57 protein-coding genes and 2 pseudogenes (1 of these 59 only partly in view) are annotated in these 54,549 nt (G+C 59.4%); 33 read left to right on the forward strand and 26 right to left on the reverse strand.

Annotation, left to right across the window (positions count from 1 at the left end; genetic code table 11):
• The first annotated feature begins 141 nt into the window (after nucleotides 1-141).
• From HCU66_RS19900 to HCU66_RS19940, 9 genes are all read left to right on the forward strand, one after another.
• A complete protein-coding gene (locus tag HCU66_RS19900; RefSeq protein ID WP_205890115.1) occupies nucleotides 142-873 on the forward strand; it encodes a response regulator in 732 nt (243 codons plus the stop codon).
• Nucleotides 863-2,332 carry an ATP-binding protein gene (locus HCU66_RS19905; RefSeq protein ID WP_205890117.1) on the forward strand — a complete coding sequence of 490 codons (1,470 nt, stop codon included), beginning with the start codon at nucleotides 863-865 and terminating at the stop codon, nucleotides 2,330-2,332. The genes HCU66_RS19900 and HCU66_RS19905 overlap by 11 nt, the downstream gene beginning before the upstream one ends.
• Before the next feature lie 230 nt (nucleotides 2,333-2,562).
• Nucleotides 2,563-3,822 carry a D-mannose isomerase gene (locus tag HCU66_RS19910; protein ID WP_205890119.1) on the forward strand — a complete coding sequence of 420 codons (1,260 nt, stop codon included), beginning with the start codon at nucleotides 2,563-2,565 and terminating at the stop codon, nucleotides 3,820-3,822.
• Nucleotides 3,823-3,951: 129 nt separating this feature from the next.
• A complete protein-coding gene (locus HCU66_RS19915) occupies nucleotides 3,952-5,253 on the forward strand; it encodes an ABC transporter substrate-binding protein (protein WP_205890121.1) in 1,302 nt (433 codons plus the stop codon).
• A 181-nt stretch (nucleotides 5,254-5,434) separates the two neighbouring features.
• A complete protein-coding gene (locus tag HCU66_RS19920; protein WP_018926470.1) occupies nucleotides 5,435-6,343 on the forward strand; it encodes a carbohydrate ABC transporter permease in 909 nt (302 codons plus the stop codon).
• On the forward strand, nucleotides 6,336-7,181 hold the full coding sequence (locus HCU66_RS19925) for a carbohydrate ABC transporter permease (protein ID WP_019581464.1): 846 nt from the start codon (nucleotides 6,336-6,338) through the stop codon (nucleotides 7,179-7,181). The genes HCU66_RS19920 and HCU66_RS19925 overlap by 8 nt, the downstream gene beginning before the upstream one ends.
• Before the next feature lie 2 nt (nucleotides 7,182-7,183).
• A complete protein-coding gene (locus HCU66_RS19930; RefSeq protein WP_205890122.1) occupies nucleotides 7,184-8,344 on the forward strand; it encodes an ABC transporter ATP-binding protein in 1,161 nt (386 codons plus the stop codon).
• Between the two features lie 143 nt (nucleotides 8,345-8,487).
• Nucleotides 8,488-9,834, forward strand: a complete 1,347-nt coding sequence (locus HCU66_RS19935) for a carbohydrate porin (RefSeq protein ID WP_205890124.1) — start codon at nucleotides 8,488-8,490, stop codon at nucleotides 9,832-9,834.
• Nucleotides 9,835-9,950: 116 nt separating this feature from the next.
• The gene (locus tag HCU66_RS19940) at nucleotides 9,951-10,805 is read left to right on the forward strand and encodes a D-hexose-6-phosphate mutarotase (protein ID WP_205890126.1); all 855 of its coding nucleotides are present in this window, start codon (nucleotides 9,951-9,953) and stop codon (nucleotides 10,803-10,805) included.
• Nucleotides 10,806-10,916: 111 nt separating this feature from the next.
• Here the strand turns inward: HCU66_RS19940 and HCU66_RS19945 are convergent, their stop codons facing one another.
• Nucleotides 10,917-11,777, reverse strand: coding sequence for a MurR/RpiR family transcriptional regulator (locus HCU66_RS19945; protein WP_176466927.1), 861 nt, complete (start codon nucleotides 11,775-11,777; stop codon nucleotides 10,917-10,919).
• Nucleotides 11,778-12,004: 227 nt separating this feature from the next.
• Between HCU66_RS19945 and zwf the strand changes: the two genes are divergently transcribed.
• From zwf to HCU66_RS19965, 4 genes are all read left to right on the forward strand, one after another.
• Entirely contained in the window at nucleotides 12,005-13,474 is a 1,470-nt protein-coding gene (gene zwf / locus HCU66_RS19950) for a glucose-6-phosphate dehydrogenase (protein WP_205890128.1), read from the forward strand.
• The gene (pgl, locus tag HCU66_RS19955; RefSeq protein WP_205890130.1) at nucleotides 13,461-14,174 is read left to right on the forward strand and encodes a 6-phosphogluconolactonase; all 714 of its coding nucleotides are present in this window, start codon (nucleotides 13,461-13,463) and stop codon (nucleotides 14,172-14,174) included. Before zwf ends, pgl begins: the two co-directional genes overlap by 14 nt.
• Before the next feature lie 17 nt (nucleotides 14,175-14,191).
• Nucleotides 14,192-14,857 carry a bifunctional 4-hydroxy-2-oxoglutarate aldolase/2-dehydro-3-deoxy-phosphogluconate aldolase gene (locus HCU66_RS19960; RefSeq protein ID WP_205890132.1) on the forward strand — a complete coding sequence of 222 codons (666 nt, stop codon included), beginning with the start codon at nucleotides 14,192-14,194 and terminating at the stop codon, nucleotides 14,855-14,857.
• A 267-nt stretch (nucleotides 14,858-15,124) separates the two neighbouring features.
• Nucleotides 15,125-15,850, forward strand: coding sequence for an intradiol ring-cleavage dioxygenase (locus HCU66_RS19965; protein ID WP_205890134.1), 726 nt, complete (start codon nucleotides 15,125-15,127; stop codon nucleotides 15,848-15,850).
• A 2-nt stretch (nucleotides 15,851-15,852) separates the two neighbouring features.
• Here the strand turns inward: HCU66_RS19965 and HCU66_RS19970 are convergent, their stop codons facing one another.
• The 4 genes from HCU66_RS19970 to HCU66_RS19985 form a co-directional block, all read right to left on the reverse strand.
• Nucleotides 15,853-17,034 (reverse strand): aminotransferase class V-fold PLP-dependent enzyme, encoded by a 1,182-nt coding sequence (locus HCU66_RS19970; RefSeq protein ID WP_205890136.1) that lies wholly within the window; start codon nucleotides 17,032-17,034, stop codon nucleotides 15,853-15,855.
• A gap of 25 nt (nucleotides 17,035-17,059) precedes the next feature.
• On the reverse strand, nucleotides 17,060-17,296 hold the full coding sequence (locus tag HCU66_RS19975; protein ID WP_205890224.1) for a DUF3820 family protein: 237 nt from the start codon (nucleotides 17,294-17,296) through the stop codon (nucleotides 17,060-17,062).
• A gap of 127 nt (nucleotides 17,297-17,423) precedes the next feature.
• A complete protein-coding gene (locus tag HCU66_RS19980) occupies nucleotides 17,424-17,894 on the reverse strand; it encodes a MaoC family dehydratase (RefSeq protein WP_205890138.1) in 471 nt (156 codons plus the stop codon).
• 42 nt (nucleotides 17,895-17,936) lie between these two features.
• Entirely contained in the window at nucleotides 17,937-18,881 is a 945-nt protein-coding gene (locus tag HCU66_RS19985; RefSeq protein WP_205890140.1) for an alpha/beta hydrolase, read from the reverse strand.
• A gap of 232 nt (nucleotides 18,882-19,113) precedes the next feature.
• Here HCU66_RS19985 and fadD2 point away from each other — a divergent pair, with 232 nt between their 5' ends.
• The gene (fadD2, locus tag HCU66_RS19990) at nucleotides 19,114-20,802 is read left to right on the forward strand and encodes a long-chain-fatty-acid--CoA ligase FadD2 (RefSeq protein ID WP_205890142.1); all 1,689 of its coding nucleotides are present in this window, start codon (nucleotides 19,114-19,116) and stop codon (nucleotides 20,800-20,802) included.
• A 142-nt stretch (nucleotides 20,803-20,944) separates the two neighbouring features.
• Here fadD2 and HCU66_RS27570 read toward each other — a convergent pair.
• Nucleotides 20,945-21,019 (reverse strand): annotated as a pseudogene (locus tag HCU66_RS27570) (hypothetical protein); the annotation flags it as partial.
• Between the two features lie 260 nt (nucleotides 21,020-21,279).
• On the opposite strand from HCU66_RS27570, the gene fadD1 reads away from it, so the two are divergent.
• Complete coding sequence (gene fadD1 / locus HCU66_RS19995; protein ID WP_205890144.1) at nucleotides 21,280-22,980, forward strand: long-chain-fatty-acid--CoA ligase FadD1; 1,701 nt, start codon at nucleotides 21,280-21,282, stop codon at nucleotides 22,978-22,980.
• Nucleotides 22,981-23,069: 89 nt separating this feature from the next.
• On the opposite strand, the gene HCU66_RS20000 is transcribed toward fadD1, so the two are convergent.
• Entirely contained in the window at nucleotides 23,070-23,447 is a 378-nt protein-coding gene (locus tag HCU66_RS20000) for a hypothetical protein (RefSeq protein ID WP_205890146.1), read from the reverse strand.
• Nucleotides 23,448-23,670: 223 nt separating this feature from the next.
• Here HCU66_RS20000 and HCU66_RS20005 point away from each other — a divergent pair, with 223 nt between their 5' ends.
• Nucleotides 23,671-24,615, forward strand: coding sequence for a YihY/virulence factor BrkB family protein (locus HCU66_RS20005; protein WP_205890148.1), 945 nt, complete (start codon nucleotides 23,671-23,673; stop codon nucleotides 24,613-24,615).
• Nucleotides 24,612-25,151 (forward strand): peptide deformylase, encoded by a 540-nt coding sequence (gene def / locus HCU66_RS20010; protein WP_205890150.1) that lies wholly within the window; start codon nucleotides 24,612-24,614, stop codon nucleotides 25,149-25,151. The genes HCU66_RS20005 and def overlap by 4 nt, the downstream gene beginning before the upstream one ends.
• Nucleotides 25,152-25,162: 11 nt before the next feature.
• On the opposite strand, the gene HCU66_RS20015 is transcribed toward def, so the two are convergent.
• Both HCU66_RS20015 and gstA read right to left on the reverse strand, forming a co-directional pair.
• Nucleotides 25,163-25,567 carry a GNAT family N-acetyltransferase gene (locus tag HCU66_RS20015; protein ID WP_205890152.1) on the reverse strand — a complete coding sequence of 135 codons (405 nt, stop codon included), beginning with the start codon at nucleotides 25,565-25,567 and terminating at the stop codon, nucleotides 25,163-25,165.
• A 362-nt stretch (nucleotides 25,568-25,929) separates the two neighbouring features.
• Nucleotides 25,930-26,532, reverse strand: a complete 603-nt coding sequence (gene gstA, locus HCU66_RS20020) for a glutathione transferase GstA (protein ID WP_205890153.1) — start codon at nucleotides 26,530-26,532, stop codon at nucleotides 25,930-25,932.
• Between the two features lie 99 nt (nucleotides 26,533-26,631).
• Here gstA and HCU66_RS20025 point away from each other — a divergent pair, with 99 nt between their 5' ends.
• Nucleotides 26,632-27,519, forward strand: coding sequence for a LysR family transcriptional regulator (locus tag HCU66_RS20025; protein ID WP_205890155.1), 888 nt, complete (start codon nucleotides 26,632-26,634; stop codon nucleotides 27,517-27,519).
• A gap of 20 nt (nucleotides 27,520-27,539) precedes the next feature.
• On the opposite strand, the gene HCU66_RS20030 is transcribed toward HCU66_RS20025, so the two are convergent.
• The 3 genes from HCU66_RS20030 to gntR all read right to left on the reverse strand — a co-directional run bounded on the left by HCU66_RS20030 (nucleotide 27,540) and on the right by gntR (nucleotide 29,987).
• Nucleotides 27,540-28,172, reverse strand: a complete 633-nt coding sequence (locus HCU66_RS20030) for a glutathione S-transferase family protein (protein ID WP_205890157.1) — start codon at nucleotides 28,170-28,172, stop codon at nucleotides 27,540-27,542.
• 224 nt (nucleotides 28,173-28,396) lie between these two features.
• Nucleotides 28,397-28,705, reverse strand: a complete 309-nt coding sequence (locus HCU66_RS20035; protein ID WP_205890159.1) for a hypothetical protein — start codon at nucleotides 28,703-28,705, stop codon at nucleotides 28,397-28,399.
• A gap of 250 nt (nucleotides 28,706-28,955) precedes the next feature.
• Entirely contained in the window at nucleotides 28,956-29,987 is a 1,032-nt protein-coding gene (gene gntR / locus HCU66_RS20040) for an HTH-type transcriptional regulator GntR (protein WP_205890160.1), read from the reverse strand.
• A 215-nt stretch (nucleotides 29,988-30,202) separates the two neighbouring features.
• Between gntR and HCU66_RS20045 the strand changes: the two genes are divergently transcribed.
• Nucleotides 30,203-30,736 carry a gluconokinase gene (locus tag HCU66_RS20045; protein WP_205890161.1) on the forward strand — a complete coding sequence of 178 codons (534 nt, stop codon included), beginning with the start codon at nucleotides 30,203-30,205 and terminating at the stop codon, nucleotides 30,734-30,736.
• An 81-nt stretch (nucleotides 30,737-30,817) separates the two neighbouring features.
• Nucleotides 30,818-32,170 (forward strand): GntP family permease, encoded by a 1,353-nt coding sequence (locus tag HCU66_RS20050; protein WP_205890162.1) that lies wholly within the window; start codon nucleotides 30,818-30,820, stop codon nucleotides 32,168-32,170.
• 124 nt (nucleotides 32,171-32,294) lie between these two features.
• Here the strand turns inward: HCU66_RS20050 and alaC are convergent, their stop codons facing one another.
• Complete coding sequence (alaC, locus tag HCU66_RS20055; protein WP_205890163.1) at nucleotides 32,295-33,503, reverse strand: alanine transaminase; 1,209 nt, start codon at nucleotides 33,501-33,503, stop codon at nucleotides 32,295-32,297.
• A gap of 139 nt (nucleotides 33,504-33,642) precedes the next feature.
• Between alaC and HCU66_RS20060 the strand changes: the two genes are divergently transcribed.
• From HCU66_RS20060 to HCU66_RS20070, 3 genes are all read left to right on the forward strand, one after another.
• Entirely contained in the window at nucleotides 33,643-34,305 is a 663-nt protein-coding gene (locus HCU66_RS20060; RefSeq protein ID WP_205890164.1) for a LysE family translocator, read from the forward strand.
• 69 nt (nucleotides 34,306-34,374) lie between these two features.
• On the forward strand, nucleotides 34,375-34,863 hold the full coding sequence (locus tag HCU66_RS20065; RefSeq protein WP_205890165.1) for a GyrI-like domain-containing protein: 489 nt from the start codon (nucleotides 34,375-34,377) through the stop codon (nucleotides 34,861-34,863).
• Between the two features lie 101 nt (nucleotides 34,864-34,964).
• Nucleotides 34,965-35,453, forward strand: a complete 489-nt coding sequence (locus tag HCU66_RS20070) for a GNAT family N-acetyltransferase (protein ID WP_205890167.1) — start codon at nucleotides 34,965-34,967, stop codon at nucleotides 35,451-35,453.
• Between the two features lie 4 nt (nucleotides 35,454-35,457).
• On the opposite strand, the gene HCU66_RS20075 is transcribed toward HCU66_RS20070, so the two are convergent.
• Both HCU66_RS20075 and HCU66_RS20080 read right to left on the reverse strand, forming a co-directional pair.
• Nucleotides 35,458-36,024, reverse strand: a complete 567-nt coding sequence (locus tag HCU66_RS20075; RefSeq protein ID WP_205890168.1) for a nucleotidyltransferase family protein — start codon at nucleotides 36,022-36,024, stop codon at nucleotides 35,458-35,460.
• A gap of 39 nt (nucleotides 36,025-36,063) precedes the next feature.
• Nucleotides 36,064-36,549 carry a GNAT family N-acetyltransferase gene (locus HCU66_RS20080; RefSeq protein WP_205890170.1) on the reverse strand — a complete coding sequence of 162 codons (486 nt, stop codon included), beginning with the start codon at nucleotides 36,547-36,549 and terminating at the stop codon, nucleotides 36,064-36,066.
• A gap of 139 nt (nucleotides 36,550-36,688) precedes the next feature.
• Between HCU66_RS20080 and HCU66_RS20085 the strand changes: the two genes are divergently transcribed.
• The 3 genes from HCU66_RS20085 (at nucleotide 36,689) to HCU66_RS20095 (ending at nucleotide 38,882) form a co-directional block, all read left to right on the forward strand.
• A complete protein-coding gene (locus HCU66_RS20085) occupies nucleotides 36,689-37,114 on the forward strand; it encodes a YybH family protein (protein ID WP_205890172.1) in 426 nt (141 codons plus the stop codon).
• A 111-nt stretch (nucleotides 37,115-37,225) separates the two neighbouring features.
• A complete protein-coding gene (locus HCU66_RS20090; RefSeq protein ID WP_064616415.1) occupies nucleotides 37,226-37,570 on the forward strand; it encodes a YciI family protein in 345 nt (114 codons plus the stop codon).
• A 76-nt stretch (nucleotides 37,571-37,646) separates the two neighbouring features.
• Nucleotides 37,647-38,882 carry an RNA polymerase sigma factor gene (locus HCU66_RS20095; RefSeq protein WP_205890174.1) on the forward strand — a complete coding sequence of 412 codons (1,236 nt, stop codon included), beginning with the start codon at nucleotides 37,647-37,649 and terminating at the stop codon, nucleotides 38,880-38,882.
• Between the two features lie 157 nt (nucleotides 38,883-39,039).
• Here HCU66_RS20095 and HCU66_RS20100 read toward each other — a convergent pair.
• Nucleotides 39,040-39,231 (reverse strand): annotated as a pseudogene (locus HCU66_RS20100) (magnesium transporter CorA); the annotation flags it as partial.
• Nucleotides 39,232-39,507: 276 nt separating this feature from the next.
• Between HCU66_RS20100 and HCU66_RS20105 the strand changes: the two are divergent.
• Nucleotides 39,508-41,133: a methyl-accepting chemotaxis protein gene (locus HCU66_RS20105; RefSeq protein ID WP_205890176.1), complete on the forward strand. Its 1,626-nt coding sequence runs from the start codon at nucleotides 39,508-39,510 to the stop codon at nucleotides 41,131-41,133.
• 288 nt (nucleotides 41,134-41,421) lie between these two features.
• Nucleotides 41,422-41,799 carry a hypothetical protein gene (locus HCU66_RS20110; protein WP_205890178.1) on the forward strand — a complete coding sequence of 126 codons (378 nt, stop codon included), beginning with the start codon at nucleotides 41,422-41,424 and terminating at the stop codon, nucleotides 41,797-41,799.
• A 7-nt stretch (nucleotides 41,800-41,806) separates the two neighbouring features.
• Here HCU66_RS20110 and HCU66_RS20115 read toward each other — a convergent pair whose 3' ends face one another.
• Together HCU66_RS20115 and HCU66_RS20120 are read right to left on the reverse strand one after the other, a co-directional pair.
• Nucleotides 41,807-42,982, reverse strand: coding sequence for a GAF domain-containing sensor histidine kinase (locus HCU66_RS20115; protein ID WP_205890180.1), 1,176 nt, complete (start codon nucleotides 42,980-42,982; stop codon nucleotides 41,807-41,809).
• 148 nt (nucleotides 42,983-43,130) lie between these two features.
• Complete coding sequence (locus HCU66_RS20120) at nucleotides 43,131-43,436, reverse strand: PepSY domain-containing protein (protein ID WP_205890182.1); 306 nt, start codon at nucleotides 43,434-43,436, stop codon at nucleotides 43,131-43,133.
• A gap of 167 nt (nucleotides 43,437-43,603) precedes the next feature.
• Here HCU66_RS20120 and HCU66_RS20125 point away from each other — a divergent pair, with 167 nt between their 5' ends.
• Complete coding sequence (locus tag HCU66_RS20125) at nucleotides 43,604-44,482, forward strand: sterol desaturase family protein (RefSeq protein WP_205890184.1); 879 nt, start codon at nucleotides 43,604-43,606, stop codon at nucleotides 44,480-44,482.
• A 1-nt stretch (nucleotide 44,483) separates the two neighbouring features.
• Here the strand turns inward: HCU66_RS20125 and HCU66_RS20130 are convergent, their stop codons facing one another.
• Entirely contained in the window at nucleotides 44,484-45,167 is a 684-nt protein-coding gene (locus HCU66_RS20130; RefSeq protein ID WP_205890186.1) for a helix-turn-helix domain-containing protein, read from the reverse strand.
• Nucleotides 45,168-46,295, reverse strand: a complete 1,128-nt coding sequence (locus HCU66_RS20135) for a glycerophosphodiester phosphodiesterase (protein ID WP_205890188.1) — start codon at nucleotides 46,293-46,295, stop codon at nucleotides 45,168-45,170.
• Nucleotides 46,296-46,532: 237 nt separating this feature from the next.
• Here HCU66_RS20135 and HCU66_RS20140 point away from each other — a divergent pair, with 237 nt between their 5' ends.
• Nucleotides 46,533-46,865: a DUF2025 family protein gene (locus tag HCU66_RS20140; RefSeq protein WP_205890190.1), complete on the forward strand. Its 333-nt coding sequence runs from the start codon at nucleotides 46,533-46,535 to the stop codon at nucleotides 46,863-46,865.
• On the opposite strand, the gene HCU66_RS20145 is transcribed toward HCU66_RS20140, so the two are convergent.
• Both HCU66_RS20145 and HCU66_RS20150 read right to left on the reverse strand, forming a co-directional pair.
• A complete protein-coding gene (locus HCU66_RS20145; RefSeq protein ID WP_205890192.1) occupies nucleotides 46,859-47,182 on the reverse strand; it encodes an antibiotic biosynthesis monooxygenase family protein in 324 nt (107 codons plus the stop codon). The genes HCU66_RS20140 and HCU66_RS20145 overlap by 7 nt on opposite strands.
• Nucleotides 47,179-47,886 carry a CTP synthase C-terminal region-related (seleno)protein gene (locus HCU66_RS20150; protein WP_205890194.1) on the reverse strand — a complete coding sequence of 236 codons (708 nt, stop codon included), beginning with the start codon at nucleotides 47,884-47,886 and terminating at the stop codon, nucleotides 47,179-47,181. The genes HCU66_RS20145 and HCU66_RS20150 overlap by 4 nt, the downstream gene beginning before the upstream one ends.
• Before the next feature lie 15 nt (nucleotides 47,887-47,901).
• Here HCU66_RS20150 and HCU66_RS20155 point away from each other — a divergent pair, with 15 nt between their 5' ends.
• A complete protein-coding gene (locus tag HCU66_RS20155; RefSeq protein WP_205890196.1) occupies nucleotides 47,902-48,843 on the forward strand; it encodes a LysR family transcriptional regulator in 942 nt (313 codons plus the stop codon).
• Between the two features lie 6 nt (nucleotides 48,844-48,849).
• Here HCU66_RS20155 and HCU66_RS20160 read toward each other — a convergent pair whose 3' ends face one another.
• Together HCU66_RS20160 and HCU66_RS20165 are read right to left on the reverse strand one after the other, a co-directional pair.
• A complete protein-coding gene (locus tag HCU66_RS20160) occupies nucleotides 48,850-49,395 on the reverse strand; it encodes a DUF1003 domain-containing protein (RefSeq protein WP_205890198.1) in 546 nt (181 codons plus the stop codon).
• A 140-nt stretch (nucleotides 49,396-49,535) separates the two neighbouring features.
• Entirely contained in the window at nucleotides 49,536-50,144 is a 609-nt protein-coding gene (locus HCU66_RS20165) for a TetR/AcrR family transcriptional regulator (RefSeq protein WP_205890200.1), read from the reverse strand.
• A 213-nt stretch (nucleotides 50,145-50,357) separates the two neighbouring features.
• Here HCU66_RS20165 and HCU66_RS20170 point away from each other — a divergent pair, with 213 nt between their 5' ends.
• Nucleotides 50,358-51,416, forward strand: a complete 1,059-nt coding sequence (locus HCU66_RS20170) for an MBL fold metallo-hydrolase (protein ID WP_205890202.1) — start codon at nucleotides 50,358-50,360, stop codon at nucleotides 51,414-51,416.
• A gap of 53 nt (nucleotides 51,417-51,469) precedes the next feature.
• Here HCU66_RS20170 and HCU66_RS20175 read toward each other — a convergent pair whose 3' ends face one another.
• Nucleotides 51,470-51,664: an XRE family transcriptional regulator gene (locus HCU66_RS20175; protein ID WP_205890204.1), complete on the reverse strand. Its 195-nt coding sequence runs from the start codon at nucleotides 51,662-51,664 to the stop codon at nucleotides 51,470-51,472.
• Between the two features lie 11 nt (nucleotides 51,665-51,675).
• Nucleotides 51,676-51,993: a helix-turn-helix domain-containing protein gene (locus HCU66_RS20180; RefSeq protein WP_205890206.1), complete on the reverse strand. Its 318-nt coding sequence runs from the start codon at nucleotides 51,991-51,993 to the stop codon at nucleotides 51,676-51,678.
• A 254-nt stretch (nucleotides 51,994-52,247) separates the two neighbouring features.
• Between HCU66_RS20180 and bglX the strand changes: the two genes are divergently transcribed.
• A protein-coding gene (gene bglX / locus HCU66_RS20185) for a beta-glucosidase BglX (protein WP_205890207.1) crosses the window boundary here: on the forward strand, nucleotides 52,248-54,549 show its 5' portion. Its footprint extends 47 nt past the window's final position; the window shows 2,302 of its 2,349 coding nt (coding positions 1-2,302); it begins with the start codon at nucleotides 52,248-52,250; the stop codon falls past the right edge of the window.

The raw sequence follows: 54,549 nt of genomic DNA on the forward strand, positions 1-54,549 counted from the left end.
GCGTGGGAATGCAGCCCGTGACGCTCCGCGTCACTGGACGCGGAGCGTCCCTTGAAGCATTCCCACGCAGAGCGTGGTAACGATCGAATTTACGCACGATCAGGCATAATCCTCCCCAACACAAACAACAAGGACGCCGCCGTGAGCTCAGTCAACAAGTCGATTTTGTTGGTCGATGACGATCAAGAGATACGCGAGTTGCTGGACACCTACCTGACCCGTGCCGGTTTCCAGGTCCGCACCACGCCCGATGGCGCAGGGTTTCGTCAGGCGCTGAACGAGGCGCCGAGCGATCTGGTGATCCTCGACGTGATGCTGCCGGACGAAGACGGTTTCAGCCTCTGCCGCTGGATCCGCCAGCACCCGCGCCAGGCCCATGTGCCGATCATCATGCTCACCGCCAGCTCCGACGAGGCCGACCGCGTCATTGGCCTGGAACTGGGCGCCGACGACTACCTCGGCAAACCCTTCAGCCCCCGTGAATTACAGGCGCGCATCAAAGCCCTGTTGCGCCGCGCGCAGTTCGGTCAGGAGCGTTCCGGCGGCGAAGTGCTGGCCTTCGATGACTGGCGGCTGGACATGGTCAGCCATCGGCTGTTCCACATCGACGGCGAGGAAGTGATTCTCTCTGGTGCCGATTTTGCGCTGCTGAAACTGTTCCTCGATCACCCGCAGGAAATCCTCGACCGCGACACCATCGGCAATGCCACCCGTGGCCGTGACCTGATGCCGCTCGATCGCATTGTCGACATGGCGGTCAGCCGGTTGCGCCAGCGCCTGCGTGACACCGAAAAGCCGCCGCGGCTGATCCGTACCGTGCGTGGCAGTGGCTACCAACTGGCAGCCAACGTGGTTGCCGGCAATGGCCACTGAGTTCCTGCGCAAGCTCGCCGGGCGCGTGCCCGTGCCGCGCTCGCTGCTCGGGCGCATGTTGCTGCTGACCTTGCTGGCGGTGCTGTTTGCCCAGGCGCTGTCGAGCGTGATCTGGGTCTCGCAATTGCGCGCCACCCAGCTCGAAGGCCTGGTTACCAGCGCCCGCAGCCTGGCCCATTCGATGACGGCCAGCGTCAGTTATTTCCGCTCGTTGCCGGTGGCGTTCAGGCCGCTGGTGCTCGACCAGTTGCGCAGCATGGGCGGCACCCGGTTCGTGGTGACCCTCAACGACAAACCCTTGGGCATGGACGTGCTGCCGATCACGCCGCGCAAAGAAGCGGTGCTCAAAGCGGTGGACGAAGTGCTGCGCCAGTCTCTGGGCCAAGACGCCGATATTTCGGTGACGTTCGTCAGCCCCGAGGATCTGCGGATCTTCAACAGCGGGCTGAAACTCGATGAATTGCCACGCTCCTGGGCGCACTACGCGTTGACCCTGGAGCCAGTGAACCCACCGGTGCTGGTCACGCAAATCCAGATGGCGCCGGGGGAATGGTTGTACATCGCGTCTTTGCTGCCCGAGCCCTACACCAGCCTGGAGGAGCAAGGCTTACCGGCGCAGCAAGTCTGGTTCATTGTCCTCACCAGCGGCTTCTTGCTGTTGTTCATCGGCTTGTTGGTGCACTGGCAGAGCCGACCGCTCAAGCGATTGGCGCGGGCGGCGCGGGACATGTCCTTGGGCGCCGATGTCGAACCGGTCGCTCAGGGTGGCGGCAGTGAAGTGGTGGAAGTCGGTCGCGCGTTCAATGCGATGCGTGAACGCATCAGCCGTTACCTGACCGAGCGCAGCCAGTTGTTCAGCGCGATTTCCCATGACTTGCGCACGCCGATCACCCGGTTGCGACTGCGGGTCGAATTGCTCGAAGACGAAAAGCTGCAAGCCAAATTCGGTCGCGATCTGGATGAGCTGGAGTTGCTGGTCAAGGGCGCGTTGCAATGCGTGAAAGACACCGACATCCACGAAAACATCGAGCCGGTGGATCTCAATCATGTGCTCGACTGTCTGGTAGAGCCGTATCTGGCGCCTAACGGTAACGGCCGCGTGACTCAGCAGGGGCGGGCGTTGGCGCCGTATCCCGGCAAGCCGTTGGCGCTCAAGCGCTGCATCGGCAACCTGATCGACAATGCCTTGAAGTACGGGCAGAACGCGCATCTACACATCGATGATGACGAGAGCGCGTTTGTCCTGCATGTCGACGACGAAGGCCCGGGTGTGCCGGAGCAGCGGCTGGAGCAAGTGTTCGAGCCGCATTTCCGCCTGGCCGGGCAGCAGCAGGGTTATGGCCTGGGGCTGGGGATCGCGCGCAACATTGCCCATAGCCATGGCGGTGAAGTCAGCCTGCAAAACCTGCGCGAAGGCGGGTTGCGGGTGACGTTGCAGTTGCCGCGCTCGGTGGATTGAAAGCGACCCTGTGGCGAGGGGGCTTGCCCCCGTTGGGGCGCGGAGCGGCCCTGAAAGAGGGACCGCTGCGCAGTCCAACGGGGGCAAGCCCCCTCGCCACAAATAACCACTCACTTCAAAATTGGGGCGAATGTCACAGGTCGGTGACATAACGCTCCCCCTTCGTTACCTGCCCGCCACCGACCGTTGTTTAGACTGGTCCCAGTCATAACAACAAAAAAAGGTATCGCATGGACACCTTCCAACCCGCCTTCAGCAGTTGGCTGAACGCGCCTGCCCATCAGCAATGGCTGGCCGCCGAAGGCCTGCGCCTGTTGGCGTTTGCCAAGGCTTCAAAGCTTGCCGAAGGTTTCGGCAATCTTGATGAAAAGGGTCGCCTTCCAGTCAACGTGCAAGCCGAGACCATGAACACCGCGCGCATGACCCACAGCTTCGCCATGGCCCATATCCAGGGCTTGCCGGGGTTCGCCGAGTTGGTGGATCACGGCATCAAAGCCCTTAGCGGGCCGCTGCGTGACGCCGAACACGGCGGTTGGTTCGCCACGCCCGAACACCGTGATGGCAATACCGACAAAGCCGCTTACCTGCATGCCTTCGTGGCGCTGGCCGCGAGTTCTGCGGTGGTCGCTCAACGTCCCGGTGCGCAAGCCTTGCTCGACGAGGCGATCCACATCATCGACAGCCATTTCTGGAGCGAGGAGGAGGGCGCCTTGCGCGAATCCTTCAACCGCGACTGGAGCGAAGAGCAAGCCTATCGTGGCGCCAACAGCAACATGCACGGCACCGAAGCCTTCCTCGCCCTGGCCGATGTCACCGAGGACAACCGCTGGCTGATTCGCGCGCAGCGCATCGTTGAGCGTGTCATTCACGATCATGCTGCCGCCAACGATTACCTGGTGATCGAGCATTTCGATCGCGACTGGCAGCCGCTGCGCGACTACAACCACGACAACCCGGCCGATGGTTTTCGCCCTTACGGCACCACGCCGGGCCATGGTTTCGAATGGGCGCGGCTGTTGTTGCACCTAGAAGCTGCGCGGGTACAGGCCGGGATGCTCACGCCGGGCTGGCTCGCCACCGATGCGCAAAAACTCTTCGAGCATAATTGCCGTCACGGTTGGGACGTCGACGGTGCGCCGGGCATTGTCTACACCCTTGACTGGGACAATCGCGCGGTGGTTCGCCATCGTTTGCACTGGACGCATTGCGAAGCCAGCGCCGCCGCCAGTGCGCTGCTCAAACGCACCGGTGACGAGCAATACGAGCGCTGGTACCGACTGTTCTGGGAATTCTGTGACCGTCATTTCATCGACCGCTGTGACGGCAGCTGGCATCACGAACTCGATCCGCTGAACCGTCCGAGCGCCGATATCTGGGCCGGCAAACCCGACCTGTATCACGCCTGGCAAGCCGTATTGATCCCGCGCCTGCCGTTGGCGCCGAGCATGGCCACTGCGCTGGGGCAGTTGTCCCAGAGCGCTGCTGTGTAACCAGCTATGTAACCATATAGTGACATTCGCGCGTCCCTTCGTTACCTGCGAAGGGGCATCCCCTGTTTAGAATCCTATGCAGCGCAAGCACCAGACTTGCATGCATAACAACAAGAAAGGTACTACTAGATGAATGCGATTTCTCGCCTCGCTACTGTCATTTCTCTCGCCTCACTGCTTCCTGTTGCAGCATTCCCCGTCAGTGCCCTTGCCGCCGATTCCAAAGGTTCGGTGGAAGTCGTTCACTGGTGGACGTCTGGTGGTGAAAAAGCCGCGGTCGATGTGCTCAAGGCTCAAGTCGAAAAAGACGGCTTTACCTGGAAAGACGGCGCAGTCGCCGGCGGTGGCGGTGCCACGGCCATGACCGTACTCAAAAGCCGCGCCGTGGCCGGTAACCCGCCGGGCGTAGCGCAGATCAAAGGTCCGGACATTCAGGAATGGGCGTCTACCGGCCTGCTCGATACCGACGTCTTGAAAGACGCTGCCAAAACTGAGAAGTGGGACAGCCTGCTCGACAAGAAAGTCTCCGATACCGTGAAGTACGACGGTAACTATGTGGCCGTGCCGGTGAACATTCACCGCGTCAACTGGTTGTGGATCAACCCGGAAGTCTTCAAGAAAGCCGGCATTGAAAAAGCGCCAACCACCCTTCAGGAATTCTACGCGGCCGGTGACAAGCTCAAGGCTGCGGGCTTCATCGCGCTGGCCCACGGCGGCCAGCCTTGGCAGGACAGCACCGTGTTCGAAGCGGTGGTCCTGTCGGTCATGGGCGTCGATGGCTACAAGAAAGCCCTGGTCGATCTGGACAACGCGGCGCTGACCGGCCCTGACATGGTCAAGGCGCTGACCGAACTGAAGAAAGTCGCGACCTACATGGACGCCGACGGCAAAGGCCAGGACTGGAACCTGGAGGCGGCCAAGGTCATCAACGGCAAGGCCGGCATGCAGATCATGGGTGACTGGGCCAAGAGCGAGTGGACAGCGGCCAAGAAAGTCGCTGGCAAGGATTACGAGTGCGTAGCCTTCCCGGGCACCGATAAGGCCTTCACCTACAACATCGACTCGCTGGCCGTGTTCAAGCAGAAAGACAAGGGCACTGCTGCAGCTCAGCAGGACATTGCCAAGATCGTGCTGGGTGAGAACTTCCAGAAAGTCTTCAGCATCAACAAGGGCTCGATCCCGGTTCGAAACGACATGCTGAGCGACATGGGCAAGTACGGTTTCGACTCCTGCGCCCAGACGGCTGCCAAAGACTTCCTGGCGGACGCCAAGTCCGGTGGCTTGCAGCCGAGCATGGCGCACAACATGGCGACCACGCTGGCGGTACAGGGGGCTTTCTTTGATGTCGTGACCAACTTCATCAACGATCCGAAAGCCGATCCTGCCACTGCCGCCAAGCAACTCGGCACTGCCATTAAAGCGGCCAAGTAACCGTTAGCCGCGCCCCCCCTGTGGGAGGGATTTTGTGGGAGCCGGGCTTGCCCGCGATGCAGACACCTCGGTTTATCAGTTGCACCGAGGTGATGCCATCGCAGGCAAGCCAGCTCCCACAGAAGGCCGCTCCTACAAGGGGAAGCGCTTGTAATCCTTTCTCTTCGTACTGGATCTTCCCATGAGTTCTGTTGCTGTGTTCAGCAAGGCCTCGCCGTTCGATGCACTGCAGCGCTGGCTCCCCAAGCTGGTGCTGGCGCCGAGCATGTTCATTGTTCTGGTGGGGTTCTATGGCTATATCCTGTGGACCTTCGTCCTGTCGTTCACCACTTCGACTTTCCTGCCGACTTACAAATGGGCGGGTCTGGCGCAGTACCAGCGGCTGTTCGACAACGATCGCTGGTGGGTAGCGAGCAAGAACCTGGCGCTTTTCGGCGGCATGTTCATCGGCATCACCCTGGTGATCGGTGTGTTGCTGGCGGTGTTTCTTGATCAGCGCATTCGTCGCGAAGGTTTCATTCGCACCATTTACCTGTACCCGATGGCGCTTTCGATGATCGTCACCGGTACCGCCTGGAAGTGGCTGCTCAACCCGGGCATGGGCCTGGACAAATTGCTGCGTGACTGGGGCTGGGAAGGCTTTCGCCTGGACTGGCTGATCGATCCGGATCGCGTTGTGTACTGCCTGGTGATCGCGGCGGTATGGCAAGCCTCGGGCTTCATCATGGCGATGTTCCTCGCCGGTCTGCGTGGCGTTGATCAATCGATCATCCGTGCTGCCCAGATCGATGGCGCGAGCATGCCGCGCATTTACCTGAAGGTGGTGTTGCCGAGCCTGCGCCCGGTGTTCTTCAGCGCAGTGATGATCCTGGCCCACATCGCTATCAAGAGTTTCGACCTGGTGGCGGCAATGACCGCCGGTGGTCCGGGTTATTCCTCCGATCTGCCTGCGATGTTCATGTATTCCTTCACCTTCAGTCGCGGCCAAATGGGCATGGGCTCGGCCAGTGCGATTCTGATGCTCGGTGCGATTCTCGCGATCATCGTGCCTTACCTGTACTCCGAGCTGAGGGCCAAACGTCATGACTAGTTTCGCTGCCAAACCTGCCATCAGCCTGAGTCGCATCGCGATCTATGGCGTGCTGCTCCTTGCGGTATTGCTGTACCTGATACCGCTGGTGGTCATGCTGTTGACCAGTTTCAAGACGCCGGAAGACATCAACTCCGGCAACCTGCTGAGCTGGCCGACCGTGGTCAGCGGTATTGGCTGGATCAAGGCCTGGGGCACGGTTGACGGGTACTTCTGGAACTCGATCAAGATCACCGTTCCGGCGGTAATGATCTCCACGGCCATCGGTGCGTTGAACGGCTATGTGCTGTCGATGTGGCGCTTTCGCGGGTCGCAGTTGTTCTTCGGCCTGCTGCTGTTCGGTTGCTTCCTGCCATTCCAGACGGTCCTGCTGCCGGCCTCGTTCACCCTCGGCAAGATGGGCCTGGCCAGCACAACGACAGGCCTGGTGTTCGTGCACGTGGTCTACGGCCTGGCGTTCACCACGCTGTTTTTCCGTAACTACTACGTCAGCGTTCCCGATGCACTGGTGAAAGCGGCGCGGCTCGATGGCGCGGGGTTCTTCACCATCTTCCGCTTGATCATCCTGCCGATGTCCACCCCGATCATCATGGTCTGCCTGATCTGGCAGTTCACCCAGATCTGGAACGACTTCCTGTTCGGCGTGGTGTTCTCAAGCGGTGACTCGCAACCCATTACGGTGGCGTTGAACAACTTGGTCAACACCAGTACCGGGGCCAAGGAATACAACGTTGATATGGCGGCGGCGATGATCGCCGGGCTGCCGACCCTGCTGGTCTATGTGGTCGCAGGTAAGTATTTCGTGCGCGGGCTGACGGCCGGCGCAGTCAAGGGGTAATCATGGCTACGCTCGAACTTCGCAATGTAAACAAAACCTATGGCCCCGGCCTGCCGGACACCCTCAAGAACATCGAGCTGTCGATCAAGGACGGTGAATTCCTGATTCTTGTGGGCCCTTCGGGTTGCGGTAAATCGACCCTGATGAATTGCATCGCCGGCCTTGAGACCATCACCGGCGGCGCGATCATGATCGGTGACCAGGACGTCAGCGGCATGAGCCCCAAAGACCGCGACATCGCCATGGTGTTCCAGTCCTACGCGCTCTACCCGACCATGAGCGTGCGCGAAAATATCGCGTTCGGTTTGAAGATCCGCAAGATGCCTGCCGCCGACATCGACGCGGAAGTCGCTCGCGTGGCCAAGCTGTTGCAAATCGAACACCTGCTCAACCGCAAGCCGGGCCAGCTCTCCGGTGGCCAGCAACAGCGCGTGGCCATGGGCCGGGCGTTGGCGCGTCGGCCGAAGATCTACCTGTTCGACGAACCGCTGTCCAACCTCGACGCCAAGCTGCGGGTCGAGATGCGCACCGAAATGAAACTGATGCACCAGCGTCTGAAAACCACCACGGTCTACGTGACCCACGACCAGATCGAAGCGATGACCCTGGGCGACAAAGTGGCGGTGATGAAGGACGGGATCATCCAGCAGTTCGGCACGCCGAAAGACATCTACAACAACCCGGCCAACCTGTTCGTGGCGAGCTTCATCGGTTCGCCGCCGATGAACTTCATCCCCCTGCGTTTGCAGCGCAAGGACGGTCGCCTGTTGGCACTGCTCGACAGCGGTCAGGCGCGCTGCGAATTGCCGCTGGGCATGCAGGACGCCGGGCTCGAAGACCGCGAAGTGATCCTCGGCATGCGCCCGGAGCAAATCGTGCTGGCGAACGGCGAAGCCAACGGCCTGCCGACCATCCGCGCCGAAGTGCAGGTCACCGAACCGACCGGTCCCGACACCCTGGTGTTCGTCAATCTCAACGACACCAAAGTCTGCTGCCGCCTGGCACCGGACGTCGCGCCGGCCGTGGGCGAGACTCTGACGCTGCAATTCGATCCATCGAAAGTGCTGCTGTTCGATGCCAAGACCGGTGAGCGCCTGGGCGTTGCTGGCTTGCCGAAAACCGAAGCTCACAGTGCCAACGTGACCCAGTTCAAAGGCCGCTGAAGATCAGAAAGGTGGGAGCGGCAGTGCGGCGATCCGACTTGCTCCCACAGGGGGGATTCGCGGCGGATGGCTACATCCGCCGCAATCGTTGTAAACCGCGTTAGATAAAAACAGTTAATAACAATAAAGACGAGGATGTAGGGATGAAGAAGAACAACAACGCTCAGCTAATCTGCCAGTTGTCTGCGATTGCGGCGATGTGTCTGGCGAGCAGTGTGCATGCTGCTGAAGCGTTCAGCTCCGAGTCGCCATGGATGACCGGGGATTGGGGTGGCGAGCGGACCAGGCTGATTGAGCAAGGTATCGACATCAAGGCCGACTACGTCGGTGAAGTGGGCGCCAACCTGCATGGTGGCTACAACGACGACAAGACCGCACGTTACGCCGATCAGTTCGGCCTGGGCGTGGCGCTGGACCTGGAAAAGCTGTGGGGCTGGGATAACACCCAGGCCAAGATCCAACTCACCAACCGTAACGGCGAGAACATCTCCAATGACCGTGTCGGCGACCCGCGTGCCGGCACCTTGAGCTCCTCGCAGGAAGTCTACGGCCGTGGCCACATGGTCCGTTTGACCCAGTTGTGGATCAAGCACCAGTTCCTCGACAATAAACTGGACGTCAAAGCCGGTTACTTCGGCGAAGGCGAAGACTTCAACACCTTCCCGTGTGAGTTCCAGAACCTGGCGTTCTGTGGTTCCCAGGCGGGTAACTGGGCGACCGGTATCTGGTACAACTGGCCGGTCATGCAGGCAGCGATTCGCGTGAAGTACAACATCACGCCTGAACTCTATGCGCAGATCGGCGCGTACAACCAGAACCCATCGCAACTTGAGCACGGTAACGGCTTCAAGCTCAGCGGCAGCGGTACCAAGGGCACCGTCTTGCCGGTTGAATTGGTCTGGTCACCGAAGGTCAACAACCTGCCCGGCGAATACCGTGTCGGTTACTACAAGAGTACTGCCGACGCCGATGACGTCCGTGAAGATGCCAACGGCGATGATGCAGCTACCACCGGCAACGCCTATCGCAGCCACGATAGCAAGCACGGCTACTGGTTCGTGGCGCAGCAACAACTCACCACCCACAACGGTGATGCTTCACGCGGTCTGAACATTGCGGCCAACGCCACCTTCCACGACAAGGACACCAACTTCGTCGACAACTACCAGTCGCTGATGTTTGTGTACAAGGGCCCGTTTGATGCGCGTCCAAAAGACGACGTCGGGATCGGTTTCGCCCGTATCCATGTCAACGATGACGTGAAGAAAAACGCCGAATTGGTCAACGCCGCCAATGGTGTCAGTGACTACAACGATCCGCTGTTCTCGCCACTGCGCAGCACTGAGTACAACTACGAGATCAACTACGGTTTCCACGTTACCAACTGGCTGACGGTGCGTCCAAACCTGCAATACATCACTCACCCAGGCGGTGTGGATGAAGTCGACAACGCGCTGGTCGCCGGTCTGAAAATTCAGTCGGTGTTCTAACGCTGTTGCGATAAGCTCCTCTCTATGTGCGCATTTTTGCGGACGGCCATGGCTGTCCGCTTTTTTTTGGGGGTGGCGCACCCTCGGGTGATAGATGATTTTCAGGACCGTGGCACATGCTTGAGCATCCGCTACAACGCTTCTTCAAATCCTTGCGCGAACGTCCGCTGTTTGCGTGGGAGCGCTATCAGATGCGCGACGTGCTGGTGATTGATCATCCGCTGTGTCAGGCGGTGTTCAGTCGTCAGGGCGCGCAGTTGCTGCACTTCCAGCCAAAGGGTCAGAAACCCTGGCTGTGGTGCGCGGCGAAATGGCCTCACGTCGGTGCGATTCGCGGCGGCGTGCCGGTGTGCTGGCCATGGTATGGCCGCCACCCAAGCGAAAACGCCTGGCCGTCCCATGGCTGGGCGCGCCTGCTCGACTGGAAATTGCTCGACAGCAGCAGTGACGACGATGGCGTGCGCCTGCACTGGCAATTACAGCTGTGCGACTGGCAAGTGGACTTGCACGCCCATCTGGGCGAACGCATGGATTTACACCTGAGTACCGAGCATCAGGACGACATGCCGTGCCAGTTGAGCCAGGCGTTGCATGCCTATTGGCGTATTGGCGACGTCGGTGAGGTAGCGCTGTCTGGGCTCGAGGGAGCGCAAGGTTACGACCAGTTGAACCGCCAGGTTTGCCAGCAGGAAGGCGAGTTGCGGGTCGACGGTGGATGTCAGCGCGTGTTCCAGCATGACGGCGAATTGCAGCTCAAGGACCATGCCTGGCAGCGGGAACTGTGCATCGACACCGGTGACCATGCGGACACGGTGGTCTGGCATCCCGGCTCGCGGCCATTGCTGGGGGTGAGCTGGAACGAGATTTCAGAGTTTGTCTGTGTGGAAGCGGCCAGCGGCGGCACCGACAGCCTGTGCCTGGCACCGGGGGAGCGGGCGCATTTGAGTTTGCAGGCGCGGGTTGGGGCGTAATGATCATTCCCACGCTCTGCGTGGGAATGCCTCAAGGGACGCTCCGTGTCCAGTGACGCGGAGCGTCACGGGCTGCGTTCCCACGCAGAGCGTGGGAACGATCGGCGTGGGTTAACTAAACTCATCGCCAATCGGATACCGACTGGCATTCAGGCTTTCCTTGATCTTGCGCAAATGCGGCTGGAAATCCACGCCCCGGCGCAGGGTCATGCCGGTGGCGAGCACATCGAGCACGGTCAGCTGAATGATCCGCGAGGTCATCGGCATGTAAATGTCGGTGTCTTCCGGCAACGGAATGTTCAGGCTCAAGGTACTGGCCTTGGCCAGCGGCGAACCCTCGGCCGTCAGCCCCAGTACCGAAGCGCCGTTTTCCCGGGCGATGCGCGCCACTTCCACCAGTTCGCGGGTGCGACCGGTGTAGGAAATGATCACGAACAACTCACCGGTATGGGCTACCGAGGCAATCATGCGCTGCATCAGCACATCGGCATGGGCGGTGACGGCGAGGTTGAAGCGGAAGAACTTGTGCTGCGCATCCAGCGCCACCGGGGCCGAGGCGCCGAGGCCGAAGAAGTGGATCTGCCGGGCCTGGATCAACAGGTCGACGGCGCGGCTGATCAGGTTCGGGTCGAGGGCCTGGCAGGCGCTGTCCAGGGAGGCGATGGCGCTGCCGAAGATTTTCTGGGTGTAGGCTTCCGGGTTGTCGTCGGCTTCCACCGCGCGGCTGACATACGCCGCGCCACTGGCCAGGCTCTGGGCCAGTTGCAGTTTCAGTTCAGGGTAACCGCTGACACCGAACGAGCGGCAGAAACGGTTGACCGTCGGCTCACTGACCGACGCGGCCTGGGCGAGGGCGGCGATGCTGAAGCGCGTAGCCTGCTGTGGGTTGAGCAGGATCACTTCGGCGACTTTGCGTTCTGCCTTGTTCAGGTCTTCAAGGCGATTCTGGATTTGCTCCAGTAAATTTCGCACGCGGTCCATATGGGGTTCCTAAATTCACCTGCGCAAACAAGCGCTCGGCTATGCAAATTGGGCCTTTGGTACAGCCCATAACGGTGGCCTATCCTACTGATGGCTCCGACCGACCACCACTCGGAATCTATATTTTGCGAAAATGTTGTGTTTATTACTACATTTTCCCTTGAATGATGCCTTGAAAAAAGGTATTTGTAGCTTAACTTGATAAAAGAACAAACATCATGCCTTCGATTACGGTTGAACCGTGCACCTTTGCCTTGTTCGGCGCTCTCGGCGATCTCGCCTTGCGCAAGCTGTTTCCTGCCCTTTATCAACTCGATGGCGCCAGCCTGCTTCATGAGGATACGCGCATTATCGCGCTGGCCCGTGAACCCGGCAGCGAGCAACAGCACCTGGCGTTCATCGCCACCGAGCTGCGCCGTTACGTGGGCGCCAAAGAGCTGGATGAAGGCGTGCTCGAGCGCTTCCTGGCCCGTTTGAGCTACCTGCACGTCGACTTCCTCAAGGCTGACGATTACGTCGCCCTGGCCGAGCAGGCAGGCAGCGCCCAGCGGGTGATTGCCTACTTCGCCACGCCGGCAGCGGTTTACGGCGCTATTTGCGAGAACCTGTCAAAGGTCGGCCTGGCCGAAAACACCCGCGTGGTGCTGGAAAAACCCATCGGTTCGGACCTGGAATCCTCGCGCAAGGTCAACGACGCCGTGGCGCAGTTCTTCCCGGAGAACCGCACCTACCGCATCGACCACTACCTGGGCAAAGAGACCGTACAGAACCTGATTGCCCTGCGTTTCGCCAACAGCCTGTTCGAAACCCAGTGGAACCAGAATTACATCTCCCACGTGGAAATCACCGTGGCCGAGCAGGTCGGGATCGAAGGCCGCTGGGGTTACTTCGACAAGGCCGGGCAACTGCGGGACATGATCCAGAATCACCTGCTGCAGTTGCTGTGCCTGATCGCCATGGACCCGCCGGCCGACTTGTCCGCCGACAGCATCCGCGACGAGAAAGTCAAAGTCCTCAAGGCGCTGGCACCGATCAGCCCGGAAGGCCTGAGCACTCAGGTGGTGCGCGGCCAGTACATCGCCGGCCACAGCGAAGGCAAATCGGTGCCCGGGTATCTGGAAGAGCCTAACTCCAACACCCAGAGCGACACCGAAACCTTCGTCGCCCTGCGTGCCGACATTCGTAACTGGCGCTGGGCCGGCGTGCCGTTTTACCTGCGCACCGGCAAGCGCATGCCGCAAAAGCTGTCGCAGATCGTCATCCACTTCAAGGAGCCGTCGCACTACATCTTCGCCCCCGAGCAGCGCTTGCAGATCAGCAACAAACTGATCATCCGCCTGCAACCGGACGAAGGCATTTCCTTGCGCGTGATGACCAAAGAGCAAGGCCTGGACAAGGGCATGCAGCTGCGCAGCGGTCCGTTGCAGTTGAATTTTTCCGACACCTGGCGCAGCGCACGGATTCCCGATGCCTACGAGCGGTTGTTGCTGGAAGTGATGCGCGGCAATCAGAACCTGTTTGTCCGTAAAGATGAAATCGAAGCCGCGTGGAAATGGTGTGACCAGTTGATCGCCGGGTGGAAAAAGTCCGGTGATGCACCCAAGCCGTACGCGGCCGGGTCCTGGGGGCCGATGAGCTCCATTGCACTGATCACGCGGGACGGGAGGTCGTGGTATGGCGATATCTGAATTGAAACTGCCTCAGGGCGTCAGCGCCCATGAGTTCAAAAGCCCGGTGCTGCTGGCCGAAGGCCTGGCATTGGCGGTGGCCGGACAACTGAGCGACGCGATTGCCGCTAAAGGCACCGCGACACTGGTGGTGTCCGGTGGGCGCAGCCCGGTGGCGTTCTTCCAGCACCTGGTCAAGCAGGCGCTGGACTGGTCGAAGGTGGTGGTCAGCCTGGCTGACGAGCGCTGGGTGCCGGTGGAACATGCCGACAGCAATGCCGGTCTGCTCAAGCGTTACCTGTTGCAAGGCCCGGCGGCCAAGGCCCAGTTCCTGAGCCTCTACAGTGCCACCGCCAACCTGGAACAGGCCGCTGAGCAGGCGGATCGCTTGCTCGGCGAATTGCCCGCGATCGACGTGCTGGTGCTGGGCATGGGCGACGACGGTCACACCGCGTCACTGTTCCCCAACAGCCCGAACCTGGCCGACGCCTTGAAAATCGACGGTACCCGTCGCTGCTGGCCGATGCTGGCGCCGACCGTGCCCCATCAGCGCCTGACCATGAGTCGCGCGCTGCTGGCTTCAGCCAGGCACACCGTTCTCTCGATTTCCGGTCAGTCCAAGCTGACCACCCTGAGCGCCGCAGTAGCCGGTGACGATGTCGCCGCCATGCCGATTCGGGCGTTTCTGCAACCCACGTTAGAGATTTACTGGTGCCCATGAACCAAGGATCAGCCGCTATGACAAACACATTCCCGACCGTTTCCATGGCGGACAAAGTTGCCCTGATCGACAGCCTCTGCGCCAAGGCGCGGATCCTGCCGGTGATCACCATTGCTCGCGAACAGGACGTGCTGCCGTTGGCCGACGCCCTGGCCGCCGGTGGCCTGACGGCGCTGGAAGTGACCCTGCGTTCGCAGTTCGGTCTCAAGGCGATTCAGATCCTGCGCGAGCAGCGTCCGGAACTGGTGACTGGCGCCGGTACGGTGCTCGATCGCAGCATGCTGGCCGCTGCCGAAGCCGCCGGTTCGCAATTCATCGTGACGCCAGGCATCACCCGTGACCTGCTCGAAGCCAGTGTCGCCAGCCCGATCCCGCTGTTGCCGGGCATCAGCAACGCCTCCGGCATCATGGAAGGCTATTGCCTGGGGTATCGCCGCTTCAAGCTGTTCCCGGCGGAAGTCAGCGGCGGCGTCGCGGCCATCAAGGCCCTGGGCGGCCCGTTCGGCGAAGTTAAATTCTGCCCGACCGGCGGCGTCAGCCCGGCCAACATCAAGAGTTACATGGCGTTGAAAAACGTGATGTGCGTGGGCGGTAGCTGGATGCTTGATCCCGAGTGGATCAAGAACGGCGACTGGGCCCGCATCCAGGAGTGCACCGCCGAGGCGCTGGCCCTGCTGGACTGATCGGATTTACCGGATTTACCAAACACCTCGTTGTGTGTTCTACGGCTTTACGGTGCGCTTGGTCGGTGCACCGTTTTTTTTTGCCTGAAGAAAACTGTAGAAGCGGGCTTGCCCGCGAAAGCGGTGTGTCAGTTACCCACAACGTAGAAGATGACACCGCCTTCGCGAGCAAGCTCGCTCCTACAGGACATCATGCGATACATAGTTACCGCATCTTGTCGCACGTCCGGCGTTAACCTGCGTTCATCTTATGGAAGAGAGAACGACATGGACGACAACGCTGCAATTGCTCCCCCTCAACCGGTTTGCCAACTGTCACCTGAACAGATCGCCGGTCCGTATTTTCGAAACCCGAAGCTGATCAGACGAAACATCAGCGAAGGCATGGATGGCATCCCCTTGGTGCTGCGGCTGACGATCGTCGATGCCATGACCGGACAGCCAGTCACCGGGGCGTTGGTCGATATCTGGCATTGCAATGCACGCGGGGCGTATTCGGGCTGGAGCAAGATCGACCCGGACAAGGAGGTCGACGTGGATGCCATCGGTTCGATCCCGCGCACCGATGACGACACCTGGCTGCGTGGTGGGCAATTCACCAACAAAATGGGCATCGCGCGGTTTACCACGATTTATCCGGGGTTCTATGCCGGCCGCGCTTTGCACATTCACGTCGCCGTACGCATTACGGCCGGCAACAACTATCTGCAAGAGCGGCATGTCGCCTGGGTCGGCCAGCTTTACTTTCCTCAAGTCACATCCAGGTCGGTGCTCAACGCCCGTGAGTACAGCGGGCGCGGCACCTGTGCGCTGAGCAACGAGCAGGATGTGATCTATCAGAGCATGGGCGGCGAAGCCTCGACCTTGAGCGTCCATACCATCGGTCGAGACTCGAATGAAGACGGCTTTTTCGGGCACATGACCATCGGTGTCGATACGTTTGCGGTGTCATCGCAGATCAAACCCGAGGACTTCGACAAGTACACGGTGTGACGTCAGCGCAATTCGTTCAACGCCCGGGCCAGTACATCCATGTCCGCTGCCATGGTCATGAGCCCCGGCGTAATGCGGATGCACGGGCCACACGCCGCGCCGCTGCGCGCCACGGTAAACAGGTTGTAGTCGTTGAGCAGGCGCTCGACCAGCGCCTGTTGGTCGGCCTGCCGGGTAAAACGCATCGAGGTGATGCCGCAATACAGGCGCGGGTCATCGGGGGTCATGACTTCGATCCCCGGTAACTCCCGAACGGCATCGACCCAGCGGTTGCGCAGGTAATTGAGTCGTGCGCCCTTGGCGACGGAACCGCCCATGGTGCGATGTTCTTCGAACACCAGTGGCAGGGTCAGCAAGGCCGGAATGTTCGGGGTGCTGTACGGCGTGCGGGCGCGAATATCCGTGACCGGAAAATGCATTTCACCCATGTCCGGGTCGATATCGGCCAAGCGCTCGGGCGCGATGTAAATGAAGCCGAGGGTCAGTGGCGCACCGATCCATTTGTGCAGGTTGTAGCCGGCAAAGGCGATGCCCAGTTCATCGAGATTGAATTCAATCTGGCCCAGAGCATGGGCGCCGTCGAGGATCACATCGATACCGTGTTCCCTGGCGGCCGCGGCAATGGCCTGCACCGGCATCACCAGCCCGGTGCGATGGGTGACGTGGGTCAGGGCCATCAGCTTCAGTCGCGGATAACGTACAAAAGCATCGCGGTAGGTGGCCAGTAAGCTGTCAAAACTGGCGGGGTGCCGGTGCTCGATCTCGATCACTTCCACGCCTCGATAACGGGCCAGCCAGCGCATCGCGCCCTTGACCGTGTCGTACTCCAGATCGCACAGCAGGACCTGATCGCCCGGTTCCAGGCGATTGTAGTTGCGGATCAGCGATTGCAGGCCATCCGAGGCGTTGCGGGTGAAGGCGACGGCTTCGGCTGGTGCTCCGATCAGCTCGGCCAGCTGCGCGCGAATCGTGGCGCTTTCGCCGTGTTCGAAGCGCTGGCGCACGTGCACCGAATTGCCGCGGTTGATGAGTTCGATATTGCGCTGATATTCCTCGACCACTGTGCGCGACATGCGCCCGAAGTAACCGTTTTCCAGATTCAGTGGGCCGGGTTCGACAGCGTAGCGGTCGGCAAAGGTCTGCCAAAAGGCTTCATCGCGGGTACGGCGGGCGTTATCGGGCATGGGGCTGCTCGGTCAGAAGGGCGGGTCAGTGGCGCGGGGCGGGTTTGCCGTGTTTGGCGCGCAGCGGTTCGAGCAGTTCCGACAGGCCGTTGTGGTCGATTTCCTGCATCAAGGCCAGCAAACCGCCCAGTTCCCCGTGGGGAAAACCTTCGCGAGCAAACCAGTTCAGGTACTGGCCGGGCAGGTCGGCGATGATCCGGCCCTTGTATTTGCCGAAGGGCATTACACGGGTAATCAGCAGTTCGAGCTTTTCGGGGTTCATCATCAGTCGTCATTATTCAAAACAGTCTGGAAAATACAGGCATTTTGCATGCGAAGTCAGGCGCAGGGAGGTGAGCGATAACGCTGCATTCACTGTGGCGAGGGGGCTCGCCACAGTGACCGGTGAATCAGCCGATGCTTATTGCCGGCAGGGTAGGCAATGTCACGGTCTGTTGCTTGCGCGGCGCCAGAATTTCCGCCTCGCCATCGACCACCAGCTCATCGCGCTGGTTGAACACTCGAGTGGCGATACGCACACGGAACTTCGGCAGTTTCTCGAGAATCTCCAGGCGCACCGTCAGCGTATCGCCAATTTTCACCGGCTTCTGAAAGCTCATCGTCTGACCAATATAGATAGTCCCCGGCCCAGGCAACTCGCAAGCCACCGCCGCGCTGATCAACGCGCCGCTGAACATGCCGTGGGCAATACGCTCCTTGAACATGGAGGCGGCGGCGAACTCGGCGTCCAGGTGCACCGGGTTGTGGTCACCGGACATCGCGGCGAACAGTTGAATGTCGCGCTCTTCGACGGTCTTGCTGTAGCTGGCGCTCTGGCCGATCTCGAGGGCTTCGTAAGGGGTGTTGGTAACTTGGGTCATCTGTCTCGATTCCTGTGACGAATTAAATGAATCCACAAAAAACTATTCGGCTCTGGGTGGCCGGCGGTTGCTCAAGGCCTGGGCGATCCAGTTCAGCACGTCGGCAGTCACTTCATCGCGGTTGCTTTCATTGAACAGTTCGTGCCGGGCCTGCGGGTAAATAGTCAGGTGCAGGCTCTGGCAGCCGGCATCGCGCAGGGCGTGGGCCAGATCTTTCAGACGTTTGCCTTCGCTCACCGGATCACATTCGCCGCCAATCACCAGCAGCGGCAGGCCCGGATCGATCTGGGCGAGATTGGACGCTTTGCTGATTTGCTGCAAGCCGCCGAGCAAATCGATCCATAACTGATTGGTGCAACGAAAGCCGCAGAGCGGGTCATTGGCATATTTGTCGACTTCGGCCGGGTCGCGGCTCAGCCAGTCGAACGGCGTACGGGCCGGTTTGAACTTCTTGTTGAACGAGCCGAACGACAGCCATTCGATCAGCGCACTGCGGCCCTTGGGACCCTGGCGCAGGCGTTCGAGGCGAGCAATCTGCCGCGCTACGCGATAGAGCGCCACGGGCTGGAAGTTCGAGCCGCTGAGAATCGCCCCGTGCAGGCTGGCGCTGTGGTGCAGCAAGTAAGCCTGGGCAATGTAACTGCCCATGCTGTGGCCCAGCAGCACAATCGGCACGCCGGGATGCTGTTGGCCGATATGTTGGTTAAGGCTGGCCAGGTCGCCGACTACTTTGCACCAGCCATCATCGTCGGCGAAATGGCCCAGGGTGCCGTTTTCGGCGGTTTTGCCATGTCCACGCAGGTCCAGTGCGTAGACGCCGTAATCCTGATCACAGAACGCTTGCGCCAGACGGGCGTAGCGACCGCTGTGTTCCGCCATGCCGTGGGCCAGCAGAATCACCGCCTTGAGCGGCGCGGCCGGCAGCCACTGATTGACGAAAAGGCGGCTGCGGTCGCTCGCGGTCAGCCAGAAAGTGTCGTGGATCATGGCGATTCCTTTGCATGGGACTGCAGCAGGCATGGGCGTCGTTGCATTGTATAGCGCATCCCGCGCGCGCCGACTGATCAGGCCATGCCGGGGCAGCGAGATTCACGGGATCAATGACGACAGTGCGCATATTTGCCTGATTCACCATAGCTGCTAGTGTCCGGGAAGCACCGCTTTTCAGAGGTGACAGAAAAGCGGCCCCGGATAGATTCAGGTAATGAGGACAAGAACAATGCAACCTGATTTCTGGAATGACAAACGCCCGGCCGGCGTGCCCCTGGATATTGACCTGGGGGCCTATAAGTCGGTGATCGAGGTGTTCGAGCGCTCCTGCAAGAAATTTGCTGACCGCCCGGCATTCAGCAACATGGGCGTGACCCTGACCTACGCCGAACTGGAGCGTTACAGCGCCGCGTTCGCCGGTTACCTGCAAGCCCACACCGACCTGGTGCCGGGGGATCGCATCGCGGTGCAGATGCCCAACGTCCTGCATTACCCGATTGCCGTATTCGGCGCCTTGCGCGCCGGGCTGATCGTGGTCAACACCAACCCGCTGTACACCGCGCGGGAGATGCGCCATCAGTTCAAGGACTCCGGTGCCCGGGCGCTGGTCTACCTGAACGTGTTCGGACAGAAGGTCCAGGAAGTACTGCCCGACACCGACATCCAGTACCTGATCGAAGCGAAGATGGGCGACCTGATGCCCGCCGCCAAGGGCTGGCTGATCAATACCGTGGTCGCCAAGGTCAAGAAAATGGTCCCGGCCTATTCGTTGCCGCAGGCCATTTCCTTCAAAAGCGCGTTGCGTCTGGGCCGGGGCCTGGGCATCAAACCGCTGAACGTCGGCCTCGACGACATCGCCGTGTTGCAATACACCGGCGGCACCACCGGGCTGGCCAAGGGCGCGATGCTGACCCACGGCAATCTGGTGGCGAACATGCAGCAGGCCCGGGCGTGCCTCAGTCAGCTGGGTGCCGACGGTCAGCCGCTGCTGCGCGAAGGCCAGGAAGTGATGATCGCGCCGCTGCCGCTGTACCACATCTATGCCTTCACGGCGAACTGCATGTGCATGATGGTGACCGGCAACCACAATGTGCTGATCACCAATCCACGGGACATTGGCGCCTTCATCAAGGAATTGAAGAACTGGCGGTTCTCGTTGCTTCTGGGGCTCAACACGCTGTTCGTCGCGCTGATGGACCATCCCGACTTCAAGACCCTGGATTGCTCCAGCCTCAAACTCACCAACTCCGGCGGCACCGCGTTGGTCAAGGCCACCGCCGAACGCTGGGAACAGCTCACCGGTTGCCGGATCACCGAAGGTTACGGCCTGACCGAAACCTCGCCGGTGGCCTGCACCAACCCTTATGGCGATAAGTCGCGCATCGGCACGGTCGGCCTGCCGGTGCCGGGTACGGCCCTGAAAGTGATCAATGATGAAGGCGTCGAGCAGCCGTTGGGCGAGCGCGGCGAACTGTGCATCAAAGGCCCGCAGATCATGAAGGGCTACTGGCAAAAACCTGAAGCCACCGCTGAGGTGCTGGATGCCGACGGCTGGTTCAAGTCGGGCGACATCGGGGTGATCGACCCGGACGGTTTCGTGCGCATCGTCGATCGCAAGAAGGACATGATCATCGTCTCGGGCTTCAACGTATACCCAAACGAGATCGAAGACGTGGTGATGGCCCACCCAAAAGTCGCCAACTGCGCGGTGATCGGCGTGCCAGACGAGCGTTCGGGGGAGGCGGTGAAATTGTTTGTGGTGGCCCGTGAGTCGGGGGTCAGCCTTGAAGAGCTGAAGGCCTACTGCAAGGAAAACTTCACGGCGTACAAAGTACCCAAGCACATCGTTCTGCGTGAGTCGTTGCCGATGACACCGGTGGGCAAGATTCTTCGGCGGGAGTTGCGAGAGATCGCCTGATCGTTGAATGGCCGCGCATCGCGCGGTTCGCGGGCAAGCCTCGCTCCTACAGGTCCAGTGTTGTTCACATAGCAGTGAACGACGCGAACCCTGTAGGAGCGAGGCTTGCCCGCGAAGCGCGCGATGCGCGGCCATTCAACGATCAGGCGATCTCTCGCAACTCCCGCCGAAGAATCTTGCCCACCGGTGTCATCGGCAACGACTCACGCAGAACGATGTNGGCTGTAAGCCCCGATTTCAGAGGCTCTCAGGGTCGGTATAGGTTTTTTGCTCTAAAATGACCGCTTGATGGTCTTGAGTCATTAATGTGACTGTAGAGGCTGATTTAGGCTCTAGTCGGCCCTTGGCAAAGCTGCTACTCTCGGCGCGCTTTGTGACTTCTCGGCCTATGTTAAAAGCCAGACTCACCAAAACACACACCAATAATAATCGCATCAAATGCGGTGAAGAATTCGCGTTGCTGAGGAGTGGGCTTCCATGATCGAAGACTTTTGGAAGGATAAGTACCCAGCTGGAATTGCTGCCGAGATCAATCCAGACGAGTATCCGAATATTCAGGCAGTGTTGAAGCAATCCTGCCAACGCTTCGCTGACAAACCGGCATTCAGCAACCTGGGCAAGACAATCACCTACGGTGAGTTGTACGAATTGTCCGGTGCCTTTGCCGCTTACCTGCAACAGCATACCGATTTGCAACCGGGCGATCGAATCGCCGTGCAACTGCCCAATGTGTTGCAGTATCCGGTTGCCGTCTTCGGTGCCATCCGCGCCGGGCTGATCGTGGTCAACACCAACCCGCTGTACACCGCGCGGGAAATGGAACACCAATTCAACGACTCCGGCGCCAAGGCCCTGGTCTGCCTGGCCAACATGGCGCATCTGGCCGAGATCGTGGTGCCGAAGACCGGCGTCAAGCATGTGATCGTCACTGAAGTGGCCGACCTGCTGCCGCCGCTCAAGCGTCTGCTGATCAACAGCGTCATCAAGTATGTGAAGAAGATGGTTCCGGCGTATCACTTGCCCAAGGCCATCAAATTCAATGAGGTGCTGCGCAAGGGCCACGGCCAGCCAGTGGCCGAAGCCAACCCGGCCAGCAGTGATGTTGCCGTGTTGCAATACACCGGCGGCACCACCGGCGTGGCCAAGGGCGCGATGCTGACCCACCGCAATCTGGTGGCGAACATGCTGCAGTGCAAGGCGCTGATGGGCTCCAACCTCAATGAAGGTTGCGAGATCCTGATCACCCCGCTGCCGCTGTACCACATCTATGCCTTCACCTTTCATTGCATGGCGATGATGCTGATCGGCAACCACAACATCCTGATCAGTAACCCGCGCGACCTGCCGGCGATGGTCAAGGAACTGTCGAAGTGGAAGTTCAGCGGTTTTGTTGGTCTGAACACGCTGTTCGTCGCGTTGTGCAACAACGAAGCGTTCCGCAAGCTGGACTTCTCGCACCTGAAAATCACCCTGTCCGGCGGCATGGCCTTGCAACTGGCCGCGGCCGAGCGCTGGAAAGCGGTCACCGGTTGCCCGATCTGCGAAGGTTACGGCATGACTGAAACCAGCCCGGTGGCCACGGTGAACCCGAACCAGAACATCCAGATCGGCACCATCGGTATTCCGGTGCCGTCGACCCTGTGCAAAGTCATCGACGATGCCGGCGTGGAACAGCCGTTGGGGGGCATCGGTGAACTGTGTGTGAAAGGTCCGCAAGTCATGAAAGGCTACTGGCAGCGCCAGGACGCTACCGATGAAATACTCGACAGCGAAGGCTGGTTGAAGACCGGTGATATCGCGCTGATCCAGCCCGATGGCTATATGCGCATTGTCGATCGCAAGAAAGACATGATCCTGGTCTCCGGTTTCAACGTGTACCCCAACGAACTGGAAGACGTGCTGGCGACCCTGCCGGGCGTGCTGCAATGCGCGGCCATCGGCGTGCCGGACGAGAAGTCGGGGGAGGCGATCAAGATCTTCATCGTTGCCAAACCGGGCGTGACCTTGACCAAGGAACAGGTGATGGAGCACATGCGCGCCAACGTCACCGGCTACAAGGTGCCCAAAGCCGTGGAATTCCGCGATGCGCTGCCAACCACCAACGTCGGCAAGATCCTGCGCCGCGAGTTGCGCGACGAAGAGCTGAAGAAGCTGGGTGTGAAGAAAGTCAGCGCCTGATCAAACAAAAGCCCCGCAGATGCGGGGCTTCTTGTTTAAAGCAGTATGATTGATCGTTCCCACGCGGAGCGTGGGAACGATCGAAGGTGTTACTGGCGGAACTGCGCGAAATTGACGTTGGTGCCCGCCGGGCGCATGTCTTGCAGGTACGAGTCCTTGTCGGCGCTCAGTTCCAGGCTCAATGCGGCTTTGCGTTTGCCCTGGTTGCGCACCACCAGGCCTTCGAGTTTCTCGCGCAGGAACACCGTCGGCACTTTCAGGTGCAGCAATTCGTCGGTATCTGGAGTGTGCATCAGCAAGTGAATCCACTCGTACTGACCAATGGCCAGGCGCGCGACCGGAATATCGAACCAGAAAATGTTGCGGTTGCGGTTCAATTCGGCGAAATGGCAGTTGTTGACGCCAAGCACAGCACCGCCCAGTTCCTGGTTTCTGCGGGCAATGGCCTGTTTTTTATCGATTTTCATAACGTTCCTACGGGGTTGGATCTTCAGCGCCATGGCCTGAATACGTTGCGCATTCTCGGGGCAAAGCCTGCAAACATAAAGCCTGATCTGCGTAGAACGATGAAATGTCGCAACGGTCGAACGACGAAATTGTTTCAAGGTCGCCAAGTAGGCTACTTTGTTGTAGAAAACGGCCCCCTGAGTCGCCATGACTTCAACCTTTTTGCGGCGAAAGGAGACGCTAATGTTTTTCCCGACCATGAAAGGTCTGCCCCTGCATCGCGTGATGATGCGCACGATCACCGAGTTCGTCGCCGACGAGATGTCGACCTATGCCTCGGCGCTGGCCTATCAGATGCTGTTCTCGCTGTTCCCTTTCATCCTGTTCCTGATCGCCCTGATCGGCTTCCTGCACTTGCCGGACTTCTTCTCCTGGCTGCGCCTGCAATCGGAACTGGTCCTGCCACCCCAGGCGCTGGAGCAGGTGAACCCGGTGATCGACCAGCTCCAGCAATCCAAAGGGGGGTTGTTGTCGGTGGGTATCGTGATCGCCCTGTGGACCGCGTCCGCCGGTGTGCGGCTGATGATGAGCGCCATGAACGCCGCGTACGACGTGGTCGAACGCCGCCCGGTCTGGAAGCGTTTTCCGCTGTCGATTTTCTACACTGTCGGTATCGCCGGCATGTTGCTGATTGCCGCCGCGCTGATGGTGCTCGGGCCGCAGGTGATGGGCTGGATCGCCTCGCAAGTCGGCCTCGAAGATTTCATCGTGACCGTCTGGACTATCGTGCGTTGGCCGGTGATCGTGATTCTGTTGATGATGGCGGTGGCGCTGATTTACTACGTCATGCCCGACGTCAAACAGGAGTTTCGCTTCATCACCCCGGGGGCGGTGTTGTCCGTGGTGGTCTGGATCATCGCCTCGCTGGGCTTTGGTCTTTACGTCAAAGCCTTCGCCAACTACAACGCCATGTATGGCAGTATCGGCGCGATCATCGTGTTATTGCTGTACTTCTATATTTCCGCTGCGGTGCTGTTGCTCGGTGCGGAAATGAACGCGGTGATCGAGCACATGTCGTCCGAAGGCAAGCAACCTGGCGAAACGGTGCACGAAGAACCCAAACAGCATGTTTCGGGACTGGGACGAGATCACTCAATCAAGCCGACCACTGACGAAGCCATAAAATGATCCGTGAAATTCTGAAAATGGGCGATGAGCGCCTGCTGCGTATTGCCCCTGCGGTGCCGGCAGAAATGTTCGACAGCCCCGAGTTGTGGCAACTGATCGACGACATGTTCCAGACCATGGAAAGCGTCGGCGGGGTCGGCCTGGCCGCGCCGCAGATCGGTGTCGACCTGCAACTGGTAATCTTTGGTTTCGAACACAGTGAGCGCTATCCGGACGCCGAAGCGGTGCCGCAGACGATTCTGATCAACCCGCTGATCACGCCATTGAGCCCGCTGATGGAAGAGGGGTTCGAAGGCTGCCTGTCGGTACCGGGCCTGCGCGGTGCGGTGGATCGCTATCAGCAGATTCGCTACGAAGGTTTCGATCCCAAGGGCGAGCCGATCGTGCGCATGGCGTCGGGATTTCATGCGCGAGTGGTGCAGCATGAATGCGATCACCTGATCGGCCGGCTATACCCGTCGCGCATCACCGATTTCAGCAAGTTCGGGTTTACCGAGGTGATGTTTCCGGATCTCGATCCTGCGGCGGATGACTAAAAGATCGCTGTTTATTTTCCCATCGCAATCATCGGCTTGCTGCGCGCATAACGGCTCAACCGTTCGGCCATGGCGTAGGGCAGGGGCGGGTCGAACGAAAATCCCTGACGCTCATAAAAGCCGCGCAAATCCGGATGGCAGAACAACCAGACCGGAGCTTGCACATCCTTTACCGCTGCGGCGATCAACCTGGCGGCAATCCCCTGCCCACGACAGCCCGGATCGACGAACAGTCCGGTCAGCCAATGCCCGCCGGCCACCGGCCGCAAACATAACGCCGCGATGATCTCTTCACGTCTTGCGACCCACAATTGAGCGTCGCGGACCGCTTTCATCGACGATTGGTGGGCGCGGTAGAACTTGTTCATCAACGGCCACAATGGCGCGTCGAGCAAGGTGTATTGGGTGTTGGGCATGGGCTCGGACAGTCGGTGGGCAGGACGCAGATTATAAAAGAACACGCGCGCCGGGATAGGTGTATACCTGATCTCACATCCCCTGTGAGTGGAGTACGCATCATGTCCAAAGGTATGGAATCAAAGAAAGCCGCGAAGAAAAAACCGGCGAAAACCGCAATTGAAAAACGCGCGGACAAGAAAGCCAAGAAAGTGAATGTGTTCGGCCACTGATCCCGCGTCCACGGAGCCCGAGTCCTCGGGCTCCGGTTTTTTGCGTCTATCGAAATCACCAAACAATCTGCAAGACATCCCGGCGCCGTTGCACAGGGGGATTGGTTCCCGTTCTGAGCAAAGGCTTGCCCGCGAAGCGATTCAACGCCTTACGCCAACTCCGCTACCAACGCCGCTTTCACGCTTGGCCGCTGATCAATCCGCGCCTGAAAGCGCGCCAACGCGGGCCAATCATCCAGATCAATCGCAAACAGCCGAGCCCAACGCAACACCGTAAACAAATACGCATCGGCAATACTGAACCCGCCGGCCATCAAGTAATCCTGCCGCTCCAGCGTCTGGCTCAACACCGCAAAGCGCTTGAACAGTTTCTCTTTGATGAGCACTTTCACCTCGTCCGCAAACTGCGGATTGAACAGCCAACCCAGCCCGCCATGAATTTCGGTCGAAACGAAATTCAGCCATTCCTGCAAACGCACCCGCTCGAACGTCCCGTTCGCCGGTGCCAGGTTTGCCTCGGAATGCAGATCCGCCAGGTATTGCAGGATCGCCGGGCCTTCGGTCAGCACATTACCGTTATCCAGCTGCAATGCCGCGACGTAGCCTTTGGGGTTGATAGCGAGGAAGTCATCGCCGGAGACGGTTTTCTTGCTGCTGTTGTCGACGCGGACCAACTCGAACGGCAGCTCCAGTTCGCGCAGCACAATGTGCGGCGCCAAAGAGCAAGCTTGCGGGGCGTAATACAACTTCATGGGCAGGACTCTGGTTGCGGATTTGCGCCAGTGTCATAGTGCGCGGCGCGCTCGGTAAAATTAATCTTTCAGAAAACTGCCATTAGGAAAGCTACTGCCATGATGAACCTGATGCACTGGCGAATGGTGGTGGCGGTGGCCGATACCGGCAACATTACCCGGGCTGCCGAGCGGGTCGGCATGACCCAATCCGGCGCCAGCCAGGCGCTGGCCTTGATCGAAGAAACCCTGGGCGTTCAGCTGTTCAGTCGGGAAAACCGTCAGACCTTGCCAACCGCTATTGGCTTGCCTGTGATCGAACAGGCGCGAACGATGCTCGGTGCTCTGGAAAACATTCGAAGCACCGTCGACGCTGCTAAAGGCATTCAACGCGGGACGATTCGTCTGGCGAGTTTTCCCTTGGTGCTGACGACCTTCCTGCCGCCGCTGTTGCGCCAGTTCAATCGGCTGTATCCCGGCATTCAAGTGGTGGCGCTGGAGGTCAGCGACGATGAGGTGGAAACGTTGCTCAGTGCCGGGTTGGTGGATGTCGGTGTGGCGTTGAACCCGGCGCCCGCGCGCAATGGCTGTCGTTTGGGGCGTGATGCCTGGATGGCAGTTCTGCCCGGCAGTCACCCCTTGGCGCGCCGATCGAGCGAAGAGGGCATCTCGTTGGCCGAATTGGTGGAGCAACCCTTCGTGCTGGCCACGGGCGGTTGTTCGACCAATGCCCGCAGCCTGGCCGCCGACGCCGGGCTGCAACTGCTGGATGTGCGCGCCGAGGTGCGAGAGTGGAGCAGTGCGTTCACCCTGGTGCGGGAAAACATCGGCGTGACCCTGGTACCGGAAATGACCCTGCCGGCCAATTGCCAAGGCCTGCGCGTAGTACCCGTGACGCCACGTATCGATCGCGAGTTTGCGTTGGTGGTCGCGCCCGACAAAGAACCAACGGTGGCGGTGCGGGCGCTGTTGGGGATGCTCGCGGAACATCCGCTATCGGTGGGCTAGTCAGGGAAGCTCAGGCGAAATCAAGGCACGCCATTACAGGCGTGTGCCATGAATCCCGGCCGCTGCGCCAGTCGTTGGCAATAGGCGTCGACGGCGGGGTAGTCCGGGCGCTCCATCGGGGTCATGCGCCAGCGGTTGACCGACAAGCCGATGAGGATATCGGCCAGGGTGAACTGAGACCCGGCGACATACGCACCGGTCGCCGCGAGTTGCTGTTCGAGGATGCCCATTTTCGCGTTCCAGCCGCGAACGCCATCGGCGATCCGCTGCGCGTCCTGGAAGTTCGGCAATTGCCGCACCAACGCAAAAAAGGCATAGCCCCAGGACGGATTGAGTTCGGTGGCCTGCCAGTCCATCCACTGTTCCACGCGAGCGCGCGCCGCCGGCTCGATGGGCAACAGGTCGGTGTTTTGGTATTTGCCCGCCAGATACCGGCAGATGGTGTTGGACTCCCACAGTGCGCCGGCTTCATCGATGAGCACCGGCACCTGTGCGTTGGGGTTGAGCTGGAGAAATTCCGGACTCTGGGTCGAGGCAAATCCGCTGCCCCAGTCTTCCCGTTCGTAGGAAACGCCCAGTTCGTCGCAGGTCCACAGGACTTTTCTGACGTTGATTGATGAGGCCCGACCCAAAATCTTCAGCGCATGTCCCATTGAGCTTCTCCGTTTGCTGTTCCAGGTGTGTCGGGAATCTAGCACGCGGAGAATGGGAATGGTCGCGTGGACCGCTGCCGCAGTTATCTTTGCGGAGCAGATCCGGATCATGTAATCGGTCAATCGGTGGGAAAACAATTATCAGACTATGTCGCCGAGCATGAAAAAGAGTCAGCCTGATAGGGATATCAGGCTGGTTGTTGCGGATAGCTTGAAGCTGATCACTACTTATTGGGTATCACTTCAATGGCGAAGTCGCCGACACCACTCCATACTCTTCCAAATTTATCTGAAAAATCAGCGGTGAAACTTCCGATGTATGTGCCGATAAAAGCATTAATTACAATGTTGCCATCGATATTTTTTGCTTCAAGGTAATTGCTTTGCTCTTTATACGACATCACCGCTAATTGGTCGCTGAGCGCGTAAGTTCCATCGGGAAGTGCGTCTTGAAAGCTGATGTGTACTGAGCGCTGTGAATTATCCTGAGTTTCGAAGCCTCGTGTTGGTAGGGGGGGAGCATTAGGGTACACATTAAATGTTGCAGCGATGTACTTGGGTTTAGGGGGGCGCCATCTAATGTAAGCGTAAGTTCAAAAGTGCTTGCCATAGTTAACTCCATGTATAGGTAGTTGAAAAAATCTTCCAAGATGTCCAACGCAAACATCATCAATTGAGGCGCAGAGGGTGTCTACTATCAGAAGTAACAGGTGCGCCATGAATCCAGACGAATGGTTAAAGTGATTCGTCAATGCCGATCGAAGTAGCCGCGGACACTGGGGATCAGGTACTTTCACGCACCTTCAACTCAAACCCCATGTCCTGCACCGGTTTGGCCACTGAATTGCCGGCCATCAAGGTCAGCATCAACTCGGCCGAACGACGGCCAATGGCTTCTCGCGGCGTATTGATGCTACTCAGGCGCGGCACCATGTGTTCTGACATGGGCAGGTCGTTGAAGCCGAGGATCGCCACTTGTTCGGGGATTTTGATGCCGCAACGCAGGGCTTCGAGCAATGCGCCCTGGGCGAGGTCGTCGTTGCCGAAGAAGATCGCATCGAGGTCCGGATGCGCGGCCAGCAGTTGCAGGAACAGTTCGCCACCGAGGCCGACCGATGAGGCCCGTGGCGTCAACACTTCCAGATCCGGGTCGTAGCGCCCGGCTTTTTGCAGCGCCCGGCGGAAACCTTCGCCGCGCAGCAATGTGCGCTGGTCCAGTTGCGCGCCGATATAGGCCAGGCGTTTGCGACCGCGGGAAAGCAAGTGCTCGGCCGCCGTTTCGCCGGCGGCCAGTTGCGAAAAACCGACGCAATTGAGCCCGGCCGCGCTGTCCAGTTCCATCATGTACACGCAGGGAATGTTGCTGGCCTCGATCATCCGCCGTGCGCTTTCGGTGCGGTCGAAACCGGTCAGCAGCAAGCCGCGAGGCTGATAGGCCATGTAATTGCGCAGCAGGTTTTCTTCTTCGTCGCGCGAGTAGTGGTAGTTACCGATCAGCACTTCGAAGCCCTTTGGTCGCAAAACCTGATGAATGGCTTCCAGCGTGTCGATGAACAGCAGGTTGGACAACGACGGCACCAAAACCACCACGGAATGGCTCTGGGCCGAGGCCAGGGCGCGGGCGGCGGGGTTGACCACATAGTTCAATTCGAGGGCCGCTTTCTGGACTTTTTCCACCAGTTCGGTGGCCACCGTGCTGACCCCGCGCAGGGCGCGGGAGGCGGTGATCGGGCTGACACCGGCCAGGCGCGCGACTTCGTTGAGGGTAGGGCGGCCAGTGGTGCGCGTATTTTTATCGTTTTTAGGGGTATTCATCGGACGGCTTGCCAAACAAAATTCAAGGCACTAAGGTAGCGCTGTCTCGAGGCGGCTGCAAATGCGTGAGCGGGGTTTGCCTGATCCTCGCTTTTTGGCATCGAGAACGAACATGCTGCAACCCACAAAAATGACAAGAAGGCGTCGGCAATTTCTGCTTTTGCACGAGAGTATCACGTAGCAAAGGTAGCGCTGTCTGCGCGCTGAGGTGTTACATGAATCATCCCATCACCGCCCTGGTCATCATGGGCGTTGCCGGTTGCGGCAAGACGTGCGTCAGCCAAGCCCTGTGCCAGCTCAGCGGCGCGACCGCCATTGAAGGCGACACTTTCCACCCTGGCGCCAATATCGAAAAGATGAGCGCGGGTATCCCCCTGAACGATGAAGACCGTGCTGGCTGGCTCGACAGCCTGTGCGATGAACTGCGTCGGGTCGACGCCCGGGGCGAGCGCCCGGTGCTGACCTGTTCGGCCCTCAAACACAGTTACCGCGAACGCTTGCGCAGTGCCTTGCCGGGCCTGGGCTTCGTATTCCTTGAGCTGACCCCTGAAGTCGCCGCCGATCGTGTGTCTCACCGACCGGGCCACTTCATGCCGTCGACCTTGATCGACAGCCAGTTCGCCACCCTTGAATCGCCCGTCGGTGAGCCCCTGACCCTGGCTCTGGATGCTTCAAGTTACAGCGTCGACGAGTTGGCCGCTCAGGCCCACCGTTGGTGGCTCGATCATGGCTTGAAACTCGCCAGTTGAGTTTTGCTGCAAAAGATAGCGCTGTCCTGACGGCTTCTGATTAACCGCTTTCATAACAACAACAAACAGGAGACACCCCCCATGTTTGGCATGTCCCACGAGACGTTTCTGCTGCTCGATGCAGTGGTCACGGTGATCGGCTTGATTGTCCTGATCACCAAATTCAAGTTTCACCCGTTCATTGCATTGATCATCGCCGCCGCTTTTCTCGGGCTGACCTCCGGCATGCCGATCGGCACCATCATCAAGGCATTCCAGGATGGTTTCGGCGGCGTTCTCGGTTTCGTCGGGATCATTCTGGCGCTGGGCACCATGCTCGGCAAAATGATGGCCGAGTCGGGCGGGGCGGATCAGATCGCCCAGACCCTGATTCGGGCCTTCGGCAAGGACAAGGTGCAGTGGGCCATGATGTTCGCGGCCTTCCTGGTCGGCATCCCGCTGTTCTTCGAAATCGGCTTCGTGCTGCTGATCCCGCTGGTGTTCATCGTCGCCCGTCGTACCGGCGTGTCGATCATCAAGATCGGTATCCCGCTGCTGGCCGGTCTGTCCGCCGTGCACGGTCTGGTTCCTCCGCATCCGGGTCCGTTGCTGGCCATTGGCGTGTTTGGTGCCGACATCGGTAAAACCATTCTTTACGGCCTGATCGTGGCGCTGCCGACCGCCATTATCGCTGGTCCGATTTTCGGTACGTTCATTGCCAAGCACATCCCTGGTCATCCGAATCAGGAACTGGTGGACCAACTGGCGCGTAAGGAGGATTCCGCCGATCTGCCGAGCTTCGGTATTACCTTGGTTACCGTGCTGTCGCCCGTGTTCCTGATGCTGCTCAAGACCTTTGCCGATGTGGCGCTACCGGACGGCAACTTCTTCCGCACCTTCATGGACCTGATCGGTCACCCGATCTCGGCCCTCCTGCTGGCGTTGCTGCTGTCGCTGTACACCTTCGGCTACAAGCAGGGCATCGGTTCGCAACAGATGCTCAAATGGCTGGACGCGAGTCTTGCGCCGACCGCCGCGATCATCCTGATCATCGGTGCCGGTGGTGGCTTCAAGCAGATGCTGGTGACCAGCGGCGTGGGTAACGTGATCGGCAACATGGCGGTGGCTGCACAGATCTCGCCGATTTTGCTGGCCTGGCTGGTCGCGGCGGTGATTCGCATCGCCACCGGTTCGGCGACCGTGGCGACCATCACTGGTGCCGGTATCGTGGTGCCGGTGGTGGGGATGATTCCGGGTGTGAACCGTGAGCTGCTGGTGCTGGCCACCGGTGCCGGATCGTTGATCCTGTCCCACGTCAACGACGCCGGTTTCTGGCTGGTGAAGCAGTATTTCAATATGACGGTGGCAGAAACCTTCAAAACCTGGACCGCGATGGAAACCATCCTGTCCGTGGTAGGCCTGGGCTTTATTCTGCTGTTGTCGTTGTTCGTCTAAAAGCTTCGCGGGCAAGTCGGATCGCCGCACCGCTTCCTGATCGTTCCCACGCAGAGCGTGGGAACGATCAGGCACAAAAAAACCGCAGCGATGCGGTTTTTTTATGCGCGACTCCTACAGGGGGTTATTTGGTGGCCAACCCATCTGCCCGGAACATCCCGCGAATCCCGCGCACGGCCTGACGAATCCGGTCCTGGTTTTCGATCAGCGCGAAGCGCACATGATCATCCCCGTACTCACCGAACCCGACGCCCGGCGAGACGCAAACCTTGGCCTCGGCCAGCAGTTTCTTGGCGAACTCCAGCGAGCCCAGGTGCGCGTAAGCCTCGGGAATCTTGGCCCAGACGTACATCGACGCTTTCGGGTTTTCGACCATCCAGCCCAGTTCATGCAGACCTTTGACCAGCACATTACGGCGCTGGCGGTATTGCTCGGCAATGTCGCGCACGCATTGTTGATCACCTTCCAGCGCCGCGATGGCCGCGACCTGCAGCGGGGTGAAGGTGCCGTAGTCGTGGTAGCTCTTGATCCGCGCCAGGGCGTTGACCAGTTCCGGGTTGCCGACCATGAAACCGATGCGCCAGCCCGCCATGTTGTAGCTCTTGGACAGGGTGAAAAACTCCACCGCGATGTCCTTGGCGCCGGGCACTTGCATGATCGACGGGGCTTTCCAGCCGTCGTAGACGATGTCGGCGTAGGCCAGGTCGTGCACCACCAGAACGTCGTACTGTTTGGCGAGGGCGATCACCCGCTCGAAGAAGTCCAACTCCACGCACTGGGCGGTGGGGTTGGACGGAAAGCCGAGGATCATCATCTTCGGTTTCGGGATCGAACCGCGAATCGCCCGTTCCAGCTCGGCGAAGAAATCCACGCCAGGGATCAGTGGCACCGACCGCACCTGGGCACCGGCAATCACCGCACCGTAGATGTGAATCGGGTAGCTCGGGTTTGGCACCAGCACGGTGTCGCCCTGGTCGAGGGTGGCCAGCATCAAATGCGCCAGGCCTTCCTTGGAACCGATGGTGACGATGGCTTCGTTTTCCGGGTCGATATCAACCTGGTAGCGATCCTTGTACCAATTGGAAATCGCCCGGCGCAGGCGCGGAATCCCTTTGGACGTGGAGTAGCCGTGGGTGTCTTCGCGCTGGGCGACGGTGACCAGTTTTTCGACAATGTGCGGCGGTGTGGCACCGTCGGGGTTGCCCATGCTCAAGTCGATGATGTCTTCGCCACGACGACGGGCGGCCATCTTCAGCTCGGCAGTGATATTGAAAACGTAAGGGGGGAGTCGATCTATGCGCGCAAAGCGGCGCGGCGAACCTTGTTCGGCCATTGTTGCCTCGGATAACGTAAGCGCCCGGAACCGTCCGAGCGACGCTGGCCACTGCGGTGGCCTGTGGCGGAATGTAAGGGCAGGTGTGGCAGACTGTCCAGCGTCTATGTAAACAATTTTTTCCGAAGGAAACGGGTTGATGGAATTTACCAGTGGCTTCCTGCTCAGCCTTTCGCTGTGCCTGGACATCGGCGTGGCCAATATCGCGATGATCACGCTGGCGATGCAGCGCGGCTATTTCCAAGGCTTTGCCCTGGGATTGGGGACCTGCGTCGGCGACCTGGTTTACGCGGTGCTGGCACTGGCCGGCATGACCGTCTTGCTGCAGTACGAAACCGTGCGCTGGGTGTTGTGGATCGGCGGGTCGGCGTTGCTGTTGTATTTCGCGGCGAAGATGATTCATTCGGCGATCTACCACGATGCCGTGTTGGCCGAGACCGCCGAAGTCGGCCACAACTCCCATCGCAAAGAGTTCTTGCGGGGGATTTTCCTCGCCATGTCGTCGCCCAGTGCGATTCTCTGGTTCGCCGCGGTGGGTGGCACCCTGATTGCCCGATCCGGTGGCGGGGGCACCCTCAGTTCGACGTTGTTTCTTGGTGGATTCCTCTGTGCGGGAATTCTCTGGTGCGTCACGCTGTGCTTCGCGGCGAGCCATGGCGGCAAGTTGCTCGGTGACAAACTACTGCGTTATTCCTACATGGCATCGGCGGCGATCTTCTGCTATTTCGCGGTCTACGTGATTCTATCGGGGTACAACGAGTTTGTCGGGGCGTCCGCCGCCGGGCCGCTTCCGGGGCTCTGACTGGGCGAATCGGGTTTGGCCTCTATACTCCCAGCCGAACCCACCTTTTTCGTTCTCAGGAGTCGAGTCATGGATGAGCAAACACGCGATGATCAGGTTGAGCCACGCTTCGAACACGGGCACTTCATGCTCATAGCGGGGCTTGGCGGACGGTTTACCCAAGCGACGGCCAAAAAACAGATTCCCAAGCTATGGGATCAATTCGTCCCTCACATCGGCAATGTGCCCGGGCAAATGGGCGAAGTGACCTACGGCGTTTGCTGCAACCCAGACGGCAAGGGCGGTTTCGAATACATCGCCGGCGTCGAGATCAGCAAGCTCGACGACTTACCCGAAAAATACCGTTGGGTCGAGATTCAGCCCCAGTATTACGCGGTGTTCAAGCACAAGGGCTCGCTGGATACCTTGCCCCAGACCTTTCAGTACATCTGGAGCACCTGGTTGCCGCAGTCCGGTCACGAGGCAGCGGATGCCCCGGAGTTCGAACGTTACAGCGACGATTTCAACTCGAAGCTCAATACCGGCGTGCTGGAAATCTGGCTACCGCTCAAAGCGTAACGAACGGGGCGAGGGGCGGATCGGCGGTCCGCCTTTCTGATCGATATGAACACCTGATTAATTTATGATCCCAGCCTTTCCCCCGCTGATTCCGAGCTGCCATGAACACCGTCATCCGCCACGTCATTCCCGCTGACCTGGACCGTTGCTACGCCATCGAAACCGTTGCCTACGAAGGCGACGAAGCCGCCACCCGCGAGAAAATCGCCACCCGCATCGCCACCTGGCCCGCGGGCTTCATCGTCGCCGAAGTCGATGGCGTCGTAGCCGGTTTCATCAATTCCGGTGCGGCGTTTGAGGTGCAAATGTCGGACGAGGCGTTCAAGGAACTGATCGGCCACGACCCGGCCGGCCCGCATGTGGTGATCATGTCGGTGGTGGTGCATCCGGACTATCAAGGGCAAGGCCTGGCGAAACGCTTGATGGGTGAATTCATCCAGCGCATGCGCGCACTGAACAAGGCCAGCATCCACTTGATGTGCAAAGAGCGGCATATCCCGCTGTATGCCGGGTTTGGTTTTGCTTACATCAAGCCTTCGGCGTCCGACCATGGCGGGATGGCGTGGCATGAGATGATTCTGGACCTGTAAGCCGTCACTGATCGTTCCCACTCTCCTGCCTGAGCAGCGGCCAGGTTGTCAGCCAGTCTTTGGATCTGAAGCGCTTTTGAAAAATCATGTGCTTATCTGAAACAAATCTTGCAGTAGGCCTGATGACCAAACGAAAAAGATCATCTAGTCCCAATGGCGCGGCAACCTGACAAACATCGCTCTGCACAAGTCTGACAGCGACCGCCGTTGCTGTTTCCGGCCAATATCTCATCGCATCCGTCGAGGACGTGTAGGGCTGGTCGCCGTTTTGAACATGCATCCTGGCTTGGTTTTTTACCGACCATTTGACAGTTCGATCCAGGTCCCGCAAAGCTTCTTCCAACTGTCGGTCATCCGTGGGGGTGCAGCGATCGGTGTCAAACCAGATGACGTCAATATCGGTCGAGACCGGGGACGGAACCCGGTTATGCAAGTGATCCCAAACGGCATTCCTGACAAACCCGGCACCGATCCAGCAATCCGGTAAGTTCAGGGAGTGAACAAGTTGAAGCAGGCGCCAGCGGTCGGGGTCGCCCGAAATGATTGCCTGGACCCTTGAGATGTTGTCCATTGCCATCGTCCTCCAAAAAAACGGTCATCCCTCCATGAATCAGAAAACCAGCCCCATCCGCCGTTCGTAACCGATCCGGCCTTTGTACGCTTCGCCGCTGTCGACAAAACCATATTTGGCATACAACGCGATGGCCGACTCATTGTCTGCATCCACCGACAACTCCAGCCCTTTGATCTCCGGCCAGGCCTGGCGCGCAACCTCGGGCAGGGCTTGCAGGCAGGCTTTGCCATAACCTTTGCCCTGGGCGCGGCGATCGACTTGCAGGGCGTGCAGGGTGGCGCTGTGTTCGTCGGCCCAGGCCGGCAGCACCGGCGGGCGCTTGAGCAGCAGGAAGGCCACCGGGACATCTTCGACCAGCAGGGCAAAGCCTTTGACGCCAGGGCCCGGTTTGGACAGCAAGGTGTGCAACGCACCGTGGATGTCACCGGAGAATCTGATTTGTTCGGCGTGGATTTCGATGGCCTCGACCTGTTGGCGCTGCAGGGCGTTCAGGCTTTCGTAAGGCACGAGTCGGGCTGTCACTGGAGTGTCCTTTTTCCAACACAAATGAGCCTCGGATTCTAGCGAGTTTGTGTTCATGGATTATTTTTATTTCGGTTGTCGATTTGGCTTTTTGCCAAGCGACTAAAGGTGTCTTCAACAAAAAACACGGAGAACCCTCATGAACGCTCATACACAAATCCATAACTTGATCGAGAACTACCGCCAGGCGGTCATCGCCAAGGACGTGGAAAAGGTCATGGCCCTGTACGCCGACGACATCGTCTCCTTCGATGCCGTCAAGGCCCTGCAATTCAAGGGTAAAGCGGCCTACCGTGCGCATTGGCAGGAATGCATGGAGATGTGCCCCGGCCCGCATATTTTCGAGTTTCACGAGATCGACATCGTGCCATCGCAGGAGATCGCTTTCGCTCATTGGCTGGCGCATTGCGGCGGCACCAATGAAAAGGGTGAAACCCAGGCTTGCTGGATGCGCGTCACTGCGTGCTATCGGCAGGAAGCGGGGCTCTGGCAGATCGTCCACGAACACTGGTCGGCTCCGTTCGACATGACCAGCGGCGCGACCCTGTTCAATCTGCAACCCTGATCGTCAGGCTGATTCGTCGGGCTGTTTATCGGAAAGCAGCGCCAAAGCGCCAATCGACAGCCATAGTTGATCAGTTCGGTCACGGCAAAGCCGACTGAAATGGAGAGTCCCATGAAGTATTTATGCCTGGTCTACAGCAACGAGCACGAGTTGCACTCGTTACCCGAAAGCCCCAACGACGCCGAGTGCATGGCCTATGCCGAGTCGATCCAGGGCAGCGGCCGGATGATCGCCGCCGAGGCGCTGGAGTCGGTGCAGACCGCGACCACCGTGCGCATGCGCAACGGAAAAATGTCGATCACCGACGGCCCGTTCGCTGAAACCAAGGAGCAGTTGGCCGGCTTCTACCTGATTGACGCCAAGGACCTCAATGAAGCCCTCCAGGTCGCCGGTAACATTCCGGCGGCCCGGGTTGGCTGTGTCGAGGTGCGGCCCGTTCGCCAGTTGAATCCCTGAACAACAATCCCGACAGGAGTTCTTTCATGAGTCCGCAACCCGTGCAACGAAGGCCCGCTGAAGGCATCCAGGACTGATGCCTGGCGAAGCGGTACGGGCGCAGGTCGAGCAGGTTTACCGCGAAGATTCGCGGCGAATCCTGGCGACGCTGATCCGCTTGCTCGGCGATTTCGACCTCGCCGAAGAGGCGCTGCACGAGGCGTTCTTCGTCGCGGTCGAGCGTTGGCAGCGTGACGGTGTGCCAGCCAATCCGCGCACCTGGCTGGTGTCCACCGGGCGTTTCAAGGCCATTGATGTGTTGCGCCGGCGTGCGCGTTTTAATGCGTCCCGGCCGATGTTGATCGCTCAACTGGAGGCGCTGGAACAGGCCGACTGGAGTGACGAAGACGTGGAAGACGATCGCCTGCGCCTGATCTTCACCTGTTGTCACCCGGCACTGGCGGCGGACGCTCAAGTGCCGTTGACCTTGCGCGAAGTCTGCGACCTGACCACCGAAGAAATCGCCCGGGCCTTTCTCTCGGCGCCGGCCACCATTGCCCAGCGCATCGTGCGGGCCAAGGCCAAGATCCGTGACGCGAAAATCCCTTATCAGGTGCCGACCCTGACGGAACTGCCCGAGCGGCTCGACAGTGTGTTGCGGGTGATTTACCTGGTGTTCAACGAAGGGTACTCGGCATCTGTCGGCAGCGAACTGACCCGCGAAGACCTGACGCGCGAAGCGATTCGCCTCGGCCGGTTGTTGATGGAATTGTTGCCTGAACCGGAGGTGATGGGGCTGCTGGCGCTGATGCTGTTGCATGAGTCCCGGCGCCCGGCCAGGACTTCATCGAGCGGCGAGCTGATTGTGTTGGATGAACAGGATCGCTCGTTGTGGGACGCCGAGTTGATGGCCGAAGGCTGCGCACTGGTAGAGCGGGCGCTGACGACGCGGCGCTTCGGGCCTTATTGCCTGCAAGCGGCGATTGCCGCGGTGCATGCCGAAGCGCCCACGGCGCAGGAGACAGACTGGCCGCAGATTGTCGGTCTGTATGACGTGCTGCTGCGGGCCGTGCCGTCGCCGGTGATCGAGCTGAATCGCGCAGCGGCGCTGGCCAAACGCGATGGCCCGCAGGCCGGGCTGACGTTGATCGAAGGGATTCTGGCGCGAGGCGAGTTGCAGGATTACCACCTGGCACATTCGGCGCGGGCGGAGTTTTACCGGCAGTTGGGAAGGGTGCAAGAGGCGCGGGCGGCGTATGAGCGGGCGCTGGAATTGACGCAGCAAGTACCGGAGCGGCGGTTTATCGAGGGGCGGTTACGGGCGTTGGAGTGATCATGGATGTGCGCTGTGGTCGGCTGACTGCGGAAGCGCCGATTTTTTCGCCGACCGTCACCACGATGCGTTTCCAGCCGAGTCAAAGGATGCATTCCCACGCGGTGCGTGGGAACGAGCGCCGAGATCTGTTTAATAATCGCGTCGCTTGCGAAACGCGCTCGCACGCGGCATGGGCCAGGTTCAGGTGCAGCCAGAGAAACTCGTCACCGTCGTCCGGTTGTTGCAGGCAGTGCAACGCCCTGGCCGAATCGATCTCTCGGCCGCGCTCGCCGGGGCGAAAACTGAAACCGTAAAGCAGGCCGAACAGATCGGAATCGCGATGGCGTTGGTCAATGCTGTGGTTCATGAAGTCTCGCTGCGAGGAGGCGCCTGTCACGGGTTTCACAGGTTCACTTAAGCCCCATCATACGCAACGTTTTTTGAAGGTTTTGTGACGGTTGGATAACGCCGCAGATCCGCCTGCTACCGGTGGTCGGGAGGGGCTAAAGAAAGGCTCTGGCCCGCCGATGAGGCTGATGTCGATCTTTCGATTCTGGTCGTGAACCAGCGTCGCTGACAGGGATGTCCAGACACCTTGCACGCCTGTAAGGCGTGTTTCATCCCTGCCATGAGATATCCCTCGATGTTTTTGCAAAAGTCCCTGCGAGCACAAATTCTCGCCCTGTTGAGCGGCAGCCTGTTGGCGATGTTGTTGATCGCTTTGGCCTGCTTTCACTTTCTGTCCAATGGCGTTCAGAGCTACGCGAACCTGATCGAAGGTCCGTTGCACACCTCACAGTTGATCGATGAAGCCAACCTGCAATTCAAGGTGCAGGTGCAGGAGTGGAAGAACGTTCTGTTGCGCGGCAAGGAGCCTGCGAACCTGGACAAATACTGGAAGCAATTCGAGGAACGCCAACGCGACGTGCAGGGCATCCTCGGTGACCTGGCCGGGCAGAAGGGCATCGAACCGCAACTGAAAATTCGCATCGAACGCCTGCGTGAAGAGCATCGCCTGCTGGGCGCTGCGTATCAGAAAGGCCGAGATGCCTACGTGGCGTCCGGTGCCGACCCAACGGCCGGCGACAACGCGGTCAAGGGGATGGACCGTGCCGCCAGCGAGCAGATGAGCGAACTGGTCAGCGAGTTGCGCAAGCAGGGCAGCGAGCAATCGAAGCTGATCAGCGCCAGTGCCGAGCGCACCGTGTTGCTGGGGACCGTGGTGATGTTGGTGTCGGGTCTACTGATTGGCCTGTTGAGTCTGTGGCTGGTCAACCGCAATCTGGTGGAACCGATCCGCAAACTGATCGACTACGTAGCGCAACTCAGCCAGGGCCGGTTCGCCGACCGCGTGGCCAGCACCCGTCAGGATGAGTTGGGCAACCTGGCCACGGCCGCCAACACCTTGCGCGATTTCCTCGCCGAAACCTTCAACCGTTTGCAGCGCAGTGCGTCCGACCTGGACAGTGCCAGCGGTGAGCTGAATTCGATTGCCGGCCTCATGGCCAGCGGCACCAACGAGCAATTCAACCGCACCGATCAGGTGGCCACGGCGATGAACGAAATGTCCGCCACCGCGCAAGAAGTCGCGCGCCACGCCGCCGAAGCGGCACGTGCGGCCGACGATGCCGATCAGTCCGCCCAACAGGGCGAGAAAGTCATGCAGGGCACCATTCACACCATCACCCAAATGCGTGGCGAAATCGCCAACACCGCCACGGTCATCCGTCGCCTGGAAGAAGACAGCGGGCGCATCGGCAAAGTGCTGGAAGTGATTCGCGGCATCGCCGAACAAACCAACCTGCTGGCGCTCAACGCCGCAATCGAAGCAGCACGTGCCGGTGAAGCCGGGCGCGGTTTTGCGGTGGTCGCCGATGAAGTGCGCAGCTTGGCCCAGCGCACGGCGGCGTCGATCATCGAGATCAACCAGATCATTCAAACCGTGCAAACCGGTGCGGTGGACGCGGCCCAGGCCATCGAAAGCGGCCAGTCGCGCAGCGAGCAAAGCGTCGAGCAAGTAACCCAGGCCGGCGCCATGCTCGAGCGGATCACCCATGCCGTGGAAGCCATTCGCGACATGAACCGCCAGATCGCCACCGCCGCCGAGGAGCAGACTTCGGTGGCCGAAGACATCTCGCGCAACCTCACCGAAATCACCAGCATCGCCAGTACCAACCTGGACAACGTGCAGCGCACCGAAGCGGCCAGTCACAATCTGCATGGGTTGTCGGGGCAATTGAATGAAGTGACGGCGCGGTTGAGCGCCTAGCGAAGTGGGTTGTGTACGTCGGCTGCGATGCAGACGGTGACGGCGGCGTTGTTGCAGGAGGAGGGGGGAGTACGTCGGGTTCGGTGGTCAGCACCACCGCTTGATCCCTAAGCATCGCAGTTGTACATCTTGTTAAGGTCGGTGTGCCGTTGATCGGGTACTTGCGATCAAGGCACCCGATTTCAGCGGTACCTGTTATTTCTGACAGTAGACAGGTTTTTTATCGTGACGTCTGATAGCCGCTCTGGTGTGACTGAACTACGCCAGCCCTATCACAAGGAGTTAGTCATGAAAGAAGAACTGCAACCCATGGTAGTTGTCGGTGGTCAGACGTTGACGGTGTACAGTGACAAATCCAGTCCGTTGTCTCCGAAAGTTATTATTCCGCAGCGAGATACTGCTGTCGAAGGTGAGGTCATCAACGTATGGGTAGGAGACGTACGGGTCGCCACTCACCAATATAGGCCTGGTGATTTCTTCCCAATACATACCCAATTGGACAAGGAGGCATTGGCTAAAACGTCTGCTGGCGCAGTAGCTATGTATGAAATTGTGCATCTGGATGGGACGAAATCCCAATCACCGACTTTTCACATGACGGCTGTAGTGTTTGATAGCAAATCGTCTTTTTCTTCAGCCCCTGCTGAGGCATCCAATACGCAGTGAGTGTTTTTTACTTCAATGCAAGTGTGAATGTGAAGTCGGTGCCCAGTGAGGGTTCTGACTTTACGTCCAGCTTCCCACCATGTGACTGCGCAATCTGATTGGCAATGTACAACCCCAACCCGAGGCCGGTCTGCGGTGCTCCGCCGACCGGTCGCGAGTAGGGCTGGAACAGGTGCGGCAGCGCATCTTCGGCAATCAGCCCCTGGCTTTTCACATTCAACACGAAGTGCCCGTCCTTGACCTGCGCACTGACTTCGACCGGGCCATCGGGGTCTCCGTGGACAACGGCGTTCGCCAGCAGATTGGACAGTAACTGCGCGACCCGTTCGCGATCGCAATGAACGTCGCTCAGGTCGCCAATCGACGACTCAATGATACGTTTGGGGTGAATGCTCCGGATCTCGGTAATCACGTGCTGCAACGCGTCCGCCAGGTCCGGGCACGGTTTGATGTTTACCGGGATGCCTCGGCCCAGTGAACCCCGCGCGAAGTCCAGCACATCGTCGATCAGTTTGGTCGCGCGTCGGGCGCTGGTGAGGATGTACCGGGCCCGTTGTTCATTCGCCGGGTCATTGAGTTTGCGCAGGAGCATTTCGGCGCCGGCGCTGATGGCGAACAAGGGGTTGCGCAAGTCATGGCCGAGCACGGCAATGAACTGTTCGCGCAGTTCGGTGGTTTTGCGTTCCTTGTTCAGCGCTGCTTCGGTCCGTTGCAGGTTTTCTTCGGCGTCGATCTGCAGCGCCAGCATCCGGGCGAACGACTCCATGGTGCTCTGGATCGTGCTGGACTTGAGCGACGCCGGATGGGAATCGAGGGCGCAAAGGGTGCCGAAAAAGCGTCCGTCGGTGCGCACGATTGGCACGCCAATGTAGCTTTCGAATGGATAGGTGCGGGGTGTGTGGTGGTCACGGTAGAGCGGGTCTTCACTGGCCTTGTCGATGACCACCGACTGCTGGCCCTGGCGAATTTCGTGGCTCAGCGTGCAGACCTGATCCAGTTCATCGCCCACCTGCCAACCGAAATCCAGTCGATCGAGTACCGCGCAGGCAGTCCAGGTGTTTTCGCTGACACGGGCCACCGCCGCGAACCGCAAGCCGGTCAACTCACAGATCACCTGAAGCATCGCCGGTACCGCGCTGATCCGGCCAATTGTGGCGATGTCTGCTGCCGCTGTTTGCCCCATATCCGTCGTTCTCTACATCAACATGCCGAATGGTTTTGAGGGATTCTAGCGGGCTTGCGCGATTTCGTTGGTCACTTCAGCGATTAGCCTGACGCGGGATGCAAAAAAGCCGCACGACCCGACGATCGTGCGGCTTTTTGCAGTTGAATCACTTGTCTTGTTTGTCGCTCAGAACCTTGCCGGTGGTGGCATCGAAGTCCACGTCCCACTCGGTGCCGTCTGCCATGCGCAGTTCGACTTCATACTCGTAACCGTTGAAGTGGTTATCCAGGTCGGTGTCGGTAATCGTGGCGCCCGGGTGCAACTTCAGGGCGGCCTGGTTCATGTCTTCCAGGGGTTTGATCTTGCCGCTTTTGACCAACTCGGGGATCTGATCGACGCGAACGTCAGCCAGGGCCAGGCCAGCGGTGAGGGTCAGGGCAGCAGCGGTGAACAGGGCAGTTAAGGTTTTCATCGGTTCATTCCTTGGGGGATTGCTTTAAGAGGGTGAGCTGTTTAAGTGAGTTCAGATTAATCGCCGCAACTTAACTCACCCTTAAAACGCCACTTCGATTGCGTCGTTTGTTCAAGTGCCTGCCGTCGCCAGCTTCCATGCTGAACCTTCGATCAATGGAGGTGAACATGAAACTCATCGTTGCCGGGTTGTACGCGCCGCTGTTCTGGGGGGGATTCATTGGGGCAGGGTTGTGGCTGGTGGGAGTGTCGACGCTATGGCTGTTGCCGCTGTTTCTCACGGCATTGGCGGTGGCGTTCGCCGCCGAATGGGCGTTGCCCTATGAAGCCTGCTGGAACCTTTCGGCCGGTGATCGCCGGCGAGACATCCTGCATGCGCTGGTGAACGAGGCGTTGAATGCCGTGGGTCTGCTGGCATTACCGGGTTTGGTGGCGCTGTTGTCGTTCGACGGTGCATGGCCAAGGGGTTGGCCGCTGTGGCTGCAACTGGCGCTGGCGATGTTCATTGCCGACGCCGGCTTCAGCCTGATGCACTACGCCAGCCACCGCGTGCGATGGTTGTGGCGGCTGCATGCGGTGCATCACAGCGTCCAACGGCTGTACAGCTTTAATGGCTTGATGAAACATCCGTTGCATCAAGCCATTGAAGCCTCGACGGGGCTGTTGCCGTTGTTGATGCTGGGCATCCCGTCAGACGTGGCGGCGCTGCTGGCATTCGCCATCGCCATCCAGTTGCTGCTGCAACATTCCAATGTCGATATGCAGCTGGGGCACTTGCGTTGGGTGTTCGCCTGGGCGCCGGTGCATCGCTTTCATCACATGAAATATGGACGGGCGGGCGACGTGAATTTCGCCTTGTTCTTCAACCTGTGGGACTGGCTGTTGGGGACCGGTTTTTACACAACGGCTTATGAAATCCGTCAGGGCGACCTGGGCATTGGCAGCCGCCCAGACTTCCCTCGGGACTATATGGCGCAACTGTTGGATCCGTTCGGGCCGGTGTCGTTGAGCAAAGAACCCGTGGTGCCTGAGCCGTTGCGGCGTTGAATCAAGCCAGTAGACGCAGATCGATGTGGTGCAACGCTTGGCGAGCGGTCACGCCGAAGAGCTTTTTCAGGCTCCGGGAGAAGTGCGCAGAATCGGCAAACCCGGCCTCGTGCGCCGCATCGGTCACGGGGCTGCCGGCCAGAATCAGCACCATCGCCAGTCGCAATCGCCGCCACAACACCAACCTGCGCACGGGCAGGCCGAGCTGGCTGGCGAACAGTCGTTGCAATTGACTCAAGGACAGGTGCGCCTCTGCGGCCAATGCGCTGCCTGGCACCTTGGTCGTCAGCCATCTGTCGAGGGCGGACAAGGCGCGTTCGATCCGAGGATCGCCAAGGGATCGGCGCGGGCAATGGCGAACCGCGTGGTCGAGGCTTTCCAGGGACAGGGCGGCGTCGAACACGGCGTTGTGCAATGCCTGTGCGTCGAACATCAAGGGCTCGGCATAGACCGTGAACACCGCATCCGGTGAATCGACAATGCAGTGGCGGATTTGAGAGGGGATGAACAGGCGATGGGCCGTCTGGTTCACACCGTCGAGACTGACGGTGACCGGTCGATCAGGGGCCAGGATCACTTGATGGGCGTAATGGGCATGGGGCGCGGTGCGCCCCAGCTCTGCGTGGATCAGGCCATAATCACGCCCTAACCACAGGCGGCCCGTCCACTTGGTGTTTTGTGTCACTCAGTACCCGTTGTTCTGCAACAGCTGCGCAACGCTCGCCGCCGCCGGGCGCTTATAGAACTTCAGCAGTTCGCTGGCGCGGTTGGTGAAGATGCCGTCGACCCCGGCATCCGCCACTTTCTGATAATCCACGGCATCGTCGACGGTGTAGACGTGCACCAGCAGGCCCTGATCGTGGGTGTACTGGTTCATCCACGGTTTCACCAGGTCCGAATAGCTCTGATCGCCACCCTTGGTCAGTGCGGCCGAAGGGCCGGTACCGATAGCGCCCTGAGTCTTGGCATAGTCGACCCATTGCTGGAATTCGGCTTTGTCTTTCGGTTCCTGTTTGGCGTAGTAGCTCGCTTTGTCCTTGTCACCGGACTCGGCGAACGTCACTTTGGATTTCGGTTCGATGCTGCCTTCGCCCACCCACAACAGCAGGATTTTCGGCACTTGCGGCATTTCCTTCTCGAGCAGTTCGAGGCTGCTCTTCTCGAAGGTTTGCAGCACCACTTTGCCTTTGCCCTGGCCAACCGCCAGATTGCTCTTTGCCAGTTTGGAACCGGCCGGGCTCAGCCAGCCACGGTCCTGCAATTTATCCTTGAGATCGCGTTCGATGCCGGGAAACTGCTTTGGCTCTTTGGTTTCGATGTACAGGCCCGGCTTGTGCAGCGGATTGCCTTGGGCGATGTCGATGATTTCGTCCAGAGTCAGGATCTTCAGGCCCGCGTAGCCCGGACGCGCACGATCCGGGTAAGCCGTATTGAACCAGCTGCCGGCATCCAGGGTCTTGAGCTCGGCAATGGTGAATTCGTTGGCCGGGCTGTCCTTGCGCTCAGGGAATTTGCTGGCGACGTCGGTGGTGCGTTGCAGGTTGTTGTCGTGCAGGGCGAACAGCACGCCGTCCTTGCTGCGCTGCAGGTCCAGTTCCAGGTAGTCGGCACCCAGGTCGCGGGCCAGTTTGTAGGCCGCGGCGGTGGATTCCGGTGCATCGAACGACGCGCCGCGGTGGGCGATCACCGCCGGGTGCGGAATGCCCAGGCGGGTCGCCAGGGCAGTGGGGCTTGGCTCGCTGGCGGCCTGTGCCTGGCCGAGGCCGAGCAACAGACTCAGCAGCAGGGCGCTCTTGGTGAAGGTGACAGGCATGCTCGAAGTCCTTTTGCGATGGGTTTTCAAAGACGTATCTTTTAACAAGTGAGCGCCGCTCGCGCTATCGTCAGACCGACATAAACGTATTTATAGGAGATTTTTTTCTGCGCTTCTGTGCGGTGCTTTGCAGTACTCTTGGCCCCTGAAGTTTCCCCGGCAGAGGGAAACCTGCTCGCTCGCCCTGCGTGTAAACCAATGATCACCGGTCCTTTGCGACCTTTTGTGAGGTTTACCATGCGCATCACTTCCCAGCTCATTTGCCAGGCCGCCGACCAACTCAAAGGCTTCGTCGGTCTCAATCGCAAGACCGGTCACTACCTCGTGCGCTTCAGCGAAGACGCCTTCGGCATGGACGTGGCCGACGACGGCATTATTCCTGTCAGCGAGTTTGTCTGGGCGCCGGGACCGGAGCAGACCATGACCCTCAAGCGCGAACTGATCCAGTTGTTGCTGGATCAGAACATCGATGACCGGATCAACATTACCGAGCCGTTGCGGGTGTACATGAATCGGCGGGATGTGCCGCAGATTACGGCGGTGAGGAGTCTGGTGCGGGGTATTTACTGATTGAACGCGTAGGCCCGCTCAACCCTGCACACCCGCGTATGACAGGACGAATACCAGGTCGACCGCCCGCGCTCACGAATCGCGCTGTGCTCGGGATGATGCTTCCAGGCCAGGATCGCCGCTTCGCTGGCCCAATAGGACACTGTAATCCCGAGCCCATCCGCACCCCGGGCCGATTCCACGCCCAGGAAGCCGGGTTGCTCACGGGCCAGTTCCACCATGCGTTCGGCGGCCTGTTCGTAACCGTGATCGCCTTCGGTGCGCAGCGAGGTGAAAATCACCGCGTAGTAAGGTGTTGCCGGTGTCTGGGCGATCATGGTTTTTGCCTCGCACAGGCCTCGATCAACGCCCGGACCAGCGGTGGCAGAATCCCCTTGAGCGCGGCGCGTTCCGGTTGAAACAGCGTCGCGACAAAGAACGGATGATCCATTAGCTCCACCGCCCGCAGATCCCCCGCCGAATCGTGGCCAACCGCGTGCAACTGTTGCGTCAGTAGCTCCCGTTCAAACTCGGGATTCACCCCATAACGGCAGCGATATCCCTCGCGAATATCAACACTTTCGTACGCCTTGGCGATCAACGAACCTTCAACCAAATGAATGCTGTCGACGGCTTCCACCAGCGCACAGGTCAGCGGCGTGAGTAACGCCCGAGTCGCGTCAGGCGATGTCTCGCCGTGCTCGGCATCTTTCCAGCCTAGAACGTTGCGGGCGAATTCCAGTACTGCGTGCTGAAAGCCGCCACATGTGCCGAGGAACGGTCGCTGCTGTTCCCGGGCAAAGCGGATCGCCCGTAACGCGCCGTCCATATCGCGATAAGGGCTGGCGGGCACGCACCAGAAACCATCGAAGTTATCCAGCGGCGTATCGGCGCTGATGCGGTCGGTGGCCAGCCATTGAAACTGAATGTTCTGGCCTGTGTGCTCGGCGGCCATGCCGAGGGCGATGGGGATGGCTTGGTGGGCGGTGACCTGTGGGTCGTGGTCGCCGATCAGGGCGATGCGGATGGCGCTGGTTTCCATGAGTGATCTCGACGCTTGTTGATTCCTGGCACTCACTATAGATTGGCGTTCACGCAATCAATATTGGCGTTATCCCAAGTGATCAATGCATCGGTGCACTATCGACTGGATTACCCGGACCTGTCCCTGATCCTCGCCCTGGTGCGCGGCGGCTCTCTGGCCCGGGCCTCGGCGTTGTTGAAGGTCGACGTTTCGACGGTATTTCGCGCCGTCCGCCGACTGGAAGCCGCGCTGGGCCAGCAATTGTTCGAAAAGAGCCGCGCCGGTTACCTGCCGACCACCCTGGCGCAGACCCTGGCCGAACAGGCTGAGCGCGCCGAACAAGCGCTGGAGGCGGCGCGCATTGGTGTGGAACAGGGGGGTGAAGTCATCAGCGGCACCGTGCGCCTGACTTGCACCGATTCAGTCCTGCAAAGTTTGCTGTTGCCGGCGCTGACGCGGTTCATGCCGTCCTATCCGGCGCTGACCATTGAATTGTGCACTTCCAACGACTTCGCCAACCTCAGCCGCCGCGATGCCGACATCGCCTTGCGGCTGACCCGCACACCGCCCGAGCATCTGGTCGGCCGGCGTTTGGCGGACATTTCCTACCGGGTCTGTGCCAGTGCGGCTTATCTGCAATCGGTCGATTCCCACGACCTGGCCTCATTGACCTGGATCGCCCCGGACGACTTCCTGCCTGATCACCCCACCGTCGCGTGGCGGCGTCAGCAGTTACCTGGCGTGACACCCGGTTATCGCTGCAACAGCATGTTGTCGGTGACCGAGTTGGTGCGGGCGGGGTTGGGCGTCGCGGCATTGCCGGACTTCCTCATCGGTGACGAACTGCAACCGTTGACCGAGCCTTTGCACGGTTACGACACTGCACTGTGGCTACTGACCCGCCAGGACTGTCGTGCGTTGCGTTCGGTGGTGGCGTTGTTCGATGAATTGGGGCGGACGCTGAAGTTGCCTTGAGTCGGATCAAGCCTTCGGTGGTTCCTTGCCGATGAAGTGTTGGTGCATTTCCGAGGTCAGGCTTTCGATGCGCTCGGTCAGGGTCTTGGTGATTTCGGTGAGCCGGGTGTTTTGCTCCAGCAGCTCCTTCAGCTGCGCGGTGTTTCGCGCGGCCTGGGCCTGACGTTCACTGTTAGCGATGGCCAAGGCTTCGCGATGGCGCGCATCGGCGTCTGACTGGGCTTTGTCCCGCGCCGCCTGACGCGTCTGGGCCAGCAGAATCAGCGGTGCGGCGTAGGCCGCTTGCAGGCTGAACGCCAGGTTGAGCAGGATGAATGGGTACACATCGAATTGGGTTACGCCGGACAGGTTCAGGCCAATCCAGACCATCACAATCAGGGTCTGGGCGCCGAGAAAAGTCGGTGTGCCGAAGAACCGCGCAAAGGCCTCGGCGCGCAGGGCAAAGCGGTCGGTTCCGAAAGTCGGTGCGAGGTGAGCGTGAGCGCGATGGAAGCGCAGGTGATCGATGGGGCCGGTGGGTTCGGTTTCGATTTCGCTGGTTGGAGTGCTCATGATGCTCTCTGAAGGCTGCAGGGACTGAGGCTCACTATAGCTCCGGCGCCAGTTTCATTCTGAAACACATTGCCGTGTTCTTTTTCAGAGCAACCGGTCAGCGATAGAACGGCGGACATTGTCATTTTTTGCAGCGCGATTCAGAACTCATAACACGCCAGGAACATGTCCAGCGCCGACTCCATCACGGTGTGCTGCGTCTCGGGCGACAGGCCCGGTTGACCCATGGAGATCTGTGGCCAGAACGCAAAGGCCTTGAGCAATCCCTGCATCTGTTGCGCGGCAAACTCAGGCGCGACCGGTTTCAAACGGCCATCGGTCTGGGCGGCGCGAATCCACACGGTCAGGCTTTCTTCACGCTCACCCATGCGGGCGATTATGTTTTGCGCACGCTCGGGAGAATGAATGGCGGCGGCGATCGCCACCCGTGCCAGGTCGAGAAAATTGTCATCGGCCAGTATCTGCAGCTTCGCCAGCAATATCAGCCGCAACTGATCGCGCAGGGGCAGGTCAGGGCGGTAGGCCGTTTCCTGTTCGGCCGTCACCCGTGCCCATAACTGATTGAGGATCTCGGCGAACAATTCTTCCTTGCTCGGGAAATGGTTGTACACAGTGCGCTTCGACACGCCGGCGGTGGCGGCGATCTTGTCCATGCTGGTGATGTCGAAACCGTGGGTACGGAATTCGGCAATCGCTGCCTGGATGATGGCTTCGCGTTTTCGGTCGGTGAGGCGCTGTGGAGCTGTCATAAGTACGCTTCGGCAGAGAGAGATGGAGAATTACACTTGGCAGTTTACTTGTGATCGGCTTTGATGCAACCTAGAAACTACACTGTGCAGTGTAATGTTTTGTTAATCCTGTCCAGTGAAAAAGAATCTCCGGCTGATGCGTGCGTGCTTTGGCCATTTATCCTCCCAAGCGGAAAATCGTGAATTGTGCGGTTTTTCTGGAGTCATTCAGTCATGGCCACTTCAACTTCCCCAGCGAATAACGCCTCAACGCCTGTAGCGTCTCGACAGGCTCAAGGGCAGTACCGAAACCATGCGTCGGTGCAGCGCGAAGGCTTTCGCAAAACCTTGCGCATCCTGTGGAACCTCATTTTCCATAAACCGCGCGACACCCGGCCGTCGGCCCCTGTTCCGGTGCAAACCCTGACCCAGGCAGCGTTGATCGCCGCGCCCAACCACAGCGCCTATCGCCTCGGCCATTCCACGGTTTTGCTGAAGTTGCGAGACAAATTCTGGATCACCGACCCGGTCTTCGCCGAACGCGCCTCGCCGGTGCAATGGGCCGGCCCCAAGCGTTTCCACCAGCCGCCCATCAGCCTCGAAGACCTGCCGCCGATTGAAGCGGTGATCCTGTCCCACGATCACTACGACCACCTCGATCATCAAGCCGTCCTCAAGCTGGCGGACAAGACGCGATACTTCCTCACACCGCTGGGCGTGGGCGACACCCTGATCAAGTGGGGCATCGATGCCAGTAAAATACGGCAACTGGATTGGTGGGAGGGTACCGAGGTCGATGGCCTTCAATTCGTGGCCACACCTTCGCAGCACTTTTCCGGTCGTGGCCTGTTCGACGGCAACAGCACCCTTTGGGCGTCGTGGGTGATGATCGATGGCGATACGCGAATCTTCTTCAGCGGTGACAGCGGCTACTTCGATGGCTTCAAACGTATTGGCGAACAGTATGGCCCGTTCAACCTGACGCTCATGGAAACCGGCGCCTACAACGTCGAGTGGCCTCACGTTCACATGCAGCCCGAGCAAACCCTGCAAGCGCACATAGACCTTAAAGGGCGCTGGTTGCTGCCGATCCACAACGGCACCTTCGACCTGTCGATGCACGCCTGGTACGAACCCTTCGACCGTATTCTGGCATTGGCCTGGGAGCGGAGCGTGTCGATCACCACGCCGCAGATGGGCGAGGCGTTCAATGTGATGTATCCGCAGCGTGGCAGTGCGTGGTGGTTGGGGGTGGAAGGCGTAAACGATCAGGTGGCGGCTCAGAACGCTTGATGATGTGCGACCGGGCCGCTTGCCGTGCAAGCGGCCCGGGTTTACCAACCGATCTATCTGCGTTCGTCCACTGGCAGGTTGAGATACTCCGAGATCTTTGCCACGGTCAAATCGTGCAATCTTCCTTGGAGTATCTCGTTCAGTTCCTCCTCAGACAATCCGAGCCTTTGCGCAGCCTCAGCCTGACTCAGATGACCGGTTTGGAGGAGCATGCCTATCTTCATGACGTGTTCGGCTTTGGCCTGCATCTGCTGAAACCTCACTCAACCATCGCATAATCTGCCCGCCCCACCGGATCCGGCGTTGCCCCTTTCACATTCATCCCTCTGCCCGGTGCAAACCCCGGGAAGAACACCAGACCTTGCGACTCAAACCGATACGCCAACGCCAGTCGCGTGACATCCAGCACATCACGCCCAGCTTCGAATCGCTGAATGGCGTCAACGGAAACCCCGGATTCCTCGGACAACTCTTCCACACTCCAGCCCAGCATCGCTCGGGCCTGGGCGCAGTGGGCGGGGGTGAACTGGAAGAGGGCGATACGTTCCAGGGTGATTTTCATTGCAAGAGAGGCCATGGTTTTCTCCGGGGTTCGAGCGTGGCGATTCAAAAAAATACTGTGTTTTTGTACAGTTGTTTTTCGCCCGGATCAAACTCATTTTTTGATCGATTCTCTTTTTTCGCTCAGACAGGGGCGTTGGACCGACTACGCTATCTCTAGGCGGTTTCCTGAACGCTCCAAATGATTGAACGTCAGCTTTCTGATCTTCAATGCAGGAAAGGTGGCGTTTCAAAAGCAGTGCGCCACAGCGTTATGCGGGGAAGGGAATCATGAAAAGACTACGTCTGCTATGTGCCCTGATCAGCTTTACAACTCTGCCTGTCCTGGCCAATACGGCATCGCCAAACAAAGATGCCTTTGTCACCAACCTCATCAATCAGATGACCCTCGACGAAAAAATCGGCCAACTGCGGCTGATCGCTATCGATGAAAACATGACTCCCGAAAGGATTCGCCAGGAGATTACTGCCGGGCGCATCGGAGGGACGTATGGCTCTGTAAGCCGTTACGTAAACCGCCCCATGCAGGATGCAGCTCAACAGAGCCGCCTGAAAATACCGATGTTTTTCGGTTGGGACGTGATACACGGTCATCGAACCATTTTTCCCATCGGCCTGGCCTTGGCCTCCAGCTGGGATATGGACGCCATCGAGTTGGCCGGTCGAACGGCGGCGAAAGAAGCCAGTGCGGACGGTATCGATATGACCTTTGCACCGATGATCGATGTCGCCCGTGATCCTCGCTGGGGGCGAACGTCCGAAGGCTTCGGTGAAGACACCTATCTGGTTTCGCGGATTGCCAGAGTGATGGTCCAGGCCTACCAGGGCCAAAACCTGAACGCCGCCGACAGCATCATGTCCAGCGCCAAACACTTTGCGTTGTATGGGGCTGTCGAGGGGGGGCGCGACTACAACGGCGTCGACATGGGCCTGGCCCGGATGTACCAGGACTATCTGCCACCTTATCGTTCGGCGATCGAGGGTGGCGCTGGAGCCGTCATGGCGGCGCTTAACTCGATAAATGGTGTGCCGGCAGCGGCCAATACATGGTTGATGCAAGACCTGCTTCGCAAAGCGTGGGGCTTCAAGGGACTGGTCATCAGCGACCATAACGGGGTAACCGATCTGGTTCAGCATGGTGTTGCGAGGGATCCTCGCGAAGCGGCCAGGCTCGCCATCAGGGCCGGCATTGATATGAGCATGAACGACTCCTCCTATGGCCCGGAGTTACCGGGGCTGCTTGAGTCTGGCGCTGTTTCCCAGAACGATATTGATAACGCGGTGCGGGAAGTCCTGGGTGCCAAGTACGACATGGGGCTGTTCGAAGACCCTTACCGGCGCCTCGGCGCTGCCAGTGAAAGTGCTGCTGATAACAACGCCGAAAATCGTCTGCACAGAGCGCAGGCCCGTGAAGTGGCACGCAAGACACTGGTGTTATTGAAGAATGAAAACGGGCTCTTGCCGCTGAAAAAGGAAGGCACGATTGCGCTCATCGGCCCGTTGGCAAAAAGTGCCGTAGACATCATGGGCAGTTGGTCGGCAAGCGGTGTGCCCGCGCAATCGGTGACGATCTACGACGGGCTGAAAAGCGCGATGAAGCAGGGCTCGCTGATCTATGCCCGAGGAGCCAATCTCGAGGAGGATCAGGAGGTTGTTAAATACCTGGAGTACCAGGGAGTGTCCGAAATCGCCAACGACCCTCGCCCGGCAGCAGAGATGATTGACGAAGCCGTCAAGGCTGCACAGCAAGCCGATGTTGTGATTGCCGTGGTGGGCGAGCCCCGTAGCATGTCCCATGAAGCGGCCAGTCGAACCAGCCTCGATCTGCCTGGGCGCCAGAGTGAATTGATCACCGCCCTGAAAGCTACCGGCAAGCCGCTGGTACTGGTATTGATGAACGGCCGGCCGCTTTCCATCGGCAAAGAGCAGAAACAGGCCGATGCGATCCTGGAGACCTGGTACAGCGGCTCCGAGGGAGGCAACGCCATTGCCGATGTATTGTTCGGTGACTACAACCCGTCCGGCAAATTACCCATCACCTTTCCACGTTCCGTGGGGCAGATCCCCAATTACTACAGCCATCTGAACACCGGCCGCCCGTACCTGCCGGGTGCGCTTCGCAACTACACGTCGCAATATTTCGATCAATCCCATGGGCCGCTTTACCCCTTCGGCTATGGGCTGAGCTATACCGATTTCAGCCTGACCGACATGTCCCTGTCTTCGACCACACTGAACAAGACCGACAACCTCGTCGCCAGCGTCATGGTGAAAAATACCGGCCAGCGTGACGGCGAAACAGTGGTTCAGCTGTATATCCGCGATGTCGTTGGCTCCGTCGCCCGTCCGGTCAAAGAACTGAAAAACTTTCAAAAAATCATGCTCAAGGCCGGCGAGGAGAAAGCAGTCCACTTCAGCATTGATGAGAACGACTTGAAGTTCTTCAACGCCCAATTGGAATACACCGCCGAGCCTGGCGAGTTCCGGGTGCAAATCGGCCTGAATTCCCAGGATGTGAAGGAGCAGAGTTTTGAGTTGCTGTCAGAACAAGGCAGTCAAGACAATCACGCGC

It is taken from the genome of Pseudomonas frederiksbergensis, assembly GCF_017114915.1.
Taxonomy (GTDB): domain Bacteria; phylum Pseudomonadota; class Gammaproteobacteria; order Pseudomonadales; family Pseudomonadaceae; genus Aquipseudomonas; species Aquipseudomonas frederiksbergensis_I.

Bases quoted from the DNA above. Each gene is read 5' to 3' on its own strand.
- HCU66_RS20015 (WP_205890152.1), bottom strand. From the start codon at position 25,567: ATGCCCAACACCCAATACACCTTGCTCGACGCGCCATTGTGGCCGTTG.
- HCU66_RS20110 (WP_205890178.1), top strand. From the start codon at position 41,422: ATGAAAGAAGAACTGCAACCCATGGTAGTTGTCGGTGGTCAGACGTTG.
- HCU66_RS20160 (WP_205890198.1), bottom strand. From the start codon at position 49,395: ATGAGCACTCCAACCAGCGAAATCGAAACCGAACCCACCGGCCCCATC.
- HCU66_RS20180 (WP_205890206.1), bottom strand. From the start codon at position 51,993: ATGGCCTCTCTTGCAATGAAAATCACCCTGGAACGTATCGCCCTCTTC.
- gntR (WP_205890160.1), bottom strand. From the start codon at position 29,987: ATGAATACCCCTAAAAACGATAAAAATACGCGCACCACTGGCCGCCCT.
- HCU66_RS19940 (WP_205890126.1), top strand. From the start codon at position 9,951: ATGCTTGAGCATCCGCTACAACGCTTCTTCAAATCCTTGCGCGAACGT.
- HCU66_RS19970 (WP_205890136.1), bottom strand. From the start codon at position 17,034: ATGCCCGATAACGCCCGCCGTACCCGCGATGAAGCCTTTTGGCAGACC.
- fadD2 (WP_205890142.1), top strand. From the start codon at position 19,114: ATGCAACCTGATTTCTGGAATGACAAACGCCCGGCCGGCGTGCCCCTG.
- HCU66_RS19905 (WP_205890117.1), top strand. From the start codon at position 863: ATGGCCACTGAGTTCCTGCGCAAGCTCGCCGGGCGCGTGCCCGTGCCG.
- HCU66_RS20045 (WP_205890161.1), top strand. From the start codon at position 30,203: ATGAATCATCCCATCACCGCCCTGGTCATCATGGGCGTTGCCGGTTGC.
- HCU66_RS20120 (WP_205890182.1), bottom strand. From the start codon at position 43,436: ATGAAAACCTTAACTGCCCTGTTCACCGCTGCTGCCCTGACCCTCACC.
- HCU66_RS20165 (WP_205890200.1), bottom strand. From the start codon at position 50,144: ATGACAGCTCCACAGCGCCTCACCGACCGAAAACGCGAAGCCATCATC.
- HCU66_RS20150 (WP_205890194.1), bottom strand. From the start codon at position 47,886: ATGGAAACCAGCGCCATCCGCATCGCCCTGATCGGCGACCACGACCCA.
- fadD1 (WP_205890144.1), top strand. From the start codon at position 21,280: ATGATCGAAGACTTTTGGAAGGATAAGTACCCAGCTGGAATTGCTGCC.
- HCU66_RS20005 (WP_205890148.1), top strand. From the start codon at position 23,671: ATGTTTTTCCCGACCATGAAAGGTCTGCCCCTGCATCGCGTGATGATG.
- HCU66_RS20000 (WP_205890146.1), bottom strand. From the start codon at position 23,447: ATGAAAATCGATAAAAAACAGGCCATTGCCCGCAGAAACCAGGAACTG.
- gstA (WP_205890153.1), bottom strand. From the start codon at position 26,532: ATGAAGTTGTATTACGCCCCGCAAGCTTGCTCTTTGGCGCCGCACATT.
- HCU66_RS20135 (WP_205890188.1), bottom strand. From the start codon at position 46,295: ATGCCTGTCACCTTCACCAAGAGCGCCCTGCTGCTGAGTCTGTTGCTC.
- HCU66_RS20105 (WP_205890176.1), top strand. From the start codon at position 39,508: ATGTTTTTGCAAAAGTCCCTGCGAGCACAAATTCTCGCCCTGTTGAGC.
- HCU66_RS19925 (WP_019581464.1), top strand. From the start codon at position 6,336: ATGACTAGTTTCGCTGCCAAACCTGCCATCAGCCTGAGTCGCATCGCG.
- HCU66_RS19965 (WP_205890134.1), top strand. From the start codon at position 15,125: ATGGACGACAACGCTGCAATTGCTCCCCCTCAACCGGTTTGCCAACTG.
- pgl (WP_205890130.1), top strand. From the start codon at position 13,461: ATGGCGATATCTGAATTGAAACTGCCTCAGGGCGTCAGCGCCCATGAG.
- HCU66_RS19920 (WP_018926470.1), top strand. From the start codon at position 5,435: ATGAGTTCTGTTGCTGTGTTCAGCAAGGCCTCGCCGTTCGATGCACTG.
- zwf (WP_205890128.1), top strand. From the start codon at position 12,005: ATGCCTTCGATTACGGTTGAACCGTGCACCTTTGCCTTGTTCGGCGCT.
- HCU66_RS20025 (WP_205890155.1), top strand. From the start codon at position 26,632: ATGATGAACCTGATGCACTGGCGAATGGTGGTGGCGGTGGCCGATACC.
- HCU66_RS19975 (WP_205890224.1), bottom strand. From the start codon at position 17,296: ATGAACCCCGAAAAGCTCGAACTGCTGATTACCCGTGTAATGCCCTTC.
- HCU66_RS20085 (WP_205890172.1), top strand. From the start codon at position 36,689: ATGAACGCTCATACACAAATCCATAACTTGATCGAGAACTACCGCCAG.
- HCU66_RS19985 (WP_205890140.1), bottom strand. From the start codon at position 18,881: ATGATCCACGACACTTTCTGGCTGACCGCGAGCGACCGCAGCCGCCTT.
- HCU66_RS20115 (WP_205890180.1), bottom strand. From the start codon at position 42,982: ATGGGGCAAACAGCGGCAGCAGACATCGCCACAATTGGCCGGATCAGC.
- HCU66_RS20125 (WP_205890184.1), top strand. From the start codon at position 43,604: ATGAAACTCATCGTTGCCGGGTTGTACGCGCCGCTGTTCTGGGGGGGA.
- HCU66_RS20060 (WP_205890164.1), top strand. From the start codon at position 33,643: ATGGAATTTACCAGTGGCTTCCTGCTCAGCCTTTCGCTGTGCCTGGAC.
- HCU66_RS20170 (WP_205890202.1), top strand. From the start codon at position 50,358: ATGGCCACTTCAACTTCCCCAGCGAATAACGCCTCAACGCCTGTAGCG.
- HCU66_RS19935 (WP_205890124.1), top strand. From the start codon at position 8,488: ATGAAGAAGAACAACAACGCTCAGCTAATCTGCCAGTTGTCTGCGATT.
- HCU66_RS19980 (WP_205890138.1), bottom strand. From the start codon at position 17,894: ATGACCCAAGTTACCAACACCCCTTACGAAGCCCTCGAGATCGGCCAG.
- HCU66_RS20030 (WP_205890157.1), bottom strand. From the start codon at position 28,172: ATGGGACATGCGCTGAAGATTTTGGGTCGGGCCTCATCAATCAACGTC.
- HCU66_RS20175 (WP_205890204.1), bottom strand. From the start codon at position 51,664: ATGCAGGCCAAAGCCGAACACGTCATGAAGATAGGCATGCTCCTCCAA.
- HCU66_RS20075 (WP_205890168.1), bottom strand. From the start codon at position 36,024: ATGGACAACATCTCAAGGGTCCAGGCAATCATTTCGGGCGACCCCGAC.
- HCU66_RS20070 (WP_205890167.1), top strand. From the start codon at position 34,965: ATGAACACCGTCATCCGCCACGTCATTCCCGCTGACCTGGACCGTTGC.
- HCU66_RS20090 (WP_064616415.1), top strand. From the start codon at position 37,226: ATGAAGTATTTATGCCTGGTCTACAGCAACGAGCACGAGTTGCACTCG.
- HCU66_RS20095 (WP_205890174.1), top strand. From the start codon at position 37,647: ATGCCTGGCGAAGCGGTACGGGCGCAGGTCGAGCAGGTTTACCGCGAA.
- HCU66_RS20050 (WP_205890162.1), top strand. From the start codon at position 30,818: ATGTTTGGCATGTCCCACGAGACGTTTCTGCTGCTCGATGCAGTGGTC.
- HCU66_RS19960 (WP_205890132.1), top strand. From the start codon at position 14,192: ATGACAAACACATTCCCGACCGTTTCCATGGCGGACAAAGTTGCCCTG.
- alaC (WP_205890163.1), bottom strand. From the start codon at position 33,503: ATGGCCGAACAAGGTTCGCCGCGCCGCTTTGCGCGCATAGATCGACTC.
- HCU66_RS20140 (WP_205890190.1), top strand. From the start codon at position 46,533: ATGCGCATCACTTCCCAGCTCATTTGCCAGGCCGCCGACCAACTCAAA.
- HCU66_RS20145 (WP_205890192.1), bottom strand. From the start codon at position 47,182: ATGATCGCCCAGACACCGGCAACACCTTACTACGCGGTGATTTTCACC.
- HCU66_RS19915 (WP_205890121.1), top strand. From the start codon at position 3,952: ATGAATGCGATTTCTCGCCTCGCTACTGTCATTTCTCTCGCCTCACTG.
- HCU66_RS19910 (WP_205890119.1), top strand. From the start codon at position 2,563: ATGGACACCTTCCAACCCGCCTTCAGCAGTTGGCTGAACGCGCCTGCC.
- def (WP_205890150.1), top strand. From the start codon at position 24,612: ATGATCCGTGAAATTCTGAAAATGGGCGATGAGCGCCTGCTGCGTATT.
- HCU66_RS19930 (WP_205890122.1), top strand. From the start codon at position 7,184: ATGGCTACGCTCGAACTTCGCAATGTAAACAAAACCTATGGCCCCGGC.
- HCU66_RS20065 (WP_205890165.1), top strand. From the start codon at position 34,375: ATGGATGAGCAAACACGCGATGATCAGGTTGAGCCACGCTTCGAACAC.